This is a genomic window from Luteimonas sp. MC1828 (genome assembly GCF_016461615.1).
Classification (GTDB): Bacteria; Pseudomonadota; Gammaproteobacteria; order Xanthomonadales; family Xanthomonadaceae; genus Luteimonas.
In genome coordinates this window covers 280,968-337,016 of sequence record NZ_JAEMNY010000002.1, presented here as the reverse complement: position 1 = coordinate 337,016, position 56,049 = coordinate 280,968, and the positions used below count along the sequence as shown (strand labels likewise).

Annotated in this window: 54 protein-coding genes and 1 tRNA gene (2 of these 55 running past the window's edge); 18 read left to right on the top strand and 37 right to left on the bottom strand. The window is 70.3% G+C overall.

The window, feature by feature from the left end:
* Positions 1–438: the 3' portion of a D-amino acid dehydrogenase gene (locus tag JHB91_RS11400; RefSeq protein ID WP_199472952.1), read on the top strand. The gene continues 849 nt to the left of window position 1, outside the view; only the last 438 of its 1,287 coding nucleotides appear in the window; its start codon lies off the left edge, out of view; it ends in the stop codon at positions 436–438.
* Positions 438–1,520, top strand: coding sequence for an alanine racemase (gene alr, locus JHB91_RS11395; RefSeq protein ID WP_199472951.1), 1,083 nt, complete (start codon positions 438–440; stop codon positions 1,518–1,520). Before JHB91_RS11400 ends, alr begins: the two co-directional genes overlap by 1 nt.
* Before the next feature lie 14 nt (positions 1,521–1,534).
* Here alr and JHB91_RS11390 read toward each other — a convergent pair whose 3' ends face one another.
* The 6 genes from JHB91_RS11390 to JHB91_RS11365 form a co-directional block, all read right to left on the bottom strand.
* Positions 1,535–2,263, bottom strand: coding sequence for a LytTR family DNA-binding domain-containing protein (locus JHB91_RS11390; protein ID WP_199373710.1), 729 nt, complete (start codon positions 2,261–2,263; stop codon positions 1,535–1,537).
* Positions 2,260–3,312 carry a histidine kinase gene (locus tag JHB91_RS11385; protein ID WP_199373713.1) on the bottom strand — a complete coding sequence of 351 codons (1,053 nt, stop codon included), beginning with the start codon at positions 3,310–3,312 and terminating at the stop codon, positions 2,260–2,262. Before JHB91_RS11385 ends, JHB91_RS11390 begins: the two co-directional genes overlap by 4 nt.
* Before the next feature lie 4 nt (positions 3,313–3,316).
* On the bottom strand, positions 3,317–3,985 hold the full coding sequence (locus tag JHB91_RS11380; protein ID WP_199472950.1) for a dienelactone hydrolase family protein: 669 nt from the start codon (positions 3,983–3,985) through the stop codon (positions 3,317–3,319).
* A gap of 67 nt (positions 3,986–4,052) precedes the next feature.
* Positions 4,053–4,889, bottom strand: a complete 837-nt coding sequence (locus JHB91_RS11375; protein ID WP_199472949.1) for an energy transducer TonB — start codon at positions 4,887–4,889, stop codon at positions 4,053–4,055.
* A gap of 206 nt (positions 4,890–5,095) precedes the next feature.
* On the bottom strand, positions 5,096–6,991 hold the full coding sequence (mdoH, locus tag JHB91_RS11370; RefSeq protein WP_343225094.1) for a glucans biosynthesis glucosyltransferase MdoH: 1,896 nt from the start codon (positions 6,989–6,991) through the stop codon (positions 5,096–5,098).
* The gene (locus JHB91_RS11365; RefSeq protein ID WP_199472948.1) at positions 6,988–8,505 is read right to left on the bottom strand and encodes a glucan biosynthesis protein G; all 1,518 of its coding nucleotides are present in this window, start codon (positions 8,503–8,505) and stop codon (positions 6,988–6,990) included. Before JHB91_RS11365 ends, mdoH begins: the two co-directional genes overlap by 4 nt.
* 164 nt (positions 8,506–8,669) lie before the next feature.
* On the opposite strand from JHB91_RS11365, the gene JHB91_RS11360 reads away from it, so the two are divergent.
* On the top strand, positions 8,670–9,848 hold the full coding sequence (locus tag JHB91_RS11360; RefSeq protein ID WP_199472947.1) for a TerC family protein: 1,179 nt from the start codon (positions 8,670–8,672) through the stop codon (positions 9,846–9,848).
* A gap of 48 nt (positions 9,849–9,896) precedes the next feature.
* On the opposite strand, the gene JHB91_RS11355 is transcribed toward JHB91_RS11360, so the two are convergent.
* Genes JHB91_RS11355 through JHB91_RS11345 form a run of 3 tightly spaced genes read right to left on the bottom strand, consistent with a single transcriptional unit; the run spans position 9,897 to position 15,768 of the window.
* A complete protein-coding gene (locus tag JHB91_RS11355; protein ID WP_199472946.1) occupies positions 9,897–11,342 on the bottom strand; it encodes an efflux transporter outer membrane subunit in 1,446 nt (481 codons plus the stop codon).
* Positions 11,335–14,487 (bottom strand): efflux RND transporter permease subunit, encoded by a 3,153-nt coding sequence (locus JHB91_RS11350; RefSeq protein ID WP_199472945.1) that lies wholly within the window; start codon positions 14,485–14,487, stop codon positions 11,335–11,337. The genes JHB91_RS11355 and JHB91_RS11350 overlap by 8 nt, the downstream gene beginning before the upstream one ends.
* Positions 14,488–14,490: 3 nt before the next feature.
* Positions 14,491–15,768, bottom strand: a complete 1,278-nt coding sequence (locus JHB91_RS11345) for an efflux RND transporter periplasmic adaptor subunit (protein WP_199472944.1) — start codon at positions 15,766–15,768, stop codon at positions 14,491–14,493.
* Between the two features lie 166 nt (positions 15,769–15,934).
* Here JHB91_RS11345 and JHB91_RS11340 point away from each other — a divergent pair, with 166 nt between their 5' ends.
* Entirely contained in the window at positions 15,935–16,573 is a 639-nt protein-coding gene (locus JHB91_RS11340; protein ID WP_185115868.1) for a TetR family transcriptional regulator, read from the top strand.
* A 233-nt stretch (positions 16,574–16,806) separates the two neighbouring features.
* Here JHB91_RS11340 and JHB91_RS11335 read toward each other — a convergent pair whose 3' ends face one another.
* The 4 genes from JHB91_RS11335 to JHB91_RS11320 all read right to left on the bottom strand — a co-directional run bounded on the left by JHB91_RS11335 (position 16,807) and on the right by JHB91_RS11320 (position 20,197).
* Entirely contained in the window at positions 16,807–18,099 is a 1,293-nt protein-coding gene (locus tag JHB91_RS11335; protein WP_199373730.1) for a sorbosone dehydrogenase family protein, read from the bottom strand.
* Positions 18,096–18,521, bottom strand: coding sequence for a DUF2231 domain-containing protein (locus tag JHB91_RS11330; protein ID WP_199472943.1), 426 nt, complete (start codon positions 18,519–18,521; stop codon positions 18,096–18,098). Before JHB91_RS11330 ends, JHB91_RS11335 begins: the two co-directional genes overlap by 4 nt.
* Before the next feature lie 199 nt (positions 18,522–18,720).
* A complete protein-coding gene (locus JHB91_RS11325; protein ID WP_199472942.1) occupies positions 18,721–19,254 on the bottom strand; it encodes a hypothetical protein in 534 nt (177 codons plus the stop codon).
* 109 nt (positions 19,255–19,363) lie between these two features.
* Complete coding sequence (locus JHB91_RS11320; protein WP_199472941.1) at positions 19,364–20,197, bottom strand: CHAD domain-containing protein; 834 nt, start codon at positions 20,195–20,197, stop codon at positions 19,364–19,366.
* Between the two features lie 173 nt (positions 20,198–20,370).
* Between JHB91_RS11320 and JHB91_RS11315 the strand changes: the two genes are divergently transcribed.
* Positions 20,371–21,141: a DUF2189 domain-containing protein gene (locus JHB91_RS11315; RefSeq protein ID WP_199472940.1), complete on the top strand. Its 771-nt coding sequence runs from the start codon at positions 20,371–20,373 to the stop codon at positions 21,139–21,141.
* Positions 21,142–21,182: 41 nt separating this feature from the next.
* Here JHB91_RS11315 and JHB91_RS11310 read toward each other — a convergent pair whose 3' ends face one another.
* From JHB91_RS11310 to dtd, 7 genes are all read right to left on the bottom strand, one after another.
* A complete protein-coding gene (locus JHB91_RS11310) occupies positions 21,183–23,195 on the bottom strand; it encodes a serine hydrolase domain-containing protein (protein WP_199472939.1) in 2,013 nt (670 codons plus the stop codon).
* 107 nt (positions 23,196–23,302) lie between these two features.
* Entirely contained in the window at positions 23,303–23,554 is a 252-nt protein-coding gene (locus JHB91_RS11305; protein ID WP_199472938.1) for a hypothetical protein, read from the bottom strand.
* Entirely contained in the window at positions 23,554–24,486 is a 933-nt protein-coding gene (locus JHB91_RS11300) for an SOS response-associated peptidase family protein (protein ID WP_199472937.1), read from the bottom strand. The genes JHB91_RS11305 and JHB91_RS11300 overlap by 1 nt, the downstream gene beginning before the upstream one ends.
* A 23-nt stretch (positions 24,487–24,509) precedes the next feature.
* Positions 24,510–24,585 (bottom strand) — tRNA-Ile (locus JHB91_RS11295).
* Positions 24,586–24,718: 133 nt separating this feature from the next.
* Positions 24,719–25,099, bottom strand: a complete 381-nt coding sequence (locus JHB91_RS11290; protein WP_182824411.1) for a hypothetical protein — start codon at positions 25,097–25,099, stop codon at positions 24,719–24,721.
* Positions 25,100–25,272: 173 nt separating this feature from the next.
* Positions 25,273–27,135, bottom strand: coding sequence for an RNA polymerase sigma factor RpoD (rpoD, locus tag JHB91_RS11285; protein ID WP_199373786.1), 1,863 nt, complete (start codon positions 27,133–27,135; stop codon positions 25,273–25,275).
* Between the two features lie 55 nt (positions 27,136–27,190).
* Positions 27,191–27,631, bottom strand: coding sequence for a D-aminoacyl-tRNA deacylase (gene dtd / locus JHB91_RS11280; protein ID WP_199373788.1), 441 nt, complete (start codon positions 27,629–27,631; stop codon positions 27,191–27,193).
* A 47-nt stretch (positions 27,632–27,678) separates the two neighbouring features.
* Here dtd and JHB91_RS11275 point away from each other — a divergent pair, with 47 nt between their 5' ends.
* The 3 genes from JHB91_RS11275 to JHB91_RS11265 are packed head-to-tail and all read left to right on the top strand — an operon-like array spanning position 27,679 to position 30,594.
* Positions 27,679–28,599 carry a lauroyl acyltransferase gene (locus JHB91_RS11275; protein ID WP_199472936.1) on the top strand — a complete coding sequence of 307 codons (921 nt, stop codon included), beginning with the start codon at positions 27,679–27,681 and terminating at the stop codon, positions 28,597–28,599.
* Positions 28,596–29,111 (top strand): PH domain-containing protein, encoded by a 516-nt coding sequence (locus tag JHB91_RS11270; protein ID WP_199373793.1) that lies wholly within the window; start codon positions 28,596–28,598, stop codon positions 29,109–29,111. Before JHB91_RS11275 ends, JHB91_RS11270 begins: the two co-directional genes overlap by 4 nt.
* Positions 29,065–30,594, top strand: coding sequence for a PH domain-containing protein (locus tag JHB91_RS11265; protein WP_199472935.1), 1,530 nt, complete (start codon positions 29,065–29,067; stop codon positions 30,592–30,594). Before JHB91_RS11270 ends, JHB91_RS11265 begins: the two co-directional genes overlap by 47 nt.
* 4 nt (positions 30,595–30,598) lie before the next feature.
* On the opposite strand, the gene JHB91_RS11260 is transcribed toward JHB91_RS11265, so the two are convergent.
* The 3 genes from JHB91_RS11260 to JHB91_RS11250 are packed head-to-tail and all read right to left on the bottom strand — an operon-like array spanning position 30,599 to position 33,298.
* Complete coding sequence (locus tag JHB91_RS11260; protein ID WP_199472934.1) at positions 30,599–31,636, bottom strand: CDP-glycerol glycerophosphotransferase family protein; 1,038 nt, start codon at positions 31,634–31,636, stop codon at positions 30,599–30,601.
* Between the two features lie 31 nt (positions 31,637–31,667).
* The gene (locus JHB91_RS11255) at positions 31,668–32,483 is read right to left on the bottom strand and encodes a glycosyltransferase family 2 protein (RefSeq protein ID WP_199472933.1); all 816 of its coding nucleotides are present in this window, start codon (positions 32,481–32,483) and stop codon (positions 31,668–31,670) included.
* Between the two features lie 47 nt (positions 32,484–32,530).
* The gene (locus JHB91_RS11250) at positions 32,531–33,298 is read right to left on the bottom strand and encodes a methyltransferase domain-containing protein (protein WP_199472932.1); all 768 of its coding nucleotides are present in this window, start codon (positions 33,296–33,298) and stop codon (positions 32,531–32,533) included.
* A gap of 179 nt (positions 33,299–33,477) precedes the next feature.
* On the opposite strand from JHB91_RS11250, the gene JHB91_RS11245 reads away from it, so the two are divergent.
* Positions 33,478–34,413 (top strand): glycosyltransferase family 2 protein, encoded by a 936-nt coding sequence (locus JHB91_RS11245; protein ID WP_199472931.1) that lies wholly within the window; start codon positions 33,478–33,480, stop codon positions 34,411–34,413.
* 44 nt (positions 34,414–34,457) lie between these two features.
* Here JHB91_RS11245 and rsmB read toward each other — a convergent pair whose 3' ends face one another.
* The 3 genes from rsmB to def are packed head-to-tail and all read right to left on the bottom strand — an operon-like array spanning position 34,458 to position 37,183.
* Positions 34,458–35,750 (bottom strand): 16S rRNA (cytosine(967)-C(5))-methyltransferase RsmB, encoded by a 1,293-nt coding sequence (gene rsmB, locus JHB91_RS11240; protein ID WP_199472930.1) that lies wholly within the window; start codon positions 35,748–35,750, stop codon positions 34,458–34,460.
* Entirely contained in the window at positions 35,747–36,664 is a 918-nt protein-coding gene (gene fmt, locus JHB91_RS11235; RefSeq protein WP_199472929.1) for a methionyl-tRNA formyltransferase, read from the bottom strand. Before fmt ends, rsmB begins: the two co-directional genes overlap by 4 nt.
* Before the next feature lie 3 nt (positions 36,665–36,667).
* Positions 36,668–37,183, bottom strand: coding sequence for a peptide deformylase (gene def / locus JHB91_RS11230; protein ID WP_199472928.1), 516 nt, complete (start codon positions 37,181–37,183; stop codon positions 36,668–36,670).
* 191 nt (positions 37,184–37,374) lie between these two features.
* Here def and JHB91_RS11225 point away from each other — a divergent pair, with 191 nt between their 5' ends.
* The 8 genes from JHB91_RS11225 (at position 37,375) to JHB91_RS11190 (ending at position 45,902) form a co-directional block, all read left to right on the top strand.
* Complete coding sequence (locus tag JHB91_RS11225) at positions 37,375–38,490, top strand: LysM domain-containing protein (protein WP_199374364.1); 1,116 nt, start codon at positions 37,375–37,377, stop codon at positions 38,488–38,490.
* A 77-nt stretch (positions 38,491–38,567) separates the two neighbouring features.
* A complete protein-coding gene (dprA, locus tag JHB91_RS11220) occupies positions 38,568–39,716 on the top strand; it encodes a DNA-processing protein DprA (RefSeq protein WP_199472927.1) in 1,149 nt (382 codons plus the stop codon).
* Positions 39,717–39,743: 27 nt separating this feature from the next.
* Positions 39,744–40,217: a DUF494 family protein gene (locus JHB91_RS11215; RefSeq protein ID WP_199373811.1), complete on the top strand. Its 474-nt coding sequence runs from the start codon at positions 39,744–39,746 to the stop codon at positions 40,215–40,217.
* 168 nt (positions 40,218–40,385) lie between these two features.
* Positions 40,386–42,980, top strand: coding sequence for a DNA topoisomerase I (locus JHB91_RS11210; protein WP_199472926.1), 2,595 nt, complete (start codon positions 40,386–40,388; stop codon positions 42,978–42,980).
* A gap of 90 nt (positions 42,981–43,070) precedes the next feature.
* Positions 43,071–43,640 (top strand): Sua5/YciO/YrdC/YwlC family protein, encoded by a 570-nt coding sequence (locus JHB91_RS11205; protein WP_199473240.1) that lies wholly within the window; start codon positions 43,071–43,073, stop codon positions 43,638–43,640.
* Between the two features lie 90 nt (positions 43,641–43,730).
* Positions 43,731–44,348, top strand: coding sequence for a DUF1579 domain-containing protein (locus JHB91_RS11200; RefSeq protein ID WP_199472925.1), 618 nt, complete (start codon positions 43,731–43,733; stop codon positions 44,346–44,348).
* A 109-nt stretch (positions 44,349–44,457) separates the two neighbouring features.
* A complete protein-coding gene (locus JHB91_RS11195) occupies positions 44,458–45,240 on the top strand; it encodes a DUF4124 domain-containing protein (protein WP_199472924.1) in 783 nt (260 codons plus the stop codon).
* Entirely contained in the window at positions 45,240–45,902 is a 663-nt protein-coding gene (locus tag JHB91_RS11190) for a DUF4124 domain-containing protein (RefSeq protein ID WP_199472923.1), read from the top strand. Before JHB91_RS11195 ends, JHB91_RS11190 begins: the two co-directional genes overlap by 1 nt.
* Positions 45,903–45,924: 22 nt before the next feature.
* On the opposite strand, the gene JHB91_RS11185 is transcribed toward JHB91_RS11190, so the two are convergent.
* The 11 genes from JHB91_RS11185 to JHB91_RS11140 form a co-directional block, all read right to left on the bottom strand.
* The gene (locus tag JHB91_RS11185; RefSeq protein WP_199472922.1) at positions 45,925–47,133 is read right to left on the bottom strand and encodes a glutathionylspermidine synthase family protein; all 1,209 of its coding nucleotides are present in this window, start codon (positions 47,131–47,133) and stop codon (positions 45,925–45,927) included.
* 1 nt (position 47,134) lies between these two features.
* The gene (locus JHB91_RS11180; RefSeq protein ID WP_199472921.1) at positions 47,135–47,686 is read right to left on the bottom strand and encodes a DUF1190 domain-containing protein; all 552 of its coding nucleotides are present in this window, start codon (positions 47,684–47,686) and stop codon (positions 47,135–47,137) included.
* Positions 47,687–47,696: 10 nt separating this feature from the next.
* Entirely contained in the window at positions 47,697–48,104 is a 408-nt protein-coding gene (locus JHB91_RS11175; protein WP_199373827.1) for a DUF350 domain-containing protein, read from the bottom strand.
* Between the two features lie 33 nt (positions 48,105–48,137).
* Positions 48,138–48,806, bottom strand: a complete 669-nt coding sequence (locus tag JHB91_RS11170) for a DUF2491 family protein (protein WP_233398718.1) — start codon at positions 48,804–48,806, stop codon at positions 48,138–48,140.
* A gap of 13 nt (positions 48,807–48,819) precedes the next feature.
* Entirely contained in the window at positions 48,820–49,587 is a 768-nt protein-coding gene (locus JHB91_RS13965; protein ID WP_233348207.1) for a PspA/IM30 family protein, read from the bottom strand.
* Positions 49,584–50,000 (bottom strand): DUF2170 family protein, encoded by a 417-nt coding sequence (locus tag JHB91_RS11165; RefSeq protein WP_199373831.1) that lies wholly within the window; start codon positions 49,998–50,000, stop codon positions 49,584–49,586. Before JHB91_RS11165 ends, JHB91_RS13965 begins: the two co-directional genes overlap by 4 nt.
* A 126-nt stretch (positions 50,001–50,126) precedes the next feature.
* On the bottom strand, positions 50,127–50,480 hold the full coding sequence (locus tag JHB91_RS11160) for a DMT family protein (RefSeq protein ID WP_199472919.1): 354 nt from the start codon (positions 50,478–50,480) through the stop codon (positions 50,127–50,129).
* Positions 50,481–50,556: 76 nt separating this feature from the next.
* A complete protein-coding gene (locus JHB91_RS11155; RefSeq protein ID WP_199373835.1) occupies positions 50,557–51,159 on the bottom strand; it encodes a hypothetical protein in 603 nt (200 codons plus the stop codon).
* A gap of 1 nt (position 51,160) precedes the next feature.
* Positions 51,161–51,937: an SDR family oxidoreductase gene (locus JHB91_RS11150; RefSeq protein WP_199374366.1), complete on the bottom strand. Its 777-nt coding sequence runs from the start codon at positions 51,935–51,937 to the stop codon at positions 51,161–51,163.
* 5 nt (positions 51,938–51,942) lie between these two features.
* Entirely contained in the window at positions 51,943–53,838 is a 1,896-nt protein-coding gene (gene sppA, locus JHB91_RS11145; protein WP_199472918.1) for a signal peptide peptidase SppA, read from the bottom strand.
* A gap of 63 nt (positions 53,839–53,901) precedes the next feature.
* On the bottom strand, positions 53,902–55,278 hold the full coding sequence (locus JHB91_RS11140) for an MATE family efflux transporter (RefSeq protein WP_199472917.1): 1,377 nt from the start codon (positions 55,276–55,278) through the stop codon (positions 53,902–53,904).
* Between the two features lie 115 nt (positions 55,279–55,393).
* Here JHB91_RS11140 and JHB91_RS11135 point away from each other — a divergent pair, with 115 nt between their 5' ends.
* Positions 55,394–56,049: the 5' portion of a DUF3667 domain-containing protein gene (locus JHB91_RS11135; RefSeq protein ID WP_199472916.1), read on the top strand. Its footprint extends 535 nt past the window's final position; the window shows 656 of its 1,191 coding nt (coding positions 1–656); the start codon lies at positions 55,394–55,396; its stop codon lies off the right edge, out of view.

Genomic DNA, 56,049 nt, shown 5'->3' with positions numbered 1-56,049 from the left:
AACCCCGGGATGGCGCCGCACTCGACCGTGCTCGACGAAAGTTACAAAGTCGCCATCACCCGCTTCGACGATCGCATCCGCGTCGGTGGCATGGCCGAGGTCAGCGGCTATGACCTGTCGCTGCCCCAGCGCCGCCGCGACACCCTGGAGATGGTGGTGCGCAGCCTGTATCCCGACGGCGGCGATCTCGCCAACGCCAGCTTCTGGAGCGGCCTGCGCCCCTCCACGCCGGATGGCCCGCCGGTCGTCGGCACCACGACCTACCGCAACCTGCTGCTCAACACCGGCCACGGCACCCTGGGCTGGACGATGGCCTGCGGCTCGGGGCGCTACCTGGCCGACCTGGTCGACGGCCGCGCGCCCGCGATCGACGGCGAAGGCCTCGACATCTCGCGCTACGGGCGCCCCTGGCCCGCCGCGCCCACGGGGCTGCGCTGATGCGCCCCGCGCGCGCCACCATCGACCTCGACGCCCTGCGCCACAACTACCGCCACGCGCGCGCGCTCGGCGGCGGCAAGGCGCTGGCCGTGGTCAAGGCCGACGCCTACGGGCACGGCGCCGTGGCCTGCGCCCGCGCGCTCGACGGCGAAGCCGACGGCTTCGGCGTGGCCTGCATCGAGGAGGCGATCGAGCTGCGCGAGGCCGGCATCCGCGCGCCCATCCTGCTGCTGGAAGGCTTCTTCGACGCCGACGAGCTGCCGCTGATCGAGCGGCATGCGCTGTGGACGGTGGTCGCCTCGCCCTGGCAGGTGGACGTGCTCGAGCGCCAGCCGCTGCGGCAGCCGCTGCCGGTCTGGCTGAAGCTCGACTCGGGCATGCACCGCCTGGGCCTCGCACCCGAGGACTATCCCGATGCCTGGCGGCGCCTGCGCGCACTGCCGTGGGTGGGCGACATGGTCGCGATGAGCCACTTCTCGCGCGCCGATGAACTCGCTCAGCCCAGCACGCCCGCGCAGCTGGCCACGTTCGACGCGATGCTGGCGCGGCTTCCCGCCGGCACGACTTTCAGCCTTGCCAACTCCGCCGCACTGATGGCCTGGCCAGCGGCGCGCGGCGGCTGGGTGCGCCCCGGCCTGATGCTCTATGGCTCGCACATGCTCGACGCCCCGTGCGCCGAAGCCGAGCCGCTGCGCGCGGTGATGGAGCTCGCGTCGAAGGTCATCGCCGTGCGCGAGCTCGCCGCGGGCGAACCGATCGGCTACGCGGGCGCCTTCATCACCTCGCGCCCGACGCGCGTGGGCGTGGTGGCGGCCGGCTATGCCGACGGCTATCCGCAGTACGCCACCTCGGGCACCCCGGTGATCATCGACGGCCAGCCGGGCGAGCTGATCGGGCGCGTCTCGATGGACATGCTGACCGTCGACCTGACCGACCACCCTCGCGCCGGCATCGGCAGCGACATCGAGCTGTGGGGCGCCCGCCTGCCGGTCGCCGAAGTCGCGGCGCGCAGCGGCAACAGCCCGTACCGGCTGCTGACCGGACTGAAGCGGGCGACGCGGCAGACGGTCGGGCGCGGTTAGATCCCTGCCGCCACTCAGCGCTCGCGCAGCATCTCGCGCAGCTGCGCCACGCAACGGCGGCTGACCTCGAGCGGCTCGGCGCCGTGGCGCAGGATCGCGTGCACATGCCCTTCCGGGTCGCGCCTGAGCTCCACCAGCTCGTGGCGGGCGACCAGGCAGTTGCGGTGGATGCGCAGGAAGCGCTCGCCGAACTCCTCTTCCAGCGACTTCAGCGACTCCTCGATCAGGTCCTCGCCGCGCGCGTGGTGCACCACCACGTACTTCTCCTCGGCCTGCAGGTAGCGCACGTCCTCGATCGGGATCAGGCGCAGGCTGCCGCGCAGGCGCGCGCAGAGGTGGGTGCGGAGCTTTCCGGGCGCATCGCCGCGGCTGCGTTCCAGCCCGGCGGTGAAGGTGCGCACGCGCTCGATGGCGGCCTCGAGGCGCTCGGGGCGCACCGGCTTGACGATGTAGTCGACGGCCGCGGCATCGAACGCCGACAGCGCGTGCGCGTCGTACGCGGTGCAGAACACCACCGCCGGGCGCGGCTCGAACGCCGCCAGGTGGCGCGCAGCCTCGAGGCCATCGATGCCGGGCATGGCGATGTCCATCAGCACCAGGTCGGGCTCGTGCTCGGCGCAGGCCTGCAGCGCGCTGCGGCCGTCGCCGGCCTCGGCCACCACTTCGATGCCGTCGAGCGCACCCAGCAGCGCGCGCAGGCGCTCGCGTGCAAGCGGTTCGTCGTCCGCGATGACGACCTTCAAGGCGTCCTCCTGACGGGCTGCAGCGGCAGGCTGAGCTCGCAGGCATAGTAGCCCGCGTCCCAACCGCAGGTCATCCGCGCGCGCGGGCCGAATGCATAGCCGAGCCGGTGCGCGATGTTGCGTTGCGCGTGGCCCGCTCCGTGCACACCCGGCACGTGCGGCGGGAGCGACGGGTTGTTGACGCGCAGCCGCAGGGCGTCGCCCTCCACCGCGACGTCGATGGCGACGGTGCCGCCCTCGGGCAGGCGCGAAATACCGTGCAGCACCGCGTTCTCAAGCAAGGGCTGCAGCACCAGGCGCGGCATCGCCAGGTCCCACGGCAACGGCTCGGTCTTGCGCCATTCCACGCGCAGGCGCTCGCCGAGGCGCAGCTGCTCGATGCCCAGGTAGCCTTCGGCCAGGCGCACCTCCTCGGCCAGCGAGGAATCCCCCTCGCCAGCGCCGAGCGCGGCGCGGAACAGATCGGACAGGTCGAGCACGGCGCGCTCGGCGACCTCGGGATCGCGGCGCAGCAAGGTGGCGATCATGTTCATGCTGTTGAACAGGAAGTGCGGGCGGATCCGCGCCTGCAGCGCGTCGGCCTCGGCGCGGGCGTGCGCGGCGAGCTGCGCCTGCCAGCGATCGATGACGTAGAAGTAGCGCAATGCCAGCGCTGTGATCAGCGTGACCACGCCCGCCGATCCGGTGACGAAGCGCAACGATGACGGCCAGCCACCGGCATCGCCGACACTTGCGAACAGCGCGTGCACGATCGCCGCCACCACCGCAGCGACCAGGGCCGAGAGCGCCACCGCCGCCAGCGCCCCGGTGCGCCGCGGCAGGCGCGACAGCGTGCGTCGCGACACGCACAGCAGCACCGACACCGACAGCGCCAGCCACAGCGCGAAGCCGCTGGTGGACAGCACGCGCGCAAGGTCCCAGCGCGAGCCGGCATCGGGCACCAGCACCACCACCACGACCACCAGCTGCGCCATGCCGAGCATGGCGCCCAGCCGCGGCAGGCGACACAGGTCGGGCAACCACGGCTCGTCGGCGCGCGGGTCGCCCATCGCCTCAGCCCGCGGAAAAGCGGCGCGACATCCAGTCACCGAGATCACTGATCTCCTCGGCGCACACCGAATGCGGCATGGGATAGGCATGCCAGTCGACGTCGAAGCCGAGCTCGCGCAGCAGCGCCGCGCTGCCCTGCCCGGCCTGGAACGGGACCACCGGGTCCTGGCTGCCGTGGCCGAAGAACACCGGCGCGCGGGCCTCGGCGTTGGCCAGCACGCTGCGCGCCTTGTTCGCGGAGGGGACGTAGGTCGACAGCGCCACCAGCCCGGCCAGCGGCTCGGTGCTTCGCAGCCCCGCGGCCAGCGTGACCGCCCCGCCCTGCGAAAACCCCGCCAGCAGCACGCGCCCGCGCGGCACGCCGCGCGTGGCCTCGCGGGCGATCAGCGTCTCGACCTGCGCCACCGATTCGTCGACGCCGGCTTCGTCGGCGCGGTTGTCGAGGTCGGCATCGACGATGTCGTACCAGGCCCGCATCGCCATGTGGTTGTTGATGGTCACCTTGCGCACTGGCGCATGCGGGAACACGAAGCGCAGCGCCGGCCAGTCGCGGCGCACCAGCTGCGGGACGATGGGTGCGAAGTCGTGGCCATCTGCGCCCAGGCCGTGCAGCCAGATCACGCTCCAGGCCGGCGACGTTCCGGTCTCGTGTTCGATGCAGTCCAGCGGCATAGCGGCACTCGGCAAGGTTGGCGCGCCATTATGCATGGCGCATCCGCCGCGGCCCGATGGCCCTGGGCTACTGGTCGAGCGTGAAGCGCACGGTGATCATGGATGCCACGTTGTCGCCGGTGGGCTCGAAGCGGTACTCGCCCACCGCGACCAGCGCGGAGCGGTCGAACACGCCCGGCGGCGTGGCGCTGACCACGCGCGCCGCCGCTACCGAACCATCCGGAAGGATGGTGAAACCGACCTGCACCACGCCCTCGACGCGACGATTCAGGGCCGCCGCCGGATAGCGCGCGGCAGGCTGGTGAAGCAGCCGCGGGGAAGGCTTCGGCGAGGCCGCCGCCATGGGCGCGCGTTCGACGGCTGCCTGCGTGGGGCGTGCCGGCGCTGGCGAAGGCACCTCGGCTTCGGCGCGCCGCTCTGCCACGGGCGGAGAGCGCGGCTGCGACGGCGCCGGCGGCGCCACGACGGCCGCCGCAGCCCGCGTCGCGGCGGCCGTGCGCGCATCCGCGTCACTTCGCAGGCGCTGCGTCTCCACCGCGGCCAGGCGCACGGCCTGTTCGCGGTCGGCCTTCGCCCCTTCTTCGATATCGGCTTCCACGCCGACGATCGCGCTGGCGAGCCGCTGCAGGGCAGGCGCATCCGGATCACTCGCGGCGATCAACCGGTGCAGGCGATGCGCCTCGGCGGTGTCGCGTCGCGCGATCGCCTGTTCGCACGCGATCAACAGGTAGGGCTGCAGGTCGGTGATCGCGCTCGCCAGCGCGGCGTCATCGGGGTGGCGGCGTCTCGCTTCCAGCCAGTATTCGATGGCACTGTCGCCGGCGGGCGCATGCAGCCGACCCTCGCTCAGCGCGCGGCTGCCCGACGCCTTCAGTTCGTCGATCGGCTGGCGCGACAGGTCCACGACGGGCGTTGCGATCGCAGGCGAAGCGTCAGCTCCGCCATCCGCTGCCGCCCCGCTGCCGTCATGCGCCTGCGGTTGGCAGGCACATGCCAACAGCGCCGCGGCCAGCGCCGCAACCGGTAGTCCAAGCCTCATTTCCAAGCCCCCTGTGGCTTACGGGGGGGGAGCTTATGCGGCTTCGATGACGCTGCCGCTGCAGTCCCGCTTCAGTTCCGCGACGGAGCCGCGCGCAGGGTGTTGGCGCGCACCAGCACTTCGGGGGGCGCAAGTTCCTCCGGCGTGGCGAACACGCCATGCCGGCGCAGCCACTGCCCGGCCGCGCGCGAAGCGCCAAGCGCGACAATCGGAATCGACAGCACCAGGCCCAGCACCACCGGCGACATCCACGCCGCCAGCGCCGGCGACACCATCCACGCGGCAATTCCGGCGCCGATGCCAAACAGCGTCATGCCGCCATACAGGCGCAGCAGTTCGCGCAGCGGCAGGCTGCCATCGTCGCGGCGCTGCGATTCCCAGCCCGAGTCGCGCCCGGCCAGCACCTCGGCCACGCCACGCGACTGCACGTACATGGTCACCGGCGCCATCAGCGCCGCGAGCAGGGTTTCCAGCAGCACGCCGAGCCCGGAGCGCAATGCGCCGCCGCAGCCGCGGCGCATGGCAGGATCGATGACGGTGGCCAGCCAGCCCATGAGCTTCGGCGACAGCAGCATCGACATGGTCAGCGCGAACACGCCGAGGAAGCGGTCCTCGTCCTGCTCGCGCCAGTACCCGGTGGGCGTGAATCCCTCCAGCGACACCTGGCCGAACGAGAATCCGGCATGCAGCAGCGGGATGGAGATGCCGACGATCATCAGCATCGCCCACATCGGCGCGGTGAAGTAATGGCCGATGCCGATCAGGAGGTGCCAGCGGCTCACCCAGTGCAGGCCCTTCGCCGGCAGCACCGCGCCGTGCTGCAGGTTGCCCTGGCACCAGCGCCGGTCGCGCACCAGCATGTCGGTCAGCGACGGCGGGCCTTCCTCGTAGCTGCCGGCGAGCGCGGGGATCATGTGCAGCGCCCAGCCGCCGCGGCGCAGCAGCGCGGCCTCCACGAAGTCATGGCTGAGCACGGTGCCGGCGAACGGCTTGACGCCGCGCAGCTCGGGCAGCCCGGCGCATGCGGCAAACGCGCGCGTGCGGATCATCGCGTTGTGGCCCCAGTAGTTGCTCTCCGCGCCGTGCCACCAGGCCACGCCGTAGGCGATCACCGGGCCGTACACACGGCCGGCGAACTGTTGCATGCGTGCGAACAGCGTGCTGCCGTTGACGATCACCGGCAGGGTCTGGATCAGGGCCACGTCGTCGTGGCCCTGCATGGCCGCAGCCAGGCGCACGATGGTGTCGCCGGTCATCAGGCTGTCGGCGTCCAGGATCAGGAACTGCGGGTACGCGCCGCCCCAGCGACGCACCCAGTCGGAAATGTTGCCGGCCTTGCGCTCGCTGTTGTCGTCGCGCAGGCGGTAGTGCACGCGCGCCTGCGCGCCCAGCCGCGCACGCAGCGCGGCGAACGCTTCGCGCTCTTCCTGCTGCAGCTGCGGCTTGCGGGTGTCGCTCAGCACGAAGAAATCGAAGTGGTCCAGGCGCCCGGTCGCGGCCAGCGACTCGTGCATGGCCTGCAGGCCTGCCATCAGCCGCCCGGGCTCCTCGTTGTAGATCGGCATCAGCAGCGCCGTGCGCGAGCCCAGCGCAGGGAGCGGTTCGCCGGGGCGGATGCCAAGTCGCGCCGGGCGTTTCTGCAGCACCAGCACGAAGCCCGCGATCGCACCCACGAACGCCTGCACGATCCACGCGAACAGCAGCACGAACAGCACCAGCAGCGTGCCTTCCAGCGGATCGATGCCGTTGCCGCGCAGCAGCCACCAGATCTGGTAGGCCGCGAACAGGGTCACGCTGACGGCGCTGCCGATCACCGCGAAGCGCCGCCAGCGCATGTTCGGCGGCCGCGTCGGGAAGCCGGGACTGCGCAGCGTGCCCGCGGCCAGGGTCTGCACCGGCATGCTCAGCGGCGACTCCGGCGGCAGGTCGCCAGGCGTCGATGTGTCGCGCACCGGAGACGTGCTCACGGCGTCCACCGCGACAGCCAGGTTTCCGACAGCCGCCCGGCGGCGCCTTCGAGCCAGGCACGCAGTTCGATCGCGCGCGCCGTGCCGGGGTCGAGCTCGAAGCTCATGCGCCAGCCGCCGGTATCCGGATTGCGGTAGGTGACCGCGTTGCGCAGCGTGCCGGCCGAAGCACTGGCCTGCACGCGCACGCCGTCGGCGCGGCCATCGAGGTCGCCGCCGACGAAATCGACCATGTACAGCCGGCCCTTGCCTGCATCCAGCGCGCCGCTGCGGGTGGCGGCCACGCGCGCCAGGCGCGGATGCCAGGCGTGGTCGCGGCACCAGTGCAGGCGGTAGCGGAAACGGTGTTCGCGGCCCGCGGCGAGCGGCTCGGCCGGCCGCCAGAAGGCGACGATGTTGTCGCTGAACTCGTCGCCGGTGGGAATCTCCACCAGGTGCACTTCGCCCGCGCCCCAGGCGTCGAGCGGCTCCACCCAGCAGCTCGGGCGCTTCTCGTAGCCGGCTTCGAAGTCCTGGAACTCGCCGGCATCGCGCTTGCGCTGCATCAGGCCGAAGCCACGCGGATCGCGGTCCTGGAAGCCGCTGTGCTCGAGCAGTGCCGGATTGCGCAGCGGCCGCCAGGCCTGCTCGTCGCCGCCGGTCCACAGCGCCAGGCCGTCGGAGTCGTGCACCGCGGGGCGCGCGTCGTCCACGCCGACGCGGTCGTGCGCGTCGAACTCGAACATGCTGGTCAAGGGCGCGATTCCGGCGTTGGCGAGGGGGACGCGCGGATACAGGCGCGCGTCGACATCGAACACCGTCTCGTCGCCAGGTGTCATCACGAAGCGGAACGCACCCGCGACGCTCGGCGAATCGAGCAGCGCGTGCACCACGAGGCTCGCGGCACCCGCTGCCGGGCGTTCCAGCCAGAAGCCGCGGAACACCGGAAACTCTTCCGCGCCCGGGTCGCCGCTGCCCAGCGCCAGCCCGCGCGCCGACAGGCCGTAGCCGAGCCCCCGCGCCACCGCGCGGAAGTAGCTGGCACCGAGGAAACTCGCCAGCTCGTCGAATTGGTCGGGGCGCTGCACGGGGGCATGCACGCGGAAGCCGGCGAAGCCGAGGTCCTCGCCTTCGGGTGGCTGTGGCACGCCGTGGTCGAAGTCGAACAGCTCGCGCGAATACGGGAACGGGCGCGTACGGCCGTCCTCCACCAGGTGCATGTCCACGCGATCCTGGAACATGTAGCCGCGGTGGAAGAACTGCACCTGGAACGGCAGGCCGTCGTCGCGCCAGAGCGCGCGTGCAGCGCGGAAGCGGTAGTCGCGGTACTGGTCGTAGCCGAGTCCGGCAAGTGCGCGTGGCAGCGTGCGCGAGACTGGCACATGCGGAACCGATGCCAGTCGGCGTGCAATGGCGGGCACGGTGCCGGCATCGAACCCCGCCGCGGCCGCCGGCGCGCGCGCGCGCGCCAGCGACGGCCAGGTGGCGATCGCAGGCAGGGCAAGCCCGGCGAAAAGGAATTGTCGACGTTGCAAAGGGGACGGCGCGGGGGATGGAGGCGGCAATGTAACAACGAACAGGGTGGCGATGCTGCGCGCGTATTTCACGCCGTCATCACACCCGTGAGCCGCGTTGGCCGCCACGCGGCGCATCACATCCGCATGCGAAAATCGCGACCTGTCCAAATGCAGGGCCGCGCATGCCGACCGCCCCACTCGTCTGGGAAGCCACGATCGCGCTGATCGTCGCGCTGCTTGCCTTCGACTACTTCTTCCACGTGCGCAAGGCGCACGCGCCCAGCCTGCGCGAGGCGGCGGTCTGGTCGGCGCTTTACGTCGGCATCGCCCTCCTGTTCGGCGCGGGCGTCTGGTACTGGGGCGGCGCCACGATGGGCGCGGAGTACTTCTCCGGCTATGTCACCGAAAAGGCGCTGTCGGTCGACAACATCTTCGTGTTCCTGGTGATCATGGCGAGCTTCAAGGTGCCGCGCGAGGACCAGCAGAAGGTCCTGCTGTTCGGCATCACCTTCGCGCTGATCGCGCGCACGGTGTTCATCCTGCTTGGCGCGGCGCTGATCGAACGCTTCTCGTGGGTCTTCTACCTGTTCGGCCTGGCGCTGCTGCTCACCGCCGGCAACCTGCTCAAGCCGCAGCACCACGGCGAAGAGGATGAAAAGCCCAACATCGTGGTGCGCGTGGTGCGCAAGGTGTTCCACTCCAGCCCGCACTACGACGGCGACAAGCTGTTCACGACCTGGCAGGGCAAGCGCGCGCTCACGCCGATGCTGCTGGTGATGCTGGCGATCGGCGGCACCGACATCCTGTTCGCGTTCGATTCGATCCCGGCGATCTTCGGCCTCACCCAGAACATCTACATCGTGTTCACCGCCACGGCGTTCTCGCTGCTCGGCCTGCGCCAGCTGTACTTCCTGGTAGGTGGCCTGCTCGAGCGGCTGGTGTACCTGTCACTCGGCCTGGCCGCGGTGCTCGGCTTCATCGGCGTCAAACTCGTGGTCCACGCGCTGCACGAGAACAACCTGCCGTTCATCAACGACGGCGATCCGGTGAAGGTGATCGAGATCAGTACCGGGCTGTCGCTGGTGGTGATCGTCGGCCTGCTTCTGCTCACGGTGCTGGTGTCGCTGGTCAGCCCCAAAGGCAAGGCCAAGGCCGCGGTCACCAGGCTGCGCCGGTACGTGGGGGACTATCTTGCGCTGGGCGACGACGCGCCGGCGGCGGAGCGCGCACGCCTGCATGCCGAGGTCGTGGCGGCCGAGGCGCGCGTGCACGCGCTGGAGCCGCGCTTCAAGGCGATGATCACCCACCCGAAAAAGCTGCACCACGACGTGGCGCGCGTGCACGCCGCGCATCGCGGCTGACCGCGTCGGCGCGAGACACACGCCGCGCTGCGAAGCGCGGCGCGCCCTCTAGTCGGCCACGGCCAGCGAACGTTCCTGCCAGCCGCCGCCGAGGACCTTGTACAGGGTGACCCGGTTGCGCTGTTCGGCCATGCGCGTGGCCACCATCGCCTGCTGCGTGGCATACAGCGTGCGCTGCGCATCCAGCCGCACCAGCGAGCTGTCGAGGCCTGCGCCATGGCGGGCCTGCGCCAGTGATTCGGCGCGGGTGGCAGCGTCGACCAGAGCTTGCTGCGCGCGCACCTGGCGGGCCAGCGCATCCGCCTGCGCCAGCGCGTCGGCGACCTCGCGGAAGCCGACCTGGATCGCCTTTTCGTACTCCGCAAGCGCGATGTCGCGTTCGGCGGTGGCCACGCCGAGGCCGGCACGCAGGCGTCCGCCCTGGAAGATCGGCAGGTTGACCTGCGGCATGAAGCTCCAGACGCGGGTGCCGCCCTCGAACAGGCCGGACAGCGCGTCGCTGGCCGAGCCGACGCTGCCGGTCAGCGAGATCGACGGAAAGAACGCGGCGCGCGCCGCGCCGATGTTGGCGCTGGCAGCATGCAGTCGGTGCTCGGCGGCGATCACGTCGGGCCGGCGCAGCAGTGCTTCCGCCGGCAGTCCCGCCGGCAGCGCGGTGAGGCCGACCACGGCGCCTGAATCACGCAGCGGCAGCAGCTCGGGCGGCACCGGCGCGCCGGCCAGCAGGTCGAGCGCGTTGCGGTCCAATGCCACCTGACCCTGCAGGCGCGCGACATCCGAACGCGTGCCTTCCACCTGGGTGCGCACCTGCTCCACCTCGAGCGCCGACGTGGCGCCCAGCGCCTGGCGCTGCGCGGTGAGTGACAGCGTGCGCTCGTAGGTCTCCAGCGCGGATTCCGCCAGGCGCAGCTGCTCCTGGTCGGAGGCCAGCGCCAGCCACGCGCCGACGACTTCGGCCACCAGCGACAGCTGGGTGCTGCGCTGCGCCTCGGCGGTGGCCAGGTATTGCTGCAGCGCCGCCTCGCCAAGGTTGCGCACGCGCCCGAACAGGTCGAGTTCGAACGCCGCCAGGCCGATGCCCGCGACGTACGACTCGCTGTCGGGCACATCGCCGCCGACGCGCTCCATGGTGGCGCTGGCGCCGAGCGACGGCATGCGGTCGGCACGGCGGATGCCGTACTGCGAGCGCGCACGTTCGACGTTGAGGATCGCCACGCGCAGGTCGCGGTTGTTGTCCAGCGCCTGGGCGACGACCGCTTCGAGCGCCGGGTCGGCGAGGAAGTCGCGCCAGCCGACATCGGCCATGGGCAGCGCGGCAATCGCCGGATCGGCCGGCGCGAACGCGCCGGCCTGGCCCGCGGGCGTGGTCGCGGGCAGCGGCCATTCCACGGGGATCGCGGGTGCGGCGGCGGGGGTGGCTGGCACCAGCGTGGCGCAGCCGGAGACCGCCAGCGCGATGGCCAGCGCGAGGCTCGCGTGCAGTGGCTTATGCATGCTGGTCGACTCCAGTGGCGACGGGTGCGTGCTGCTTGCGGTTGAACAGGCGGTTGACCACCACGAAGAACAGGGGGATGAAGAACACGCCGAGCAGCGTGCCCACCACCATGCCGCCCAGCACGCCGGTGCCGATGGCGCGCTGCGCGCCCGAGCCCGCGCCGCTGGCGATGGCGAGCGGCAGCACGCCGAGGCCGAAGGCCAGCGAGGTCATGATGATCGGGCGCAGCCGGTCACGGACCGCTTGCATGGTGGCCTCGATGAGCTCTATGCCCTGCTCCACGTTCGCCTTGGCGAACTCGACGATCAGGATCGCGTTCTTGCTGGTCAGCCCCACCGTGGTGAGCATCGCCACCTGGAAGTAGATGTCGCGCTCCATGCCGCGCATCGAGTTGGCCAGCACCGCGCCGAGGATGCCCAGCGGCGCCACCAGCAACACGGCGGTCGGCACCGTCCAGCTTTCGTACAGCGCGGCCAGGCACAGGAACACGATCAGCAACGACAGCGCGTACAGCAGCGGCGTCTGCGAACCGGCCTCGCGCTCCTGGTAGGACAACGCGGTCCACTCGATGCCGAAGCCCGGCGGAAGCTCAGCCGCGAGGCGCTCGATCTCGAGCATCGCGTCGCCCGTGGCCACGCCCGGCGCGGGCTCGCCCTGGACCTCGACAGCCGATACGCCGTTGTAGCGTTCCAGGCGCGGCGAGCCGAAGTCCCAGTGCGAGCTGGCGAACGCCGAGAACGGCACCATCTCGCCCTGGTTGTTCTTTACCGACCACAGGCTGAAATCGTCCGGCGTCATGCGGAACTGCGCATCCGACTGCAGGTACACGCGCTTCACGCGGCCGCGGTCGATGAAGTCGTCGATGTAGGCGCTGCCCCAGGCCGCGGCGAGGGTCGAGTTGATCGCACCCACAGACAGCCCCAGCGCGCTCGCCTTCTCGGTATCGATGTCGATGCGGAACTGCGGCGTGTCCTCCTGGCCGTTCGGGCGCACCGCCTGAAGCAGCGGACTCTGGTTGGCCGCGCCGAGCATCTGGTTGCGCGCATTGATCAGCGCTTCGTGGCCCTGCGCGCCGTTGTCCTTGACGAAGAAGGTGTAGCCGGCGCCGATACCAAGCTCGGGCATGGCGGGCGGCGGGAACACGAAGATCTGCGCGTCCTTGACCTGGCTCATCGCGCCCATGCCGCGGCCGGCGAGCGCGAACGCGCCCTCGGATGCCTCCTTGCGCTCGCCCCAGTCGGTGAGCTTCACGAACGACATGCCGGCGTTCTGGCCCATGCCGGCAAAGCTGAAGCCCTGCACCGAGAACACGGATTCGACGATGTCGGATTCGTTCGCGATGAAGTGGTCCTCGAGCTCCTTGAGCGCCTCGATCGTGCGCTCCTGGGTGGCGCCGACCGGCGTCTGCACCAGCGCCATCAGCACGCCCTGGTCCTCGTTGGGCAGGAACGAACTGGGCAGGCGCACGAACAGCACGCCCATCACCACCACCAGCAGCGCGAACACGGTCATCGAACGCTTCGGGCTGCCGAGCATGCGGCGCACGCCGCCGCGGTACTTGCCGCTGGTGCGGTCGAAGCCGCGGTTGAACCAGCCGAAGAAGCGCCCGGCCAGGCCGGTGCCATGGTGGTCCACGCCCTTCTCGATGGGCTTGAGCATGGTGGCGCACAGCGCCGGCGTCAGCACGATGGCCACCACCACCGACAGCAGCATCGCCGACACGATGGTGGCCGAGAACTGCCGGTAGATGACGCCGGTCGAGCCGGACATGAACGCCATCGGCACGAACACCGCCGACAGCACCAGGCCGATGCCGACCAGCGCGCCGGTGATCTGGTCCATCGACTTGCGCGTGGCCTCGAGCGGCGAGAGTCCTTCCTCGCTCATGATGCGTTCGACGTTCTCGACCACGACGATCGCATCGTCCACGAGAAGCCCGATCGCCAGCACCATCGCGAACATGGTCAGCATGTTGATCGAGAAGCCCAGCACCGCGAGCACCGCGAACGTACCCAGCAGCACCACCGGCACCGCGATCGTCGGGATCAGCGTGGCGCGGAAGTTCTGCAGGAACAGGTACATCACCAGGAACACCAGCACGATCGCTTCGATCAGCGTCACCACCACGCCCTTGATGGACACCTGCACGAACGGCGTGGTGTCGAAGGGCACCACCGACACCAGGCCCGGCGGGAAGTACGGCTCGAGTTCGGCGAGCGCCTGCTTCACGCCGGCGGCGGTGTCGATCGCGTTGGCGCCGGTGGCCAGCGAGATCGCCAGGCCGCTGGCTGGCTGGCCGTTGTAGCGGGTGACGAACTCGTAGGTCTCCGAGCCGATCTCCACGCGCGCCACGTCACCGAGCTTGAGCACCGAACCGTCGGGCTCGGCGCGCACCACCACGTTGCGGAACTGTTCGGGGGTCTGCAGGCGGTCCTGCGCGTTGATGGTGGCGTTGATCTGCTGGCCTTCGACCGCCGGCGCGCCGCCGAGCTGGCCGATGGCGACCTGCGCGTTCTGCGCCTGGATGGCGGCGGTCACTTCCGCCACCGACAGCGCGTAGGTGTGCAGCTTGTTCGGGTCCAGCCAGATACGCATGGCGTACTTGGCGCCGAACACCTGGGTGGTGCCCACGCCGGGAACGCGGCTGATCGGATCGACGACGTTGGTGCCGATGAAGTCGCCGATGTCGCTCGGGGTCATGCTGCCGTCTTCGGACACGAAGCCGACCACCTGCAGGAAGCTCGACGTGGACTTGGAGACGTGCACGCCCTGGCGCTGCACGTCCTGCGGCAACAGCGGCATCGCCAGCTGCAGCTTGTTCTGCACCTGCACCTGGGCGATGTCGGGGTTGGTGCCGCTCTCGAACGTCAGCGTGATCTGCGCCATGCCGTTGGACGACGACTTCGAGGAGAAATAGATCAGGCCATCGAGGCCCTTCATGTTCTGCTCGATGATCTGCGTCACCGAATCCTCGACCACCTTGGCCGACGCGCCCGGATAGGTCGCGCGTACCTCGACCGAAGGCGGCGCCACGGTCGGGTACATCGAGATCGGCAACGAGGTCAGCGCGAGCACGCCGGCGAGCATGATGATGATCGCGATGACCCACGCGAAGATGGGGCGATCGATGAAGAAACGAGCCATTGCTTACTCCTTCGAGGCCGAAGCCCCGGCCGCCGGTGCGGTGGCGCCGGAGGAGGCGGGGGTGGCCGCGTCAGCGGCATCGGCATCGGCGGTATCGGCCGCGCTGGCGGCCGCAGGCGCGGCGGCGGCCGGCTGCACCTGCTTCGCGTCGGCGACGTCCGCGGTCACCTCCACCACGTCGCCGGGCTTGATCTTCTGCAGTCCGGCGGTCACCACGCGGTCGCCCGCGGCAAGTCCGTCCTCGACCAACCAAGCGTCGCCGATGGTCTGGCTGACGCGCACCGGACGGACGTCGACCGTGCCGTCCGCGCCAACCACCATCGCGGTGGTGTTGCCCTTGGCGTCACGGCCGATGCCGCGCTGCGGCACCAGGATCGCGTCGTTGCGCACGCCCGCGCCGACCACCGCGCGCACGTACATGCCCGGCAGCAGCACCTGGTCGGGGTTGGCGACTTCCACGCGCACCGAGAAGCTGCCGGTGCCAGGATCGACCGAGACTTCCGAGAACTTCAGCGTCCCGGGATGCGCGTAGGCGGTGCCGTCCTCGAGCAGGATGGTGACCGGCAGCGATGCGCTGCTCTCCAGCGTGCCGGCGGCCAGCGCCTTGCGCAGCTGCAGCAGTTCCGCACTGGTCTGGGTGAGGTCGACGTGGATCGGATCGAGCTGCTGCACGGTGGCCAGCGGCGCGGCCTGGTTGGCGGTGACCAGCGCGCCCTGGGTAACGCTGGACTTGCCGATGCGGCCACTGATCGGCGCGGTGATGCGCGCATGGCCGAGGGGCACGTTGGCGGCATCGAGCGCGGCGCGCGCGGCACCGACATCGGCCTCGGCCTGCTTGAGCGCGGCCTGGGCGTTGTCGTTGTCCTGGCGGCTGACGGCATCGATCTTGACCAGCTCGGCGGTGCGCCGCGCGGTCAGCTGCGCTGCGGTGCGGGTGGCCTCGGCGCGCGCCAGCTGCGCGCGCGCGCTGTTGGCGGCGGCGCGATAGGTGGCGTCATCGAGCTGGTACAGCGGCTGGCCGGCTTCCACCAGGGCGCCTTCGGTGAACAGGCGCCTGGCGACCAGGCCATTGACCTGCGGCCGCACCTCGGCCACCAGCCACGCATGCGTGCGTCCCGGCAGCTCGCGGGTCAGGGTGACCTGCTGCGCGGCGAGAGTGGCAACGGTCACCGCGGGCCTGGGCGCCTGCTGCGGGTCCTGCCCACCACCGCAGGCGGCGAGCGCAAGGGCGAGTGCGGCGGAAAGGGGCATCAGGAGGTGGCGACGGCGGTGCTGGGACATGGGTCGGCTCGCTTGGCGTGCTGGAATGAGGGAAAGCCAGCGCCTGTTCCGCCTCGTTGGTACAGGGCGAAGGGCTGGTCTGAATGGGGACGGCGCAATATACAACCATTCATGGATGTATGTAAGTGGGCTACACTCTCATCTCGCACAGGAGCGTTCAGCCGCCATGGCCAGGAAAACCAAAGAGGAAGCGCTGGTCACGCGCGAGGGCATCCTCGACGCGGCCGAAGCGTGTTTCCGCGAGCACGGCATGTCGCGCACCAGCCTCGAGGCGATCGCCGTACGCGCCGGAGTGACCCGCGGCGCGGTCTACTGGCACTTCAAGAACAAGACCGACGTGCTGGAGGCGGTGATCAGCCGCGTCACCGTGCCCTTCCTGCACGGGCTGGAGTACGCATCGCGCCCGGAGGGCTCGACGCCGCTGGCCGACCTCCGCGAAAAGCTGCGCGCCTCGTTCGCGGACGTGGTCGACAAGCCGCACGTGCGCAACGCCATCGAGGTCATCGAGCTGCGCTGCGAGATCAGCGCCGAGACCACCCAGGTCCACGACCTGCGCCAGGCCGGCTTCCGCAACACCCACGCGCGCATCAATGCCGCCTTCAAGCGCGCCGAGGACCTCGGCCAGCTGCGCGCCGGCATGAGCGCGCACGCCTGCGCGATGGCCCTGCACTTCATGATCTCGGGCGTGATGCGCGCCTACCTGGTGGATCCGGAGCACGTCGACCTGCAGCGCGACGGCATGGGCGCCGTGGACCTGGCGCTGGGCGCGATGGCGACCGCCGCGGCGCGCCTGCCGCGCGACTGATCGCAGCTGCTTGCGGCCTCGCCGCGGTGGCCGGGAGGCCTTCGCGGCTCGGCGCTGACGGCAGGTACCGAAGAGCAATGCACCAGAACGCGGGTTGTGCTCTGGAACCACCGCGTACTGCGCGGACCGGGTGCCAAGGCGCCCAATCAGCGCCACGCCTTCACTCGCTAGGAAAGGGACCAAAAAAAAGGCCCACCAGCGACGGTGGGCCTTTGTCTTGCAGCGGACCGGACTCAGAGCGTCGGCGTCACGCGCCAGATGGTGTTGGCCAGGTCGTCGGCGACGATCAGCGCGCCGCGCGGGTCGACGGTCACGCCGACCGGACGGCCACGGGTCTTGCCGTCTTCGCCGCGGAAGCCGTAAACGAAGTCCACCGGCGGGCCGGACGGACGGCCGTTGCTGAAGGGCACGAAGATGACCTTGTAGCCGACCGGATCGTTGCGGTTCCAGCTGCCGTGCTCGCCGACAAACGCGCCTTCGGCGAAGCCGGCGCCCATCGTGGCGGTGGAGAAGTCCAGGCCCAGCGCGGCCACGTGCGAGCCGAGGCTGTAGTCCGGCGTGATCGCCGCGGCGACCTTTTCCGGGTCCTGCGGACGTACGCGCGGATCGACGTTCTGGCCCCAGTAGCTGTACGGCCAGCCGTAGAACCCACCCTCGCGCACCGAAGTCAGGAAGTCGGGCACGAGGTTCGGGCCAAGCTCGTCGCGCTCGTTCACGACCACCCAAAGCTGGCTGGTGGTCGGCTCGATGGCCAGCGCGGTGGGGTTGCGCAGGCCGGTCGCGTACGGCCGGTGCGCGCCGGTCTGCGCGTCGATTTCCCACACCAGCGCGCGGTCGGCTTCAGCCACCATGCCGCGCTCGGTGATGTTGCTGTTGGAGCCGATGCCGACGTACAGGAAGCGCCCGTCGGCACTCGCCGTCAGCGACTTGGTCCAGTGGTGGTTGATCGCCGAAGGCAGGTCCGCCACCTTGACCGGCGGCGCGCTCGCGCGCACCTGGCCGTCCTGGTAATCGAACTTCACCAGTGCATCCTGGTTGGCCACGTACAGCGTGTTGCCGATCAGCGCGAGGCCGTACGGCGCGTTGAGATCCTCGGCGAATACGCTGCGCTCGTAGTTGCCGTCACCGTCGGGATCGCGCAGCAGCGTCAGGCGGTTGCCGCTCTTCACCTTGGTATTGCCCTGCGCCTTGATGCGCCCGGCAATCACGTCCTTCGGCTTCAGCTTGCCGGCGTTGCCGCCACGGCCTTCGGCCACGAGGATGTCGCCGTTGGGGAGCACCAGCGTCTGGCGCGGGATGTTGAGTTCGGTGGCGATGGCCTTGATCGCGTAGCCCTGCGGCACGGTGGGCACCATGTCGCCCCACTCCGCAGGCTTGGCGATGACCATGTCGGGCATCAGGCCACGCTCCTGCTTGGGAAGCTCAGGGCTGGCGCCGTACTGCGCGGGGTCCGGATCGCTGCCGCCGCCACAGGCGCCCAGCAGGGTGACCAGGCCGATGGCCGTGAACAGCTTCAAGTGCTTCATGCCCTGTCTCCCACGCGGATGGCGGAAAATCCGAAGTACGCCGCCGCAGCCGCGAGCACCGTCACGACCACCGACAGCACCAGGCCGGTCGGCATCATCGCCCACGCGTCCCTGGCGTGGACCAGCGAGTCGATGAAACCCACGACCCATGTCGCAAGCAGCAGCAGCATGTAGACCAGCGGGCGCGTGCCGCGGTCACCACGGAAATAGTCGACCGCGCTCCACAGCAGCGCGCAGGCCGCGAACACCAGCGCGCCGGCGAGCAGCCACGAGGAGAAGTTGCTCCACTGGATCTCGTAAGTGCGGGCGTAGGCGATGTCGGTGACCATCGCGCCGAGGAACAGCGGGAAGGCCGCGGCAAGCAGGAATGCGTGCAGCGGATGAATTGCGCGTTGATACAGACGCTCGGCAGCGACGGCCACGGCGTTTCTCCTGGAGGATTGGAAAGGCGCCGGCAGCGGACATGTGCGGGCGCGGGATTCAGCTGGGGAAGGGTAACAACGCGGGTGTATTCATAGGGAGACGATGCTGGAACGATGCGGCCCGTATCCGGACCACGCCTGCGGCATGTGGTCGTGGGCCGCGTCGGCGGGTGCGCTGCCGACGCGCCAGCTGCGTCCGTCACGGCGTGTCCGGGCGGTCCTGCTGTTCTTCCGCCTGCTGCCGTCCGTCCTGGGCAGGAGCCCCCTGCTGCTTGAGCTCGTCCCTGGCCTTGCCCAAGGTGGCGGCAAGGTCGTGGTAACTCTTCACGAAGCCGCTGCGGACCTCGCTCCATGAAGCGGCCGCGGCATGGCGCAGCCCGCCGTACCATTCGGCCAGCGTGTTGCGCCGTTGCCGCAGGTCGGCCATCGTCGCCTCCGCGCGCGTCCGCGCCGACTGGCCCATCCGTTCCCGATCCCGGGCCAACTGCGCGTCGAGCCGCTGGATCTGCCGGTCAAGCTCTTCCGCTCCGCGCCTTGCGTTGGCCAGCGCCTCGGCGCGTCGCTCGGCCGAGAAAGTACGGATGGCGTCCACCGAGCGGTCGATCTCGCTCCGCATCCGCCCCTCTTCCGCCGCGCTCCCGGCACGTTCTTTTTCGGCCTGCTCCGGCGTGGCCGGCTTGGGCGCAGCCTGGTCCGCAGCGCGCTGCGCCACTGCGATGGGCGTCACGAGCACCAGCAGACCCGCGGCGAGCCTACGTTGGATTGCGTTCATCGACTCCTCCTTCGGTGGCCCCTCTCGTTGGCAACGAGAGAGGAGCCGGCTCACGGCCAGGGGACCCGATTCAGGTGCCCGTGGCCAGCGCGCCCCACGTCGCCAGTGGCCGCCCGCCGTGGCGGGCTACATACGCCTGGATGTCCTTCCGCGCGCGCTTCCCCTGCCGGCGCGCAAACCGGTCCAGTGCGCGCCGGTCTGCCGGGGCAAACGGTGAGTCTTCGCCGCAATGCTTCGCCAGCAGCGTCAGGTCCTGCGCGTGGCCCAGCAGGCCGGCGAGCTTCTTCGTGTGCGGGTCGGTCGACAGCGTCGCTGAGCCCGCCGCGCGGATCTGCTGCCCAAGCCGCCGGACCCGCCGCCGCCAGCGGTGCCAGCGCTCATCGCTGCCACCCTTGACCGCGCTACGACCTGCCTTGGCGGCACGTCGGGTCGAACGCTCCAGGGCGCACTCGACCTGCGTCGCCGTCAGGCTGGCCCAGTCCAACATGCCGATCCGGGGCCCGAGTGCGGCCAGCTGATCGCGGCGGCGCTGCAATCCGGGATCCCCGCGAAGGTGGGCGCGCACGAGCCGCATCCGCCGCAGGATCGCGGCCCGCCGCGCCGATACCAGCAAGGCCATGGCTTCGGCTCCGTGCGCGTGCTTCGCAAGGCGCTCGAGCACCTCGACCAGTGCCTGCGCATCGCGCAGCTGCGACAGCGACACGTTGACCTGCCGGACCTCCGCATCGATCGCGGCCAGGTCCGGGCCGAGCGCGTCGCCGGCCAGCGCGAGCGTGGCGCGTACACGCCGCAAGGACTTGCGCGCCTGGTGGACGCCGCGGTGCCGGCGTCGCCCGGACCAGGCGAGGCAGCCGATGGCGCGCTCGAGCTGGGCGCGGGCGTAGGCCTCCAGCACTTCATTCACCCTGGGCTCCATGCGCCCGAGCCTAGCGCGGCGCGGCGCCAGGGCACCACTCCACGCCACGCGCTGGCCATGGGCAATGGTGGTAAAATCGCCATCGACAAGGCACCCCCGTCGCCCGCTCCGGGCGAAGCACCAACCACCGGGGATATGTACCTTCCTATCAGGAGGACGCCATGACGACCATGCATTCGGGCGCTTTGCCCTCGCATCCGGGCCACGGGGCCGAACACATCTCCTTCTTCGAGCCGGTGCACTGGGTGTCGCTGGGGATTCGTGATTTCCGTCGCGCACCTTCTGTGGGCATCGCCTACGGGCTGATGGTGACGGTGATGGGTTGGCTGGTCTTCGCCTTGGGCAACCACCCGTACTTCATCGCCGCGGCGGTATCCGGCTTCCTGCTGCTCGGACCGATCTTGGGCGCGGGATTGATCGAAGCCTCGCGCGCCATGGAGGCCGGCGAAACACCGACCTTCGACAGCTCGCTGCGCGGACTTGCCCGCAACCGGTCCGCCCTGGAGCACTTCGCCATCACCCTGCTGGCGTTTGCCGCCGTGTGGCTTCTGCTCTCCACCCTGGTGCTGACCGCGACCATGGGTCCGGTCGCTCCCGATGTCGAACGCACGCTCTGGGATAGCGCGCTCCCGATGATGTCCCCCGGCCAGTGGTTCGCATGGGCCGCGATGGGCGGCGTGCTGGCGCTGCTGAGCTTTGGCATCTCGGTCATCGCCGTGCCGCTGATGCTCGACAAGCACGTGCGCGCCGGCGTCGCGATGCGCGCCAGCCTGCACGCCGTGGCACGGCACCCGATCGCAAGCGCCGCGTGGGCGATGCTGATCGTTGTGCTCACGGCGATCGGGATCGCGACCGCGTTGCTGGGCCTGATCGTGCTCTACCCGATACTGGGGCATGCCAGCTGGCATGCGTACCGGGCGTTGCGCGACTAGGGTGAACGCGGGGCCAGCGTCACCAACGCCGGCCCCACCGCTCAGCGCACTTCGTCAAACACATACTCGTGTTGCCCATCGCGCACCACCAGCTTGCGCGCGCCATCGACATCCGCCCGCGTGAACAGGAAGCCGATCGCCACCGGGTCGATGCTCATCAATGCCAGGCTGCCATCCGGCTGCGGCAGCGTGGTCACTTCCGATTGGAACGCGCCGACGTCGAACCAGGCCTTGCCGTCCTTGCGGGTCACCACCAGGTCGCCCAGCGCGGCGTTGCGGTAACGCGGCGCCAGCGCGGCGAGCGCTTCGGCATCGGCCGGCACCTGCAGCAGCTTGACGAAGGCATCGAAGCCTTCGCGGCTCGCCTTGGCATTGGCCACCGCGCTGGCCTCGGCCTGCGGCTCGCCGTCGAACATCAACTCCATCAGCCGGCGCTTGAGCGGACCGCGCAGGTACACGCCCTCGTCGGCATTGGTCAGGATCACCGCACCGACCTTCTGCTCGGGCCACCACATCATGTTGGAGTGGAAGCCGCCGAGGTCGCCGCCGTGGTCGACCACGGTCACGCCGTCGCTCTTGTCCACCGCCAGCGCCATCGCGTAGTGGCGGTCGACGCCGGTCGCGATCTGCGGCTCGCGGCGCTCGAGCAGCGCGGCCTCGCCGATGTAGCGGCTGCCGTCGGGCAAGGTGCCGTGGTCGATCTCCATCTGCACGTACTTCAGCAGGTCGTTGACCGTGCCCCAGGCGGCGCCCGCCGGACGCGATGCGCGCACGGTCTCGTTGAGGCCCATGCCCATCACCTGCACCTGGCGGCGGATGTCGTAGCCGTGCGGCGCGGCGAAGTCACCGGTCTGCGCCTGCGCGTAGTCGAATGTGGTGTTGCCCATGCCGAGCGGATCGAATACCAGCTGCTGCATGGCCTGGTCGTAGCCGGCACCGAGTTCGCTGCCCGGATGCGCGACCTGGCCGCCGATGTAGCCTGCGGCCGCGGCCATCGGGTTGGAATACTGGAACAGTTCGCCGAAGCCGCTGGTGGGCTGCATCGTCCCGAGGGTGGTCATCACTGTCTGCGGGGTCTGCTTCTCGCCTTCGAACAGCCATTCGAAGTCCTGGCGCGGCACGCCGGTGCACGCGCAGATCAGGTGCTTCACCAGCACCTGGTCGGTGGTGGCGGCATCGCCCAGGCGGAACGCCGGGTAGACGTCGCGCGCCTTCGCGTTCCAGTCGAGCTTGCCGGCATCCACCAGCTTCGCCAGCATCAGCGTCGTCAGCGCCTTGGTGTTGGAGGCGATCATGAAGCGCGTGTCGCCGGTGACAGGCGCCGCCTTGCCGAGCTCGCGCACGCCGAAGCCCTGCGACAGCACCACCTTGCCGTCCTGCACGATGCCGACGGCGACGCCGGGCACGTCGAAATCCTTGCGCATGCTTTCCACGAAGTCCGCCACCTGCCGAAGGCGGGCGGCATCGAGCTTGTGCGCCGTGCGCCCGGCAAAGCTCTCGCGCGTGTAGCCGGCCGGCTGCAGGCGCTGGTAGATCTTGCCGACCTGCGAGCCGCGCTTTTCCGCGATCGCCTGGTCGACATCGGCCAACAGTACGGTCCACGCGTCGCCGCGGCGGTAGGCGGCGCCGCTGACCACGCGCTTGGCGTTGGCGGCGACGTCGTAGTCGTAGAACCGGCGATGCTCCCAGCCGTCGCGCGGCGCGGCGTCGGTGGCGACCAGGAACTTCGGCGTCATCCCCGCGATGGCCCAGGCTTCCGCGATCGCCGCATCGGCGGTGCCCGCGGCGGCATCGACGATGACGATGCGCGAGCCGTCGGCTTCCGGCGGGGTCACGAACACCGCGTTGCCCTGCACGCGTTGCGCCCAGCCGCCTGGCAGCACGAAGGTGGTGCCACGCGGAGTGGCCGCAGGTGACTCGGACGAGGAGTCCGCGGCGGATGCCGGTGCGGGCGCAGCGGCTGGCGTGGTGCCGTCCGCCGCGTGCCCCGCGCTGCTTGCGACGATGACGGCCAGTGCGACGGCCAACGCGGCCCGCTTCGATTCGATGCGCATTCCCGTTCTCCCCGTTGATGACCGGGCGAGCTTGCGCCTAAACGGTGGCGGCCACAAATCGCCGCGCGGCGGCCTGCGCCAGCCGTTTGCACGGCCGTGCCGGCGGATCACATGGGCGGTTCAATGACTTCCTCCAGGCGCTCGGCTGGCACCGCATAGCCCGCGTCGTCCGCGCTCGCCCGAAGGTCGCGCAGGGCATCACGCACGGATTCAAGCTCGGAGCCGGCTGCCTGGGCCTCGATCTCAATCGACGTGGCGTTGAACCAGTCCCAGAAGGCGTTGAACGTCCTTCCGTGCCAGTTCTCGTGGCGCAGGCCGCGATCGAGTTCGGCCAGCGCCCGGCTCAGTTCGTGTCGCATCACGCGGCCTCCCGGTGTTCGTAGTACGGATGCTGGCGGTCATCGAAGATCGCGTACAGCGCCTGCAGGTTCGCCGGATCGGGATTCAGCCAGGCGTCGATGTGCTCGGGCTTGATGTTGATGATGGTGCGGTCATGGCCGGCGGCGGCCACCTCCGGCTCCGGGTCGTCGGTGATGGCGGCGAACGAGTCGAGGGCCGGCTCGACGCCCGCGGGATCGGTCCAGTGCGACCACAGGCAGGCGATCAGCATCGGCTCACCGGTGCGCGGGGTGAAGGCGAGCACCTGGTTGCGGCCATCGGGCGCTGCGACATTCTCGTAGAACACGTCCGCCACCATCAGCGCGTGGTGGTGGCCGAACTGCGCCTTCCAGAAGCCTTCGAGACTGTCGCGGCGGGCGTTGTACGTGCCCGGGAACTTGCGGTCGTAGAGCGCCGGCTTTCCGGCGGGGCGACACTGGTAGCGCATCGGGCGCATCACTCGCTGGCCGCCTTCGCTGACCAGGACATTGCTGTAGTAACCGGGGTAGATCCGCGCGTCGTCCGGCTGCGGCTCGCTGCGCTTCAGCGCTTCGATGCGGCCCTTGATCTGCTCGACCCTGGACCTTCCGATGCGCACGTCTTCCTGCGCCTTCTTCGTGGCCTTCGCCTGCAGGCTGCGCTCGCCATCGGCCACGCGCCTGCGCTGCTTGAACAGCTCCTGCTCCAGCGCCTGCATCTCGCGCGCATCCCACTGGCGGATCAGCTCGGCGATTTCGGGCGGGCCGTCGCGCAGGAAACCGATCTCCATCGCCCGCGGCACCTTCGGCCGCTTCGCGCCGGCGTCGCCCTTGTCCGACCAGTACAGGCGGACGTACTCCTTGAGCTCCATCGTGGCGCCGGTCTGGCGCTGGAACTTCCTGTGCTCGGCGCGCACCTGGGCTGAGTAGCACATGGCATCACCTGCGGGCTTGCGATTGGTGGGCCCACCAGGACTCGAACCTGGAACCAAAGGATTATGAGTCCTCTGCTCTGACCATTGAGCTATAGGCCCGCGGCGACGATTGTAGCGGGCACCGCTCACGCAAAAATCGCGCAGCCGCGACCTGACGACGAGGACAGGGCACGGCTGCGCGATCCGATCCCGCGGCGGTCGAGCCGCCGCGGGAGTCGTTTCCGCGATTCGATCAGTTGCCGTCGGTGTTGTTCTTGCCGTCGGCCGCCGCGGTCGCCTCTTCGGCCGCGTCCTGCGCCTGCTCGGCCGCGTCGGCGGCCTTCTCGGCGGCGTCGGCGAGGTCGTCGCGACGCGTCAGCTCGTCACCGGTGTCCACCTGCCCCGCGATATGGGCGGCGGCATCGGCGGCGGCGTCAGCTGCGCCGGCCGCGGCCTGGGCGGACGAGGTGGCGGCCATGTCGCCGGTGGCCGACGCGTTCTGCGCGGCCTGGTGGGCCTCGCTTGCCGACTCGGCGGCGTCCTGGGCCGAGTTGGCGGCCTGGTCGGGGTTGCTGCAGGCGGCCAGCGCGGTGGCGAAGCCGAGGGCAAGCAGTGTCTTGGCGGTGCTGTTCATGGGATCTCCTGTCTGGCGCCTTGTTGCGCCGTGGGACGCACCATGTCTGTGCACGTGTCGGCTTGGCGCGAAGATGGCCAACGAGCCGCGACTTTGTTCAGGAACGGCTCGATTCCCGCAACAAAAGAAAAGGCGCACCGGAGTGCGCCTTTCCGTCATCGCACAGCCGCGGCTCACTCGATATCGAGGAAGCTCCGCAGCTGCTCCGAGCGGCTCGGGTGCCGCAGCTTGCGCAGCGCCTTGGCCTCTATCTGGCGGATGCGCTCGCGGGTGACATCGAACTGCTTGCCGACTTCCTCGAGGGTGTGGTCGGTGTTCATGTCGATGCCGAAGCGCATGCGCAGCACCTTGGCTTCCCGCGGGGTCAGGCCGGCGAGCACGTCGCGGACCGTTTCCGACAGGTTGATGTTGACCGTGTTCTCGATCGGGGACTCCACGTTGGTGTCCTCGATGAAGTCGCCCAGGTGCGAGTCCTCGTCGTCGCCGATCGGGGTCTCCATGGAGATCGGCTCCTTGGCGATCTTCATGACCTTGCGGATCTTGTCCTCGGGCATGTCCATCTCCTTCGCAAGCTCCTCCGGCGTGGCCTCGCGGCCGAACTGCTGGAGCATCTGGCGGGAGATGCGGTTCAACTTGTTGATCGTCTCGATCATGTGCACCGGGATGCGGATGGTGCGCGCCTGGTCGGCGATCGAGCGGGTGATCGCCTGGCGGATCCACCAGGTGGCATACGTCGAGAACTTGTAGCCGCGGCGGTATTCGAACTTGTCCACGGCCTTCATCAGGCCGATGTTGCCTTCCTGGATGAGGTCGAGGAACTGCAGGCCTCGGTTGGTGTACTTCTTGGCGATGGAGATGACCAGGCGCAGGTTGGCCTCGACCATTTCCTTCTTGGCCTTGCGGGCCTTGGCCTCGCCATAGGCCATGGCGCGGTTGATCTCGCGCAGGTCGCCAAGCGTCACCATCATCGCCTTCTCGATGGCGATGGTGGCTTCCTGGGCGGCGATCACCTGGTCCTTGACCTCGCGCATGCCGCTGGACCACTTCTGCTTGCGCTTGAGCACCTCGTCGACCCACTCGAGGTTGGTCTGGTTGCCGTCCCACGCGCGGATGAAGTCCTTGCGCGGCATCTTGGCGACGCGGGTGGACAGGTCGAGGATGCGGCGCTCGTGGTCCTTGATCTCGCCAACCACCTCGCGCAGCTTGCGCACCAGGGTGTCGGTGATCGGCAGCGGCAGCTTGAAGCTGGTGAAGATGGCGGCCATCTCCTCGCGCAGCTTGATCACCGGCTTGCCGGTGGCGCCGTTCTTGGCGACCGAGCGCTGGAACTTGCCGTACAGCGTGGCCAGCTCTTCCATGCGGCGCGCGACCTCGAGCGGGTCCGGGCCGGTGGGCGCGGGCTCGTCCTCGGTCTCGTCGGCGGCATCGTCCTCTTCGACCTCGGCATCGCCGTCCGCGGCGACGACGACTTCGGGCACGACCGGGGCCGGCGGCGGCGGATCGTCGAGGCCGTCGGTGAAGCCGACCACGATCTCGGCCAGGCGCTTCTTGCCACCCTTGTGCAGCTCGTAGTCCTCGAGCAGCAGCTGCACCGACCACGGGAAGCTGGCCAGCGAGGCCAGCATCTGGTTCAGACCTTCCTCGATGCGCTTGGCGATGGCGATCTCGCCTTCGCGGGTCAGCAGCTCCACCGTGCCCATCTCGCGCATGTACATGCGCACCGGGTCGGTGGTGCGGCCGCCTTCGCCATCGAGCGCGGTCAGCGTGGCCGCGGCTTCTTCGGCGGCGGTATCGTCGACTTCACGGCCGCCGCTCGATTCGCCGGCCAACAGCAATGTCTCGGCATCCGGGGTGGTTTCATGCACCTGGATACCCATGCTGTTGATCATGCCGATGATGTCTTCGATCTGCTCCGGATCGACCATGTCGTCGGGCAGGTGATCGTTGACTTCGGCGTAGGTCAGATATCCCTGCTCCAGACCCTTGCTGATCAGGAGCTTGATATCGGACTGCGGGGCTGGACGCTCGTTCGCCATGTGGCGCGCACCATTAACAAAGTGAACCCGTAATTATACCAGCCGCGGCGCGGGCTCAGGTGCGCAGCAGCAGGGTGACTGGACCATCATTGACCAGACTCACCGTCATATGGGACCCGAAACGGCCAATTTCCACCCCCGGGGCGTGCAATGCACGCAAAGCCGCGACCAGTTCGCCGAAGATCCGTTCAGCCTGGGCTGGCGGGGCGGCGGTACTGAAGCCCGGGCGCAGCCCGGAGCGGGTGTCGGCCGCGAGGGTGAACTGGCTCACCAGCAGCAGCCCGCCGCCGGTATCGGCCAGCGAGCGGTTCATGCGCCCCTCCGCGTCGGCGAACACCCGGTAGGCGAGCAGGCGCGGCGCCATGCGCGCGACTTCGGCCGCGCCGTCGCCGGGCTCGATGCCGGCCAGCACCAGCAGCCCGGGACCAATGGCGCCGACCGTTTCTCCCTCCACGTCGACACGGGCCTCGCTGACGCGTTGCAGGAGCAGGAGCATGGCGGGCAGGCCTCGGGAATGTGAACGCGGCCGGCTAGACTCGCGCCATGACCGAGTTCCTCGCAAGCCTCCTGCATGCCCTGGCGACCGTGATCGGCCGCCTGCCGTGGCCGCTGCAGCGTGCGCTGGGCGATGGCCTCGGCCGCCTGGTGCGCGCCGCAGGCGTGCGCGAGAGCGTGGTGGCGCTGCGCAACCTGGAGCTGGCCTTCCCGGACATGCCGGCCGGCGAGCGCGCCGCGCTGCACGCCGACGTGATCCGCACCACCGGCCGCCAGGCCTTCGAGACCTTGCGCCTGTGGACGCGTCCGCACGCCGAAAACCTGGCGCTGATCCGCGAGCGGACGGGCGTGGAGCTGTTCGAGGACGCACTGGCCGCGGGCCGCGGCGTGATCGTGGTGGCGCCGCACCACGGCAACTGGGAGCTGCTCAACCAGTGGCTGGCCGCGCGCACGCCGCTGGCGATCCTGTACAAGGCGCCGGAGTCCGCGGTCGGCGAGGCTTTCCTACGCCGGGTGCGCGCCGACGCCGACCAGGTGACCCAGGTGCGCGCTGAAGGCCCCGGCATCCGCCAGCTGTTCAAGGTGCTCAAGGCCGGCGGCGTGGTCGGGATCCTGCCGGACCAGCAGCCGAAGGTCGGCGATGGCGTGTTCGCGCCGTTCTTCGGCATCCAGGCGCTCACCATGACCCTGGTCTCGCGGTTGGCCGAGCGCAGCGGGGCGACGGTGCTGTTCGCCAGCTGCGAGCGCATCGACGACGACCTCGGCTTCGCGCTGCGCTTCGACGCGGCGCCCGCGGCGCTCTCCGGTCCGGATATCGAGGCTTCGGTGGCTGCGCTCAACGCCGGCGTCGAGCACATGGCGCGCCGCGCGCCGGCGCAGTACCAGTGGACCTACAAGCGCTTCACCCTGCGCCCGCCTGGCAGCGGCGAGAGCAATCCCTACCGCGACCTGGAGCATGGCCGGCGATGACCACCCCTGACGACGACGGCTGGCAGCCCCTGCCGCGGCGCGCGCGCACCTTGTTCATGCTCGGCAATGGCCTCGCCTTCGGTGTGCTGGCGCTGGGGTCGCTGATCCCCATCGGCCTGCTGCTGCGCGACACGCAATGGATCGCGCTGGGCCTGGCGCTGGCCAGCCTGGTGCTGCTGCCCGGCTTCGGGCTGTGGCTGGCGCACCGCCAGTTCCGCCACGCGCGCTGGCTGCTCGACGACACCGGCTTCGGCTGGCGCCGCGGGCGCCTGTGGCACGCCGAGACCCGCGTGCCGCGCACGCGCGTGCAGCACGTGGACCTGAAGCGCGGTCCGCTTGAGCGGCGTTTCGGGCTGTCCACGCTGGTGGTGCACACCGCCGGCACGCGCGACAGCGCGGTCGCCGTGCAGGGCCTGGATGCCGCGGACGCCGAGCGCCTACGCGACCGCCTGGCGCAGCAGGTGGATGACGACGACGAGCACTTCGCAGGCGCTGGCGATGTCGACGCCTGAGGTCGAACGCCGCCTGCACCCCTGGTCGTGGCTGTTCGTGCTGGTGCAGCAGCTCAGGCAGTTCATCATCCCGCTGCTGGCGCTGGTGTTCGTGGGCCGTGGCGACGGCAACGCGCTGTGGCCGCTGGTCGGCGTGGCGGCGCTGGCGCTCGCCTCGCTCTGGCAATACTTCACCTACCGCTACCGCGTCGACGACGACCGCCTGGTGGTGCGCGAAGGGCTGCTGGAACGCAAGGTGCGGCAGATCCCGTTTGCGCGGATCCACAACGTGGCCCTGCACCAGTCGCTGCTGCACCGCATGTTCGACGTGGCCGAGGTGCGCCTGGAATCGGCGGCGGGCGGCAAGGCCGAGGCCGAGATGCGCGTGCTGCGCCTGGACGAGGCGCTGGCGCTGGAACGCCTGATCCGCGACCGCGGCGCCGCGACGCACGCGGCCGGTCCGGCGGGCACGTCCGCGGACGCCACCGCCGCCGATCCCACGCTGCTGCTGGCGCTGCCGACCGCCGAAGTCGTCCGCCTGGGCCTGGCCAGCAACCGCGGCATGGTGGTGGTGGCCGGCGCGTTCGCGCTGGCCTGGCAAGTGGTCCCGGACCGCGCCATGACGCGGCTGGTGCGCGATGCCGGCGAGCAGGCCTTTGGCTACGCCAGCCACCTCAGCATCGGCTGGGCCGGCCAGGTCGCGGCAGTCGTGGGGTTCGTGCTGCTGGCGCTGGTGGTGATGCGGTTGCTGTCGGTGCTGCTGGCAGTGCTGCAGTTCCACGGCTTCACGCTGCAGGCACACGGCCGTCGGCTCACGGTCGAACGCGGCCTGCTGACGCGCATCCGCACCAGCGCCTCGCGGCGGCGCATCCAGGCCTGGACGCTGCGCGAAGGCCTTCCGCACCGGCTGCTGCGGCGACGCGCGCTGCAGGTCGATACTGCGGTGGGCCAGCAACAGGAAGGCGAGCAGCGCAGCCTGCGCGAGCTGGCGCCGATCGCCACCCCAGACGCCTGCGATGCACTCGTCCGCGAAGTGCTGCCCGGCATCGCCTGGCCACCAGCCGCCTGGCAGCCGCTGCATCCGCGCGCCTGGCAGCGCCTCATGCTGCCCGGCGTGCTGGTCGCCGCGGTGGCCGCCGCCGCCGCGTACTGGCGCTTCGGTCCGTGGGGGCTGGCGGCACTGGCGTGGGCACCGTGGGCGGTGTTTGCCGCGCGCCAGCACGCACGCCGCGCCGGCTATGCCTGCGACGCGCGCCTGGTCGCGGTGCGCGAGGGCTGGTGGTCGCGCCACTGGCGCTTTGCCGAGATCGACAAGCTGCAGGCGCTGGAGCTGCGCCAGTCGCCGCTGGACCGCCGCTTCGGCATGGCCACGCTGTGGCTGGATACCGCCGGTGCCGGCGCGATGTCGCCACCGCTGCGCCTGCGACTGGTGCCGCTGGCCGAGGCGCGCGCGTTGCACGCGCGCCTGGTGCGCGAGGTCGCGCGGCGCCCGTTGCGCTGGTGACGGCTTACCAACGCGCCGGACCCCAGTAACCGATGCGCCGGCGCAGCTTGAACTTGCGCCACCAGTTGCGCGGCTTCGGATTGCGGTTGCGCCCGCCGCGCGCGATGAACGCATCGACCGCCGCCAGTACGCGCTCGCTGCTGCGGCCATCGCGGTAGGGGTGGATGGCGTCGGCGAATTCGCGGATCTCCGCCATCAGCTCCGGTGGCCGCGCCAGCGCGCGTTCGATCGCCGGCTCGAAGTCGGCGACGTCGTCGATGTCGATCAGCTGCGGGCCCGGGCGACGGTTCCTGAAGGTCACCACCGGCTTGCCGGTGAGCAGGAACTCGCTGAGCGCGGACGAAGTGTCCGAACACATCATGTCGACCTGAGGGAACAGCTCGAGGATATTGTCGTTCTCGGCAAACGTGAGGTGTTCGTTCTGCAGCGCCTTGAACTTCGCCACCGTCTCCGCCGGCATCTTGGGGTGGAAGGTGACGATCCAGCGCCAGCGGCCGTCGCGCGACAGGCGCCTGACCTCTTCGTACAGCGTTTCAGCCGCGCTCCAGGACGGCGAGAACGTCGAGTGGTACAGGATCACCGGCACCTCGCGCACCGGAGGCACGTCGCCGGCAATCGCGCGCATGAACGGATCGATCTTGGTCCAGCCGGTCTCGGCCACGCTGAAGTGGCCCTGCGCATCGGCCAGCGCCTGGAAGCTGGCGGTGTCGCGCGGGCCGGTGGTGCAGTACAGGTCGAAGAAGCCGCGGATGTAGATGTGCCGCGGCTTGCCGGCATCGAAGCCGTGGAACACCTCCACCTTCACGCCGGGGAAGAAGTGCGGCAGGTGGTTGCCCGGCGTGAACACCGCCTCGGGCAGCCAGCGGCGCACGCCGGCCACGTCGAGCAGCAGTTCGCCTTGCACCAGGTCCTCGGCACCCGGCCCGTCGAAGAACCAGGCGGCGTGGTCGCCGCGCGCACGGATGGCGTCCTGCAACGGGCGCAGGATCGCCAGCGCGTAGCGCTCGGAGCCATACAGCAGGTAGTGGCGCGGCTCGGTCATCGGAGTCCTGGATGCGTGGTCGGGCAGCAGGCTAGCGGTCGAGGCCGTGGCGCTGCAGCACCGCGCGCGCCTGCTCGACGGAATCGGGATTGCGCACCATCTCGTAGTAGCGGATGCGCTTGTAGACCGCGTAGGTCGCGGCCGTATGGGCCACCACCAGGCCGCGCCAGCCGTCGAGCAGCGCCAGCCGCGACAGCGCCTCCTTGGCGAACGAGGCGATGTACACCAGCGGCGCCATCCACACCCGCGCCGGCCGGCCGCGCTCCAGCCAGTCACGGCACTTCAGTTCCGCGTAGCGCAGCACCTTCAGCTGCTTGTGCGGCAGCGTGGGGTTGTGCAGGTGCTCGAACGGCGCGGTGAAGCTTTCGGCACGCCCATCCCAGCGCAGCGATTCGTGCACGCGCGCCTCGCTCCAGCGCGCGCGCTCGTGGTGGTACAGCCGCGCGAGCCGCTCGCCGACCATCGGCCGGTACCAGCGCATCGGCGCGCCCATGTACAGCGTGCGGCGGCGCAGGATGCCGACCGCGGCATCGCCCGCGATCACCGCGGGCAGCCGTGCAGCGAGCTCCGCGGCCAGCTCCGGGCTGAGGTATTCGTCGGCGTCGAGCACCAGGATCCAGGGATGCGTGGCCTGGGTGGTCGCGAAGTTGCGCTGCGCGCCGAATCCCAGCCAATCCTGGTGCACCACGCGCGCGCCGTGGGCGCAGGCGATGGCCACCGTGTCGTCGTCGCTGCCGCTGTCGACGACCACCTTCTCGGCCGCGAACGGAACGCTGTCCAGGCAACGGGCGATGTTGGCCGCCTCGTTGTGGGTGATGACCAGGAGCGTGATCGGCAGGATCGGCATCGCGACATGGTAGCGGACGCCTGCCGGCCGACGCTGCCGCGCGACGCTCAGCCCGCGCGGCGCCAGGCGCCCAGGTAGACCTCGCCGCGCAGGTGGCGCGGCGTGCCCGACAGCGCCGACAGCGCGTGCGCGACCAGGCGCCGGCCCAGCTTGCGCAGGCTGCGCAGCCTGCGGAACGGATTGGCGACCGAACCCTCGTGCACCTGCACGAAGCCCAGCTCGTCGAAACAGCGGCGCAGCACCGAGGGCGCCACCGGTGCGATGTGGCCCTGCTCGCGGTAGTCGGCCTCCGCGAACCACTGGAAATCGCCCTGGCGCAGGAACGACGCCTGCGACACCGGGTTGGCCAGGTTGGGCGTGGACAGCACGAGGATGCCGCCGGGACGCAGCAGCTCGCGGCAACCACGCAGCAGGTGGCGCGGGTTCTCCAGGTGCTCGACCAGTTCGAGCGCGACGATCGCATCCCACGGCCCGCCGAGCGCGGCGACGAACTCCGCGTTGAGGTCGGCGGCGCGGAACTCGATGGGGTCGGGCGGGGTGAAGTTGTCGGCGAACAGGTCGCAGGCGACGACCGCAAAGCCGGCGTCGTGCAGGCGCTGGCTCAGCGCGCCGCCACCGGCGCCCAGCTCCAGCACGCGTGCACCGGCCGGCGCATGCGCCTGCAGCGCCGCCAGCCCCGCCTCGTGCACGCCTGGCGCCGCGAAGATCGGGATGCCGCGATAGGCCTGCAGCTTGCGGCCACCAAAACGGGTGGCGAACGACCGGGCCCGCGCCGAGGAGTCGCCGGCGATCGCGGTGTCATCGGTTTCGTCCATGGATCTCGTCTCATTGCGTTTCCGACGCGCAGGGTAGCCGACGGGATGCGCGGCGCGGCACCACGCTCGGGCGTTAACGCGTCATTTACACACGCACGGTAAAGCTGTGCACCCGCATACAGTCGGGCACGTCCCTTGGGGGAGGGCATGTCCGGCGAGCGTTGCCAGCTCTCCGACGCATGACATCCCTTGCCTCCTGGCGTTCCCGCGACCATGCGCTCCCGCGCGCCGGCGACGTCGCTTCGATCGGCCTGCTGGTCACCACCTACAACTGGAAGGACGCGCTGGCGCTGGTCCTGGAAAGCGTCATGCGACAGACGCGGCTCCCGGACGAGGTCATCGTGGCCGACGACGGATCTGGCCGCGACACCGCCGACCTGATCGCAGGCATTGCCCGCGGCTTCCCGGTGCCGCTGCGCCATGCCTGGCAGGAAGACCGCGGCTTCCGCGCCGCGCGTTCGCGCAACCAGGCGATCGCCGCATGCCGCGCCGACTACCTGCTCCTGGTCGACGGTGACATGGTGCTCGACCGGCGTTTTGTCGCCGACCACGCGCGTGCCGCGCGCCCCGGCGCCTTCGTGCAGGGCTCGCGCGTGCTGACCGGGCCGCGGTTCCGCGACTGCATGCTGGCGCGCCGCACAGGACCGCCGAATGCGCTGTCCCCGGACGTGACCCGGCGCCGCAATGCGATCCACGCCCGCCTGTTGTCGGATGTGTACCGCGCGCTCAACCCGCGCAGCACGCCGCACGCCATCAAAACCTGCAACCAGGGCTGGTGGCGAGACGACCTGCTGCGGCTCAACGGTTTCGACGAGCGAATGGAGGGCTGGGGGCGCGAGGATGTCGAACTCGCGTGGCGCGCGTTCCATGCCGGCATCGCCTGCCGGCAGCTGCGCTATGCGGGCCTCGCATACCACCTGCACCACACCGAACGCCACCAGGACGGCGACAGCGCGAACGATGTCTACCTTGCCGAAACCCGCGCGCAGCGCCTGACCAGATGCGCGCGCGGGCTTGATGCACACCTCGCGCAGTTCGCGGCGCGGCCGTTACACGACCTGCGGTACGCGACGGCCGTGGAGGCCGCGCACTCGCCTGCTGTCACGGCCGCCTGATTGCTGCGAGCCCCCACGTCCAGCGACATGCGTCGGCCAGCCCTTCAGTCCGCCTTGCGCAACCGCGTCAGGAAGAAGCCATCCATGCCGCCCTCGCCCGGCAGGCGCTGGCGGCCTGCGCCGGCCGGCCGGCCGCAGCTGTCGTCCAGGGGTTCGACGATGGCGTCCGGTGTCCGCGCCAGGAAAGCCTCGACCTGGACGTCGTTCTCTACGCGCAGGATCGAGCAGGTCGCATAAACCAGCACGCCGCCCGGGCGCAGCGTGGCCCAGGTGGCATCGAGCAGGCGTGCCTGCAGCGCGGCGAGCGCGGTGATGTCGGCGGCGCGGCGGTGCAACAGCACGTCGGGCTGGCGGCGGACGATGCCGGTCGCCGAACACGGCGCATCGAGCAGCACGGCGTCGAACGGCGTGCCGTCCCACCAGCTGGCGGTGTCGCAGGCGTCGGCGGCGCGCAGGTCGGCAGCGGCACCGACGCCGATGCGCGCCCAACCTTCACGGACCTTGGCAAGGCGCGCGGGGTCTACATCCAGGGCGACCAGGCGCAGGGACGGATCGCGTTCCATCAGGTGTGCGGATTTTCCGCCCGGCGCGACGCACGCATCGAGGACGCGCGCGCCGGGGGCAGGCGAGATCGCGTCGGCGACCCGTTGGGCGGCGCCGTCCTGCACCGACAGCACGCCTTCGGCGAAGCCGGGCAGCGTGGCGACCGGCAGGGAACCTTCGATGCGCAGCGCGTCAGGCATGCCATCCACGGCGGCCGCGTCGATGCCGGCCTCCCGCAGCCGGGCCAGGCTGGTATCGCGCTCGCCGCGCTGGCGGTTGACGCGCAGCCAGGTGGGCGCCGGCTGTGCGCTGGCGGCGAAGATCGCGTCGGCATCGTCCGGCCAGTCGCCGCGCACGCGCTCGCGCAGCCACGCCGGCCACGCGGCGTCGGCGGCCAGCACCGGCAGCCCCTCGCGCTGCGCGCGACGCAGCAGCGCGTTGACCAGCTTCGCCTGGTGCGCGCGGCCGATGGTGCGCGCGGCATCCACGGTGGCGGCGAGCGCTGCATGAGGCGCCAGCCCCAGCGGATCAAGCTGGGCGAAGCCGGCGTGCAACAACGCGCGCAGGTCGCCATCGCGGTGGCCGAGCGGCTTCGGGATCCATGCCGCCAGCGCGGCGTCGGCGCGCGCGTGCTGGCGCAGCGCGGCGAAGCAGATCGCTTCGACCAGCGCGCGGTCGCGGGTGTCGGGCAGCGCAGGCAGGGCCTGGGCAAGTTCGGCCTTCAGCGAACGGCCGCGGTTGAGGACCGCGTCGAGCACGCGCGCGGCGATGGCGCGCGGCGCGGCGCCGCTCATGGCGCGAGGTCGCGGCGGGCGTTGAGGTAATCGGCGGCAGTGATGGCGCGACCGCCCTCGCGCTGCAGCACACGGATGCGCAGCGCGCCGTCGCCGCATGCGACGTCGATGCCGTCACGCCCGGCGGCAAGCACGGTGCCCGGCGCGGCGCCATGCGCCAGCGCAAGCGCGACCGCGCCGTGGATGCGCAGGCGCTCGCCTGCCAGCGTGGCTTCGGCCACCGGCCAGGGATTGAAGGCGCGCACCTTGCGCGCCAGCGCGACCGCCGGCTGCGACCAGTCCAGGCGCGCCTCGGCCTTGTCGAGCTTGTGCGCATAGGTGATGCCGGCGGCGGGCTGCGGCTGCGCCACCGGGCGCATGCCGGCGCGCAGCAGGCCGAGGCCGTCGGACAGCACCTGCGCCCCGAGCTCGGACAGGCGGTCGTGCAGCTGGCCCCCGGTCTCGTCATCGCCGATCGCCAGCGACTGCGACATCAGTACCGGGCCGGTGTCGAGGCCTTTCTCCATCTGCATCAGGCAAATGCCGCTCTCGGCATCGCCGGCCTCGATCGCACGCTGGATCGGCGCCGCGCCACGCCAGCGCGGCAGCAGCGAGGCGTGCACGTTCCAGCAGCCGAGCCGCGGGATGTCGAGGATCTTCTGCGGCAGCAGCAGGCCATAGGCCACCACCACCATCAGTTCGGGCGCCAGCGCGCGCAGCGTCTCGCGTGCCGACTCCGCCTTCAGCGTGGCGGGCTGGTACACGGGGATGCCGCGCTCCAGCGCTTCCAGCTTGACCGGCGACGCCTGCAGGCCGCGCCCGCGTCCCGCGGGACGGTCCGGCTGCGTGTACACCGCCACCACCTCGCCGCGCGCGCAGGCCGCGCGCAGCGCGGGCACCGCGAAGGCCGGGGTGCCGGCGAAGACGATACGCACCGGTCAGTGGCCCTGCCGACGGAGCTTGTCGTATTTCTTCAGTGCGCGGTCGCGCTTGAGCGGGGACAGGTGGTCGATGAACAGCTTGCCGTCGAGATGGTCGATCTCGTGCTGCACGCAGGTCGCGAGCAGGCCGTCGACCGCCATCACGAACGGCTTGCCGTGGCGGTCGAGCGCTTCGACCTCGATGCCGTCGGCACGGGTGACGTCGGCGAAGATGCCCGGGATCGACAGGCAGCCTTCCTGGTGCACGCGCAGTTCCACCGAGCGCGCGCGGATCACCGGATTGATGAACACCAGCGGCTGCTCGTGGCCGTCGGTGACATCGACGATCATGAAACGCTCCTGCACGTCGACCTGGGTGGAGGCCAGGCCGATGCCCGGCGCGGCGTACATCGTCTCGAACATGTCGTCGAGCAGGCGCTGGAACGCAGGGTCTGCGGCTCGGCCCGCGGCGACGTCGGCGGCGACCATGCGCAGGTGCGGATGCGGGAGTTCGAGGATCGGGATCAGGGACATGGTGGTAAAGGGTGGCAGCCGTCACAGGGTGCGGCACGGCCGCTCATTGTAGCGCCGGCAGGCTTGCGCCGGGTTGGTACCTGTGGTCTATAGTGCCCGCGCTATATGGGGAAATCTCCAAGGGGAGCAGGTAGATGGCCGGCAAGCTTCAGCGCCTTTCGAGCGCGCTACGTACGGGTATTGCGGTAGCGATGCTCACGGTGACCACGTACGCGGCAGCCCAAGGGCTGCGTGGCGACCACCCGGACACGTATGTCGTGCAGCGTGGTGACACGCTGTGGGATATCGCGGGACAGTTCCTGCAGAAGCCTTGGCTGTGGCCGGAAATCTGGCAGGCCAATCCGCAGATCCGCAACCCGCACCTCATCTATCCGGGTGACGTGATCAGCCTGGCGTACCTCAACCGCGTCGGCCTCACCGCCGGCCCGCGTACCGACGCCGCGCCGATCAACGCCATCCCGTTGTCCGAAGTCGAGCCGTTCCTCAAGGACCTGCGCGTCGTCGATGGCTTCGACCACATGCCGTACGTGGTCGGCCTCGAAGAAGACCGCCTGCGCGCCTCGCGTGGCCAGGTGGCCTACGTGAAGGGCCTGGCCGGCGCCAGCCCGGGCACGCGCTACACCGTGCTGCGCCCGACCGTGCGCTACACCCACCTGCTGCGTTCGGGCTTCTGCTGCGACACCTTCGGCCGCGACGAACTCGACGCGACCGGCCGCCGCCAGGTCGACTGGGGCCAGTACTGGGCCAACGTGGTCATGCCTGACAAGGGCCAGGAAGAACTCGGCCACGAGCTGATGCGGGTGACCGCCGGCACCGTGACCCGCGGTGAAGTGGACGGCATCCAGGCCAGCACGCTGCTGCTCGATGAAGAGGGCCGCGAAGTCCGCATCGGCGACCGCCTGGTCCCGGTGGATGCACAGCCGTACGACCTGCAGTTCTTCCCGCACCCGCCCGCGCAGCAGACCGGCTATGGCAAGGCGCGCGTGCTGGCGGTCACCGACATGCTGACGTCCGGCGGCCCGCGCGACGTGGTCGCGCTGTCGATCGGCGCGCGCGAAGGCGTGGACAACGGCACCGTGTTCTCGATCTGGCGCGAAGGCACCAACACCATCGACCGCGTGCACAAGGGCCTGGACCGCGACGAGGACACCGTGTTCTTCGAGAACAAGGTGCGCCTGCCCGACGAGTTCGCCGGCCACGTCATGGTGTTCCGCACCTTCGACCGCATGAGCTACGGACTGGTGATGGACAGCATCAAGCCGAGCCGCGTCGGCTACCACCTGAAGCACCCCGACGCGACGCACTGACGCCGGGGGCGTTCCCCGACGGATCCACGAGACGGCGCCCGAGGGCGCCGTCGTCGTTTGCGGGCGAGGCTGGCGCCATGGATCCCGATTCCTCCACGGCCCTGCTGCGCCTGGTCGCGGCCGGCGGCGCCAGCGCGCCGCGGCGCGCGCTGCTGGACGCGCATGGCAACCCCGTCGCGGCGCTCGCCGCGGGGCCGGACGCATGGCGCGATGCCGGCCTTGATCGAGCGCAGCGCGCGGTGTTCGCCGGAAGTGCCGGAAGCAGACAGGTGGCGCTCGCGCAGGCCTGGCTGGCCATGCCCATGCATCATGTGGTCGGCTGGCATGACCCCGACTACCCGGCGTTGTTGCGACGCGTGGCCAGCCCGCCGCTGGCCCTGTTCGTGGCCGGCGATCCGCTGCTGGCCTGGCACCCGGGCGTCGCCGTGGTGGGGAGCCGCACGGCCACCGCGGGCGGCCTGAAGAATGCGAGCGACTTCGCCCGCGCCATGGCGACGTCGGGGCTGGCCGTGGCCAGCGGCCTCGCCGCCGGCATCGACACCGCCGCGCACCTGGGCGCGCTGGCCGCGCCGGACGGCCGCACCCTGGCGGTGCTCGGTACCGCCATCGACGACCCCTACCCGCGCCGCAACACCGGACTGTATGCCCGCATTGCTGCGTCGGGGGCGGTAATCAGCGAGCACGCGCCCGGCAGCACCCCGAGCAAGGGCGCGTTCCCCGCGCGCAACCGCATCCTCGCCGGACTGTCGCTGGGCACGCTGGTGGTCGAGGCCGCCTGGCGGTCGGGCGCGCTGATCACCGCACGGCTCGCGGCGGAGTCGGGCCGGGAGGTGTTCGCGCTGCCGGGATCGATCCACAACCCGATGGCGCGCGGCTGCCACCGGCTGATCCGCGACGGCGCCGCACTCGTCGAAACCCCGGCCGAAGTGGTCCGCGCGCTGGCGCCGCTGGCCACCGTGCTTGGCGACGCCTTGCGCAGCCGGCTCGCCAGCCCCATGTCAGGCGCCGGGAGCGCCGACCAGGCGTCAACCGGACACGACCCGCCAGCCGGCCACGAACACCATCGCTTGTGGCAGGCACTGGGTCACGACCCAACCGGTATGGATGAACTGGTCCTGCGCACCGGATTGACGGCCGCGGACCTCTCCTCCATGCTGCTCTTCATGGAGCTGGAGGGTCGCGTCTCGGTCGAACATGGCCGGTATTCCCGAAAGTCTTGTCAGTAACGCGCCCACGGGCGCAGGCCGGGGGTAATGAAAGAAAGCATCCTGGACGTCCTGCTCTATCTCTTCGAGCACTATTTCACCGAAGACGCGGATCTCATCCGTGACCGGGACTCCCTCCAGAGCGGCCTGCTCCAGGCCGGATTCAGCCCCGCCGAGACCAGCAAGGCCTTCGACTGGCTCGACGCGCTCGCCGCGCAGCGGCCGGAGTCGCCCGTGGTCCGGGCCAATGGCCCCACCCGCATGTACGCCCCGCGCGAACTCGACAAGCTCGACGTCGAATGCCGCGGCTTCCTGCTGTTCCTCGAGCAGCACGGCGTGGTCGATGCCGACCAGCGCGAGCTGGTCCTGGACCGCGCCATGGCGCTCGACCAGGACGAGCTGGACCTCGATGACCTGAAATGGGTCGTGTTGATGGTCCTGTTCAACCAGCCCGGCTCGGAAGCGGCCTACGCGTGGATGGAGACCCAGATGTTCGTGGATGAGCCCGAAACCGTGCACTGAGCGCGGCCAGCGCCCCGTTTCCGGCTTGACAGCCGCGCCCTGCCCGGCTTCCACTAGAAAAAGACTGCAAACTGAACGCCCGTGGCCCATGCCGCGGGCGTTGTCTTCTACGCCTCCCTTCAACCGCTAGTCGCGGCGCCCGCGCCGCACCCGGAAACCACCCCCGCGATGGCCAAGCATCTCCTCATCGTCGAGTCGCCCGCCAAGGCCAAGACGATCAACAAGTACCTCGGCAAGGATTTCACCGTCCTGGCCAGCTACGGCCACGTGCGCGACCTGGTCCCCAAGGAGGGCGCGGTCGATCCGGCAGACGGTTTCCGGATGCGCTACGACCTGATCGAGAAGAACGAGAAGCACGTCGAGGCGATCGCCAAGGCGGCGAAGGGGGCCGAGGGCATCTACCTCGCCACCGACCCGGACCGCGAGGGCGAGGCCATCAGCTGGCACATCGCCGAGATCCTGCGCGAGCGCGGCCTGCTCGAGGGCAAGGAGCTGCACCGCGTGGTGTTCACCGAGATCACTCCGCGCGCGATCAAGGAAGCGATGCTCAAGCCGCGCGCGATCGCCGGCGACCTGGTCGACGCCCAGCAGGCGCGGCGTGCGCTGGACTACCTGGTCGGCTTCAACCTGTCGCCGGTGCTGTGGCGAAAGGTGCAGCGCGGCCTGTCCGCGGGTCGCGTGCAGTCCCCGGCGCTGCGCATGATCGTCGAGCGCGAGGAAGAAATCGAAGCCTTCATCGCCCGCGAGTACTGGACCATCGAGGCCGAGTGCGCGCATCCGACCCAGGCCTTCTCCGCCAAACTCACCAGGCTCGACGGCAAGAAGTTCGAACAGTTCACCGTCACCGGCGGCGACACCGCCGAAGACGCGCGCCGGCGCATCGTGTCCGCCGCGCAGGGCGCGCTGCACGTCACCGACGTCGCCAGCAAGGAGCGCAAGCGCCGTCCGGCGCCGCCGTTCACCACCTCCACGCTGCAACAGGAAGCGTCGCGCAAGCTCGGCTTCACCACACGCCGCACCATGCAGGTCGCGCAGAAGCTGTACGAGGGCGTGGCGATCGGCGAGGAAGGCGCGGTCGGCCTGATCAGCTACATGCGTACCGACTCGGTCAGCCTGTCGGTCGAGGCGCTGGGCGAGATCCGCGACGTCATCGCGCGCGACTTCGGTACCAAGGCGCTGCCCGACAAGCCGAATTTCTACCAGACCAAGTCGAAGAACGCGCAGGAGGCCCATGAGGCCGTGCGCCCGACCTCGGCGCTGCGCACCCCGGCGCAGGTCGCCCGCTTCCTGTCCGACGACGAGCGCCGCCTGTACGAGCTCATCTGGAAGCGCGCGGTGGCGTCGCAGATGGTGCCGGCGATCCTCAACACCGTGTCGGTCGACCTGGCCGCCGGCAGCGAGCACGGCTTCCGTGCCAGCGGCACCACGGTCGTCGACCCCGGGTTCCTGGCCGTCTACGAGGAAGGCAAGGACAGCAAGGGCAAGGACGACGAGGACGAAGGCCGCAAGCTGCCGGCGATGAAGCTTGGCGACCGCGTCCCGGTCGATCGCATCCACGCCGACCAGCACTTCACCCAGCCGCCGCCGCGCTTCACCGAAGCGTCGCTGGTGAAGACGCTCGAGGAGTACGGCATCGGCCGCCCCTCGACCTACGCGTCGATCATCCAGACCCTGCAGTTCCGCAAGTACGTGGAGATGGAAGGCCGCGCCTTCCGTCCCAGCGACGTCGGCCGCGCGGTCTCGAACTTCCTCAGCGGCCACTTCACCCGCTACGTCGACTACGACTTCACCGCCAAGCTCGAGGACGAACTCGACGCGGTCAGCCGCGGCGAGGAAGAGTGGGTGCCGCTGATGGCGAAGTTCTGGGGCCCGTTCAAGGAACTGGTGGACGAGAAGACCGAGAGCGTCGACCGCAGCCAGGCCACCGGCGCCCGCGAACTGGGCACCGACCCCAAATCCGGCAAGCCGGTCAGCGTGCGCCTGGGCCGCTACGGGCCGTATGCGGCGATCGGCAGCACCGCCGAGGACGAGGAGGAGAAGCCGCGCTTCGCGTCGCTGCGCCCCGGCCAGAGCATGCACACCATTACGCTCGAGGACGCCATCGACCTGTTCCGCCTGCCGCGCACGCTCGGCCAGGACAAGGACGAGGAGGTCAGCGTCGGCGTGGGCCGCTTCGGGCCGTTTGCCAAGCGCGGCAGCGTGTATGCCTCGCTGAAGAAGGAAGACGACCCGTACACCATCGACCTGGCGCGCGCGGTGTTCCTGATCGAAGAGAAGGAAGAGATCGCGCGCAACCGGATCATCAAGGAATTCCCGGGCAGCGATATCCAGGTGCTCAACGGCCGCTACGGACCGTACCTGAGCGACGGCAAGCTCAACGGCAAGATCCCGAAGGACCGCGAGCCTGCCTCGCTGACCTTCGAGGAAGTCGTCACGCTGATGGAAGAGACCGGCAAGCCGATGCGCAAGGGCTTCGGCAAGAAGGTCGCGAAGAAGGTCGTCAAGAAGGCGGCCCGCAAGACCGCGGTGGCGGCGGATGCAGGGGCTGCCAAGGCGACGAAGAAGGTCGCCAAGAAAGCCGCGAAGAAGACGGCGAAGAAGGCCACCAAAAAAGCGGTGAAAAAGGTCGCGGCCAAGCAGGCCGCAGCCACCGCGGCCGTGGCCGGGCCGGTGGCAAAGAAGGCCACCGCGAAGAAGACCGTCGTCAAGAAGACGGCCGCCAAAGCGACGAACGCACCGCTCGACGACGACGCACCGTTCTGACGCGCGCCCGCGCGGCGCCACCCGACCATGACCTGGACGGATGGCGACGACGCGGAACGCCCGCGACCGGCATCGGCCTACAATCGGCCGATGCCGTCGCCGCCCGACACCGACCTCGCCCTTGCCGTCGCCACCGTGCGCCGCGGCGGCGTCATCGCGTGTCCGACCGAGGCCGTCTGGGGGCTGGGCTGCGACCCGTTCGACGAGGCCGCGGTGTCGCGCCTGCTGGCAATCAAGCATCGCGACGTCGCCAAGGGCCTGATCCTCGTCGCGTCGGATCCCGGCCAGCTGGATGGCCTGGTCGACTGGGACGCCCTGACCGTCGCGAACCGCGCTGCCGTGCTCGCCTCCTGGCCCGGGCCGAATACCTGGGTGCTGCCGGCCCTGCCTGCCGTACCGCGCTGGATCACCGGCGACCACGACACCGTGGCCGTCCGCGTCAGTGCGCATCCGCTGCTGGCGGCGCTGTGCCGCGGGGTCGGGCGGCCGCTGGTCTCGACCAGTGCCAACGCCGCGGGAGAGCCGCCGGCGCGCACCCTCGCCGAGCTCGCACCGGCGCTGCGCGAGGCCGTCGACGCCGTGCTGCCAGGTGACACCGGCGGCCTGGAGCGGCCGACGACGATCCGTGACGCCCGCAGCGGGGCCGCCTTGCGCGACTAGTGGCGCTGCCGCAGTGCGTCGTGCGTTCCGCCCGCGCCGGGCCTAGGATCGGCCTCCCGCCGGCACGGGCCGACGATGCAAGGACATGCCATGAACACGACCCACCGCTGCGGCCTGGCCCTGGTGCTGGCCTGTGCACTGCCCCTGTCGATGGCGGCCGAACCCCCGGCCACCGGCGCCCCGGCCATGACCGCCGAACAACAGGCGATGATGGACGCTTGGACCAAGGCGGGGACGCCGGGCGCCGAGCATGCCCGCCTCGGCGAACAGCTCGCCGGCACGTGGGACGCCACCATGACGATGTGGATGGATCCCGCCGCGCCCCCGATGAGCGAAAAGGGCACATCAACCAACTCCATGGTGCTGGACGGGCGCCACGTGCACATGGCGTTCAAAGGCCAGTTCATGGGGCAGCCGTTCACCGGCTTCGGCACCACCGGCTACGACAACACCCTGCGCCGCTACACCTCCACCTGGGTCGACAACATGTCGACCGCGGTGATGTTCGCGCTGGGCGACTACGACGCGGCCACCGGCACCTACACCTTCCGCAGCGAGATGGCCGACGCCGCGGCCGGCGGCAAGCCGATCCCGATACGGGAAACCCTCCAGGTCATCGACGCCGACCACCATGTGATGGAGATGTTCGAGACCCGCGACGGCGCGGAGGCGCGCACGATGCGCATCGAGTACCAACGCGCGAAGTGAGGCACGCGTGCCGCTGCATCGGGAGGCGGGAGCTCACTTTCGTGAACAGTCGCCGCCGTGCACGTCTGCTCCCGGCGCCGCCGTCTCGACAGAGGTGCAAGATGTCGCCATGACCCGGCTCACCCTTCCCGTCGTGATCCTGCTCGCACTGGCCGGCATGTCGGCCGCGCATGCGGCGCCGCCCGCGCGCGAGGTCACGATTTACCGCTGCGTGGGTGCGGATGGCGAGGTCGTGATCGGCAACCAGCCGTGCGCCGCGGGCGAACAGCAGCAGGTGCGCACCATGGTCCGGCCGGTGGACGCGATTGCGCCTGCCGCAAAGGCATTGCCACCCGCTGCCGCCGACGCGCCGCCTGCGCCGGTGCGGATCGTGATCGTTGCGCCCGCCGCGCCCACCTACGAATGCACGCGCCCCGACGGCAGTCGCTACGAGAGCGACAACGGCAGCGGCGAACCGCGTTGGGTTCCAGAGTGGTCCACCGGGTATCCGATCGCGATCGGCGCGGACCCGCACGGGCGCCCCGGTGGTGCGCGCGGCGACTTCGCCACGCGCGGCGCCACCGTGACCGCGCGCGATGGCGGATTGAGCGTGCCCATGCGCAGCGACATCAGTATCCCCGCCAATCCGCCTCGTCCACCGGTTGATATCGGCCGACCACGCCCCCCGCCCCATCCAGGCCACGGACATGTCCTGTCGGGCTACGGTGGCGGCAACTGGGAATACGACAGCTGCGAGCCGCTGCCGCAGGCCGAAGCCTGCGCGCGCCTGCGCGACCGCCGCGACGCGCTGCGCACGCGGTTCTTCAACGCACAGCAGGTCGAGCGCGATACCCTGCGCGTCGAAGAGCGCGGGCTCAACGCCCGCATCGACAGCGACTGCAGGACGTATTGATGCTTCCAATCCATTTCCGCCGCCTCGCATTGGCGGCGCTGTTCGCCGCGGGCCTGCCGGCCTCGGCCGCCGACGTGGTGATCTACCGCTGCACCGACGCCAGCGGCGCGCTGACCGTGCAGAACGACGAGCCCTGCCCCAAGGGCAGCCGCCAGGAGCGCACGGTGGTGCAGCCACCGCCGCCCATGCCCACCTATGTGCCGCACACAGCGGAACCGGCGCCGGTGCCGACGCGTGCGGAAGCCGCGGCCGCCGTGGATACGTCCGCGACGCCGACGCAGCCGCGGCCGGTCGCGCCCAGGCCGTCGCAGATCGCGGACGCCGACCGCCTGCCGCCGCCGCCCATCTTCCGCTGCAACACCCCGGACAACGACAGCTACATCAGCGAAGCGGCCGAGCCCAAGCCGCGCTGCGTGCGCCTGCAGACGGTCGGGCATGACGGCGACCCGAGCCGCGGCGCAGGGGCGGCCTGCGAGATGACATACGACCAGTGCGAGCGCGTTCCGGACGGCGCGGCCTGCGACGGCTGGCGCCAGCGCGGACGCGAGATCGAATCGTCGTGGCGCTACGCGCGCGGCAACGACCGGCGACCACTGCAGCAGGAGTTCGCGCGCGTGGCGACCATCCTCGCCGACACCACCTGCGGCCTTCCGGCCAACTGATCGGCGAAGCCGGGCGAGCTGATCAGGCTTCGATCACGCCTGCCGCCGCGCGATTGCCCGGCTCTTCGACGATCGCATGCGGCACGAAGCGCGAGGTGTCCTGGGTGACCAGGGTTGCGTCCTCGCGCACGCCCACGCCGCAGGCGCGGTCGGCGACGATCCAGCTCCCGACCAGCGGGTAGTTGCCGTCGAAGCACGGCAGCGGATGGTAGGCCTGGATGATGCCGGGGCCGTCCGCGTACGGGCCGGGCGTGCTGATGCGCTCACCGGCGGCGGTGACGATGTCGATGTTGGCGCCTTCGCGCGAGAACAGCGGCTTGCGCACGAAGCCCAACGGCGGCACCTCGCCCTGCACGGTCTCGAAGCGCGCCTCGAGCAGGTTGGGATGGCCGCGGTGGCGCTCCCACAGCAGCGGCAGCACGCCCTTGTTGCTGAGGATCGCCTTCCACGGCGGCTCCAGCAGCTGCATGGTGTTGGCGACCAGGCTCGGCCCGAATTCCTCTTCCATCATGAACTCGAGCGGATACAGCTTGAACAGCGTCTGGATCACGCTGTCATCGGCATCGGTGAACCAGCCGTCCGCGCTGATGCCGATGTCCTCGACCGCGACCAGCGCGGTGTCGATGCCGGCCTGGTGCGCGCAGTCGCGCATGTACAGCACGGTGGCCTGGTCTTCTTCCGACTCGCGCACCGCGGCGAAATGCACGCGCGCACCGATGCGCTGCTGCATCGCGAGCGTCGCGAAGGTCTCGCACAGGACTTCCTGGATGCCGTTGTACTGGTCGCTGCCGGCCGGCAGTGCACCCGACGCGATCTGCTGCTCCAGCCACAGCCACTGGAAGTACGCCGACTCGTACAGCGACGTCGGCGTGTCGTAGTTGAGTTCGTAGAGCTTGGCCGGGCCACGACCGTCGTAGGCGAGGTCGATGCGTCCGTAGAGGTGCGGGTCGCCGTTGCGCCACGACGATGCGATCCAGTCCCAGTACATCGGCGGCACGTGCAGCTTCGCCAGCAGCTCCTCGCTGCCGACCACCTCGTCGACCAGCGCCATCGCCATGTCGTGGATGGCCTGGCTGGGCTGCTCGATGTCGTCCTCCACCTGGCGCAGGCTGAACGCGTAGTACGCCGACTCGTCCCAGTAGGGCGCGCCGTCGATGGTGTGGAAACGGAAGCCGAGCGACTCGGCCTGCTGCTTCCAGTCCGCGCGCGGCGCGATCGCGATGCGCCGCATGTCAGCTGCCGCCGCGCGAACCGAACGTGCCGCGCGCCGCCGCGCGCGAGCCGAAGCCGGCACGCGACACGGTGATCGCGCGCGCCGGCGTGGCGATGCTGCCGCGCTTGCCGGTGACCGGCCCGGTCTGGCGGCTGACGGCATCGCCGCCGGCGTTCCTGTAGCCACCGCCGCGATAGTCTCGGTACAGCGGTGCACCGCCCGCCACCTGACGCGCGCCGGTGTTGCTGAAGCCGCCCGCCAGCGCGTAGCCAAGCAGGAATCCGCCCATCGGCGGCGAGTAATACGTGCGTCCTTCCTCGCGCACCGGCTGGCAGCTGCCGAAGTCGCTTTCGCACTGCATCGCGTCCTCGTAGCGGGGCGCGACCTGCGCGTGCTTGGCCACGGCGTCGCGGTACGCGGTTTCGCACTGCGCCACGTCGGCCTGCTGCGTGCGGCAGTCGTCGATCGAATTGAGCACCACGCCGGTGGGCTCGGACTCGCAGGCCGCCAGCCCGATGGGCATCGCCACCGCCATCAGCGTGAGCCGCAGGTTGCTGGATCGCTTCTTCATGGCTGGTTCCTCACGGCGTGATCGCGGCGGCGTTGACCAGGCCCATGCTGATCGCGATGGCGGCGCTGAAGATGCCGGCGGAGACCACGTTGTCATCGATCTGCTTCGACAGCGTGCCGCTGGCGATGCGCGCCACCAGGAATGCCAGCACCTGCACCACCGCGGCCACCAGGCCCCAGATCAGCGCGTCGAGCAGACTGACCGAATGGCTGATCGCCGAATGCACCGGCAACGCCAGGCCCACCAGGCTGCCGCCGAACGCCACCGCGGCGGCGGTATTGCCGGCGCGGATCAGCTTGATCTCGCTGTGCGGCGTCACCAGCAGGACGATCGTGGCGGCGACGAACATCACGCCGAGGCCGGCGCCGAAGTAGGTGAGGAACGCGAGGAAGCTGTCGAGCGTGATGGCCTGTTGCATCGGAAATCCTTGAGGGTCGGGCGCCGCGGCGCCTCAGGTGATGTCGAGGTCGGCGATGGTGAGCTCCACGCCGACCGAATAGGTGATGCTGAAGTCGGCGGGGCCGGAATCCTCGGCGGACACCAGCAGCAGTTCCTGGCGCGACAGTTCCGGCACTTCGCGGCTGTAGAGCATCGCATAGTGGGTGAGGTCGTCGTCGCGGCGCGGCGGCTGGTGCCGGTACAGCACTTCGTCATAGACCATCGGCGGAATGCGTTCATCGCCCGCCGTGGTCTGCGTGGCGCGGGTCCAGCGGTGGCCGGCATAGTCGATGCCGGCGGCGCCGAGGTGCGCGTCGCCGGTCACGAAGCGCTGGAACGCCGCCTTGTCCGGCGGATGCACGGTCTCGTGGAAGATGAAGCCCTGGATGCCATCGACGTCACCGGACACGGTGCTGACCTGCAGGAACGCGTCGTCATCGAGGTAGAAGCGGTGCAGCGCGTAGCCGTCGCCCAGATCGATGTGTCCGTAGCAGGGCACGCCCTGGTAGCCGCCCGGCAGCTCCTCGGTCATGACACCCGGTGCGACGCCGTACATGGTGCGGTCGAACTGCAGGCGGCCGCCGACGCGCAGGCCAAGCGGCGGCGCGTGCGCGAGCTCGCCCGGGCCTGGCAGCGCCGCTGCGGGCGCGGCCGGCCTGCGTCCGAGCAGCCTGTCCAGCAATCCCACGGCGTGCCTACCTGCGCTTGTCGAACAGCGACTCGGCGGCCAGCAGCTTCTGCGCGTCGGCCGAGGCCGGGCTGTCCAGCACGATGGCGTCCTGCGGCTTGCGGAAGCGCTCGAGGATGCCGTCGACATTGGACGGGTCGTGCACCAGGCCGGCCTGTGCCAGGCGGGACTTCAGGTCGCCGTCGCCGGTTTCCTGCTCGAGCTGGTGGGCCGCCTCGAAGCGCGCGCCCTGCTCTTCCTGGCGCTGCTTGATGCGCTCCAGCGAATCCAGTGCGGTACCGATCTTGCTGTTGGCGCCGGAATGCCGCGCCGACACCGCCGACTGCGCGCGCTGCACGGCCTCGGTCGCTTTCACGGTATCGATCTGCTGCTTCAGGCGCGTCAGCTGGGTCTCGGTGCTGCGGATCGCGGTCTTCAGCGAACCGATGCTGCTGTCGAGGCTCTGCACGTTGTCGGCTTCGGCCTGCAGGTCGCGCTCGACGTCGGACAGCTTGGTCGCGACCTCGCGGGCGAGGCCTTCGTCGCCCTTGGCCAGCGCGCCCTGCACGTAGCCTTCGTATTCGCGGCGCTTGTCGAGCAGCGCGCTGCCGCGGTTGGCAGCCAGCTGGCGCTGCGCCATCACCTTGGTCAGCTCCTGCTTGGACTTGGCGAGCTCGGAGGTGCTGTCGCGCAGCTCCTGGTCGAGGATGCGGATCGCGTTCTTGTCGACCACGGCCTGGCCGGCCTCGTTGGCCGTGCCGCGGAACAGGGTGAAGATCTTGGCGAGGATGCTCATGCGGTCACCAGGTACGTCTGCAGGGTTTCAATGGCGTCGATGGCGTTGACGCCGAGGGTGCGGATCTCGTGGACGATCTGCTCGCCGGTGGAATCGGCCGACAGCTCGCCGAACACCACGTAGACATCCTGGCCGTCGACGGTGGCCAGGCCGAGGTTCGACAGCGGGTTGATCGGGTTCAGGCGCATGCAGGCGTCGTTGAACGCGGCGCGGTCGCGCACCTGCGCGCCGGTGACCAGCGGCGTCGAGCAGTACACCTGGTGCTCGCTTGCGACCAGGGTCACCTCGAGATCACCGGCGTCGGCGAGGACGACCTGGAGCGTGGTCTCGGTGTCGTCGAGGGTGGCGACGCGGTCGGCGCCGAAGGCGTCGGCGAGGATCTGGTGGAGCTGTTCGCGGGTCCAGTGCGACATGGACGGTCCTGTGCAATGAGGGACAGGCGCAAGTATGGGGCAACCCGCCCCCGCACCGCAGGGAAACGCAGCGTCCCGGGCGCGCGCCCGGTATTCATTTTCCGTGTCGTCGGCGGCGGCTTCCGGTCAGCCGCCGAGCTTGCTGCGGAACGCGAAATACACCGCGCCGACCATGCACAGCGCCGCCCACAGGTAGTCCAGCTTCAGCGGCTCCTTCAGGTAGAACAGCGCGAACGGCACGAACACCGCCAGGGTGATCACTTCCTGCAGGATCTTCAGCTGCGCGATCGAGAACACGGTGTAGCCGATGCGGTTGGCCGGCACCTGGAACATGTATTCGAAGAACGCGAGGCCCCAGCTGGCCAGCGCGGCCACGATCCAAGGTTTGTGCGACAGCTCCTTGAGATGCGCGTACCAGGCGAACGTCATGAACACGTTGCTCAGCAGGAGCAGCGCGATGGTCAGCGAGGTTGCACGCATGGCGCGGGGTGCCCGTGGCGGTGGATCAGGCTGGAAATGATACGTCCGGCACGGCGCGCAGGCGCATGCCCGGCTTTCAGCGCATCAGTGGCGGGAGCACGTGGTACAGCACGCCGCAGGCGGCGCCCAGCAGCGCCCCGGCCACCACATCCGCGCGCGTGTGCCGCCGCAGCTGCAGCCGCGACCACGCCACCAGGCACGCGAGTACGAGCAGCACCACCGTCACCGCGGCGTGCGGCCAGGCGATGCCGGCGGCGAACAGCGCGAAGCCGACGTGCAGCGACGCCTTCAGCCGATGGCGGAGCAGGTGCCCGCCGACCACCAGCAGGCCCGCCAGCGCGAACGCGACGACCAGTGCAGGCGGCGCGTGCACCAGATGGCCGGCCACCGCCAGGGTGAGCATCAGCGCGCCCGCGAAGACGTTGAACTCGGCGCGCTCGTGTCGCGCGGACGCGTCCACGTGCGCCCACCTCCCCGACCGCGTCCGCACCACCGTGAAGGCCACCACGACCAGGGCGACGGCCGCGGTGGCCAGCACGATGCCCATGACGGTGCGCGGCGCTGCGTCACCGCCCGCGGCGGCCACGCCCGCCGCCAGCGTCATCACTGCGGCCGGGTGGCCGATGATCGACACCGCGCGCGCGGCCATGTGCACCGCGCCGGCGCCCGCACCGGCCACCTCAGAATCCGTACTGCAGGAACCCGCCGTCCACGGCGATGCATTCGCCAGTGACGTAGCCCGACGCCGGCAGGCACAGGAACGCCACCGCCGCCGCGACTTCCTCCGGCTCGCCGATGCGACCCATCGGCGTGCGCATCAGCACCTCGTCGAGGTAGTCGGGATCGGCCAGGCTCGGCGATGTGCGGCGGGTGCGGATATACCAGGGCGCGACGCAGTTCACGCGGATGCCGTCCTCCGCCCATTCGCAGGCGAGGTTGCGGGTCATCTGGTGCATCGCGGCCTTGCTCATGCCGTACGGCGCGCCGGTGCGCACGTGGGTCGAGCCGGACACGCTGCCGACGTTGACGATGCTGCTGGCCGCGTGCTGCGCGAGCAGCGGATGCGCGTAGCGCGACAGTTCGAAAGCGCTGAACAGGTTGACCTCGAAGATCTCGCGCCACTCGTCTTCGGTGTAGTCCACCGAAGGCTTGACGAGGTTTCCGCCGGCGTTGTTGACCAGGATGTTCAGGCCTTCGCCCTGGTCCTCGACCCAGTCGAGCAGCTCGCGGCGCTGCTCGTCGTCGGCGACGTTGGCGATGAAGGCGCGCACCTCGCCGTCGGGATACTCGTCGGCGAGCTCGTCGCGCGCGGCTTCCAGCGCGTCGCCGTCGCGCGCGGCGATCAGCACGCGCGCACCGAAGCCGAGGAGCTCCGCGGCGATCGCGCGGCCGATGCCGGCGCTGCCGCCGGTGACGAGTGCAAGCTGTCCGTCGAGCCGCCAGCGGGTGCCGTGCATGCCGCTCACGGCATGCAGAAGCAGTGCACGACCGCCTTCACCGGATTGCCGCCCTTGGACAGGGTCTGCTCGATGAAGCGCAGCTCCTGCTCGGCCTGCGGCAGCGCCTTGGCCAGCAAGCCCTGCACGAAGTCGCTGCGGCCAAGCAGCGCCTGGCCGGCGCGGCTGCCGGCAAAGCCGCTGATGAAGCTCTCGAACGGCGACATCGGCTTCTCGACGTAGCGCAGGCGCCACTTGCCCGCGTCGCCCAGTCCGGCGCGCTCGGCGGCGTCGGCGACCGCGGTCCGCAGGCCACCGAATTCATCCACCAGCCCGCGCTCCTTCGCCTGTGCACCGCTCCACACGCGGCCACGCGCGACCGCATCCACAGCCTCGACCGTCTGGTTGCGGGCGCTGGCGACCTTGCCGGTGAACTCGCGATAGCCCTTGTCGATCACGCTCTGGATCACCTGCCCGACCTCGGGCTGCAGCGGCCTCGTGGGATCGAACGCGCCGGCGAAACGCGTGGTGCCGACGCCGTCGGTGTGCACGCCGATCTTCTCCAGCGTGCGCGGAATGCTCGGGAACATGCCGAAGATGCCGATCGAGCCGGTGATCGTGGATTCATCGGCGTAGATGCGGTCGGCATCCATGCTGATCCAGTAGCCGCCCGACGCGGCGAGGTCGCCCATGGACACCACGACCGGCTTGCCGGCGGCCTTCAGCGCCACGACTTCGCGACGGATCTGCTCGGAGGCGAAGACCTCGCCGCCCGGCGAGTCGACGCGCAGCACCACCGCCTTGACCTTCTCGTCGTCGCGCGCCGCGCGCAGCAGCGCGGAGGTCGATTCGCCGCCCACGGTGCCCGGCTTCTGCTGGCCACCCATGATCTGGCCCTCGGCCACCACCACCGCGACCTGCGGCCGCGCATCGGCATCGGCCAGCGGGCTGGTGACGTGCTGCAGGTAGGCGTCCATGGAGATTTCGCGCACGCCGCTGTCGCTGTCCTCGTCGGCCACGCCGCGCTCGGCAAGCAGCAGCTGCAGCTCTTCGACGGTCTTCAGGCCGTCGACCAGCTTCTGTTCCACCGCATAGCGGGCGAGGTCGCCGCCGGCGGCTTCGATGCCGGCCGGCATGGTGTCGATGCCGGCCGCGAGCGTGGCCGCGTCGAGCTTGCGCGCGCGCGCCACGTCGCCGAGGAAGCGCTGCCAGATGTCGTTCATCCAGAACAGGTCGGCCTGCTTGGATTCGGGCGAAGCGTCATCACGCACGTAGGGCTCGGCGGCGGACTTGAACTCGCCGACCTTGAACAGGTGGATGTCGACGCCGAGCTTGTCCTGCAGGCCCTCGCGGTAGTACTGGCGGTAGCGGCCGAGGCCCTCGAGCACCATGCCGCCCTGCGGGTCCATGTAGACCTCGTCGGCCTGCGCGGCCAGCAGGTACTGCGCCTGGTCGAAGAACTCGCCGTACGCGACGACCTGCTTGCCGGCCGCGCGCAGCTCGGTCACCGCGGCGGCCACCTCGCGCAGCGAGGCGTAGCCGGAGAACGCCATGCGGTCGGTGCGCAGCAGCACGCGCTCGATGCGCTTGTCGTCCTTCGCCGACTCGAGCGTCAGCAGCAGGTCGCGCAGGCGTACTTCGGCGGTGTCCTGGCCGGTCAGCTTGCTGAAGCTGCGGGTGACCGGGTCGACGCTGAACTGCTCGACCAGCGCGCCCTCCGGCGCGATCACCAGGGTGGTGCGGTCGAGCAGCGGGTGCGCGCGCTCGGCGGACGCCAGCGCCACCAGCACCACGATCACCAGCAGCAGGAACAGCAGGTTGAAGACCAGCCGGCGCGTGAAGTTGAGGGCGTTCCAGGCGCCCACGGCGACGCGGGTGATCGGCCCGCGGCGGCGAGGGGTAACGGCGTGTGTTGCGGACATGGCGTGCTCTGCGAAGGCTTTGGAAGCGGCTGCGGCCAGTATCACCGCTGCCGATGGCCGTCGTCACCCGCCATCGGTCACTGGGCCGCCTGCCGGGATGCGCCCGGACGTGCGCAGGAAACGCGTCGCCATCAGCACGGCGGCCACCAGCAGGCCGGCGATCAGCCCGATCCACATGCCGCGCGGTCCCATGCCCAATCCGAGGCCGAGCCCCGCGCCGAGCGGCATGCCCACGCCCCAGTACGCGAACGCGGCCAGGAACATCGGCACGCGGGTATCGCGCAGCCCGCGCAGCGCACCCGCCGACAGCACCTGCACGCCGTCCGGGAACTGGAAGCAGGCCGCGAACAGCAGCAGCGAGCCGGCCAGCGTGGCGACCGCGGCATCGCGCGTGTACAGCGCCGCCACCATGTCGTGGCCGAGGAACAGCAGCAGCGCCGACAGCGTCTGCGTGGCGAGCACCAGCACCATCCCGGCCATCGCCGCGCGGCGCACGCCGTCGCGCCCACGGCCGGCGCCGACGGCGTGGCCGACGCGCACGGTGGTCGCCTCGGCCACGCCGAACGGGATCATGAAACACAGGCTGGCGACGTTGATCGCGATCTGGTGGGCGGCGGCTTCGAGCTGGCCGATCCGGCCGATCAGCAGCGCGGTCACGATGAACAAGCCGCCCTCCATCGCCACGGTCACGCCGATCGGCAGGCCGGTGCGCAGCAGCATCGCGATCGGCGCGCGACGCGGCGGGTCGAGGCGCGCGAACAGCCCCAGCGACGCGAAACGGCGCGCGCGCGCCAGGTAGGCGGCGAACGCCAGCGCCTGCGCCCACATCATGATCGCCGACGCCAGGCCCAGGCCGCCGGCGCCCATCTCCGGCATGCCGAACGCGCCGAACGCCAGCGCATAGCCCAGCGGCAGCAGCACCAGCAGGCCGCCGAATCCAAGCAGCATCGTCGGCAGGGTCCAGTGCAGGCCGTCGCTCAGGTAGCGCATGGCGTAGTACAGCGTCAGCGCCGGGATGCCCCAGCGGATCCCGTGCATGAAATCGCGGGCGCCCGGGCGGATCGCCGCGTCGATGCCCATGGGTTCGAGGGCGAGCGTGGCGACGCTCAGGAACGCGAACAGCAGCAGCCCGAGGGCCAGCGCCAGCCACAGCGCCTGCCGGAACAGCGCGGCGATCTCATCGCGTCGCCCGGCGCCGTCGAGCTGCGAGACCAGCGCCGGCACCGCCATCAGCGTGCCCATCGGCACCATCATCGGCAGCCAGAACATCGCCGTGCCCACCGACACCGCCGCCAGCGTGGTGGTGCCGTGGTGGCCGGCGATCACGCTGTCCACCAGGCCGATCAGCCCGGTCGACAGGTGTCCGGCGACCAGCGGGAGTGCCAGGACGGCCGTACTGCGCACTTCGTGGCGGAAATGCACGGGCGATGGCGTTGACATGCGTAGAGGAAACCCGGGGGAAGTTGCGCGTGGCGCGCCGCACACGCCACGGCAGGCCGCGTGCTGGCGCCGGGTCGCGGCAGGCCGCTATCTTAGTGCCAGACGAGGGAAGCCCATGACCGACGCCGGCAACGACACGTCCGTCCAGCCCCTGCCGCGGGCACCCGCGCCAACGCCCGGCGCGGCCTGCGGCAACTGCGGCACGCGCCTGCTCGGCCCCCACTGCCACGCCTGCGGGCAGCCGGTCACCGGACTGGTCCGCCACTTCAGCAGCCTGGTCGGCGATTTCCTGGACAGCGTCTTCGACCTCGACTCACGCACGCCACGCACGCTGTGGCCGCTGTTCGCGCGCCCGGGGCACCTCAGTCTGGAGTACTTCGCCGGCCGCCGCGTGCGCTACGTCAGCCCGGTGCGGCTGTTCTTCTTCCTCGCCATCGTGACGTTCTTCGTCGCCCAGTTGCTGCTGAGTTTCGGCGACGGGGTCATCATCGAAACGGATACGCCGCAGGCGGATGCCGTGTCGCAGGCGATGACGGTGGACGAGGTCCGCGCGCGGCGCGACGCGGCAATGCAGGAAGCCCGCGACGCGCGAAGCGGCAAGCAGCCCGCGGTCGGCCCGGACCCCGCCCTGGTCGCGCTCGAGGTCGCGATCGAGAAGGCCGCCGGTGACCGCATCGCGGCACTGCGCCAGGCCGAGCGCGCCGGCACGCCACCGCCGCCGCCACCCGCCGGCGATGACAGCCCGACGATGTCGTTCAACGGCAGGCCGTG

Coding starts and splice junctions, on each gene's coding strand:
- JHB91_RS11225 (WP_199374364.1), top strand. CDS start 37,375: ATGCTCACGGTGACCACGTACGCGGCAGCCCAAGGGCTGCGTGGCGAC.
- JHB91_RS11300 (WP_199472937.1), bottom strand. CDS start 24,486: ATGTGCTACTCAGCCCAGGTGCGCGCCGAGCACAGGAAGTTCCAGCGC.
- JHB91_RS13965 (WP_233348207.1), bottom strand. CDS start 49,587: ATGAGCATCCTCGCCAAGATCTTCACCCTGTTCCGCGGCACGGCCAAC.
- JHB91_RS11380 (WP_199472950.1), bottom strand. CDS start 3,985: ATGCCGCTGGACTGCATCGAACACGAGACCGGAACGTCGCCGGCCTGG.
- JHB91_RS11350 (WP_199472945.1), bottom strand. CDS start 14,487: ATGGCTCGTTTCTTCATCGATCGCCCCATCTTCGCGTGGGTCATCGCG.
- JHB91_RS11310 (WP_199472939.1), bottom strand. CDS start 23,195: ATGCGCATCGAATCGAAGCGGGCCGCGTTGGCCGTCGCACTGGCCGTC.
- JHB91_RS11340 (WP_185115868.1), top strand. CDS start 15,935: ATGGCCAGGAAAACCAAAGAGGAAGCGCTGGTCACGCGCGAGGGCATC.
- rsmB (WP_199472930.1), bottom strand. CDS start 35,750: ATGAGCGGCGCCGCGCCGCGCGCCATCGCCGCGCGCGTGCTCGACGCG.
- JHB91_RS11270 (WP_199373793.1), top strand. CDS start 28,596: ATGACCACCCCTGACGACGACGGCTGGCAGCCCCTGCCGCGGCGCGCG.
- JHB91_RS11160 (WP_199472919.1), bottom strand. CDS start 50,480: ATGCGTGCAACCTCGCTGACCATCGCGCTGCTCCTGCTGAGCAACGTG.
- JHB91_RS11150 (WP_199374366.1), bottom strand. CDS start 51,937: ATGCACGGCACCCGCTGGCGGCTCGACGGACAGCTTGCACTCGTCACC.
- JHB91_RS11140 (WP_199472917.1), bottom strand. CDS start 55,278: ATGTCAACGCCATCGCCCGTGCATTTCCGCCACGAAGTGCGCAGTACG.
- JHB91_RS11210 (WP_199472926.1), top strand. CDS start 40,386: ATGGCCAAGCATCTCCTCATCGTCGAGTCGCCCGCCAAGGCCAAGACG.
- JHB91_RS11185 (WP_199472922.1), bottom strand. CDS start 47,133: ATGCGGCGCATCGCGATCGCGCCGCGCGCGGACTGGAAGCAGCAGGCC.
- rpoD (WP_199373786.1), bottom strand. CDS start 27,135: ATGGCGAACGAGCGTCCAGCCCCGCAGTCCGATATCAAGCTCCTGATC.
- JHB91_RS11245 (WP_199472931.1), top strand. CDS start 33,478: ATGACATCCCTTGCCTCCTGGCGTTCCCGCGACCATGCGCTCCCGCGC.
- JHB91_RS11265 (WP_199472935.1), top strand. CDS start 29,065: ATGACGACGACGAGCACTTCGCAGGCGCTGGCGATGTCGACGCCTGAG.
- JHB91_RS11305 (WP_199472938.1), bottom strand. CDS start 23,554: ATGCGACACGAACTGAGCCGGGCGCTGGCCGAACTCGATCGCGGCCTG.
- JHB91_RS11290 (WP_182824411.1), bottom strand. CDS start 25,099: ATGAACAGCACCGCCAAGACACTGCTTGCCCTCGGCTTCGCCACCGCG.
- JHB91_RS11335 (WP_199373730.1), bottom strand. CDS start 18,099: ATGAAGCACTTGAAGCTGTTCACGGCCATCGGCCTGGTCACCCTGCTG.
- JHB91_RS11250 (WP_199472932.1), bottom strand. CDS start 33,298: ATGGACGAAACCGATGACACCGCGATCGCCGGCGACTCCTCGGCGCGG.
- JHB91_RS11345 (WP_199472944.1), bottom strand. CDS start 15,768: ATGTCCCAGCACCGCCGTCGCCACCTCCTGATGCCCCTTTCCGCCGCA.
- JHB91_RS11175 (WP_199373827.1), bottom strand. CDS start 48,104: ATGCAACAGGCCATCACGCTCGACAGCTTCCTCGCGTTCCTCACCTAC.
- JHB91_RS11215 (WP_199373811.1), top strand. CDS start 39,744: ATGAAAGAAAGCATCCTGGACGTCCTGCTCTATCTCTTCGAGCACTAT.
- JHB91_RS11385 (WP_199373713.1), bottom strand. CDS start 3,312: ATGGGCGACCCGCGCGCCGACGAGCCGTGGTTGCCCGACCTGTGTCGC.
- sppA (WP_199472918.1), bottom strand. CDS start 53,838: ATGTCCGCAACACACGCCGTTACCCCTCGCCGCCGCGGGCCGATCACC.
- JHB91_RS11205 (WP_199473240.1), top strand. CDS start 43,071: ATGCCGTCGCCGCCCGACACCGACCTCGCCCTTGCCGTCGCCACCGTG.
- JHB91_RS11355 (WP_199472946.1), bottom strand. CDS start 11,342: ATGCATAAGCCACTGCACGCGAGCCTCGCGCTGGCCATCGCGCTGGCG.
- def (WP_199472928.1), bottom strand. CDS start 37,183: ATGTCCCTGATCCCGATCCTCGAACTCCCGCATCCGCACCTGCGCATG.
- dtd (WP_199373788.1), bottom strand. CDS start 27,631: ATGCTCCTGCTCCTGCAACGCGTCAGCGAGGCCCGTGTCGACGTGGAG.
- JHB91_RS11165 (WP_199373831.1), bottom strand. CDS start 50,000: ATGTCGCACTGGACCCGCGAACAGCTCCACCAGATCCTCGCCGACGCC.
- JHB91_RS11275 (WP_199472936.1), top strand. CDS start 27,679: ATGACCGAGTTCCTCGCAAGCCTCCTGCATGCCCTGGCGACCGTGATC.
- alr (WP_199472951.1), top strand. CDS start 438: ATGCGCCCCGCGCGCGCCACCATCGACCTCGACGCCCTGCGCCACAAC.
- JHB91_RS11180 (WP_199472921.1), bottom strand. CDS start 47,686: ATGAAGAAGCGATCCAGCAACCTGCGGCTCACGCTGATGGCGGTGGCG.
- JHB91_RS11360 (WP_199472947.1), top strand. CDS start 8,670: ATGCCGACCGCCCCACTCGTCTGGGAAGCCACGATCGCGCTGATCGTC.
- JHB91_RS11260 (WP_199472934.1), bottom strand. CDS start 31,636: ATGACCGAGCCGCGCCACTACCTGCTGTATGGCTCCGAGCGCTACGCG.
- dprA (WP_199472927.1), top strand. CDS start 38,568: ATGGATCCCGATTCCTCCACGGCCCTGCTGCGCCTGGTCGCGGCCGGC.
- JHB91_RS11195 (WP_199472924.1), top strand. CDS start 44,458: ATGACCCGGCTCACCCTTCCCGTCGTGATCCTGCTCGCACTGGCCGGC.
- JHB91_RS11315 (WP_199472940.1), top strand. CDS start 20,371: ATGACGACCATGCATTCGGGCGCTTTGCCCTCGCATCCGGGCCACGGG.
- JHB91_RS11200 (WP_199472925.1), top strand. CDS start 43,731: ATGAACACGACCCACCGCTGCGGCCTGGCCCTGGTGCTGGCCTGTGCA.
- JHB91_RS11255 (WP_199472933.1), bottom strand. CDS start 32,483: ATGCCGATCCTGCCGATCACGCTCCTGGTCATCACCCACAACGAGGCG.
- JHB91_RS11190 (WP_199472923.1), top strand. CDS start 45,240: ATGCTTCCAATCCATTTCCGCCGCCTCGCATTGGCGGCGCTGTTCGCC.